Consider the following 45,198-nt stretch of genomic DNA (forward strand, 5'->3'; position numbering starts at 1 on the left):
GCCACGTGTCGCTGCCGTCTTCGTCAATCGGCTTCGCAAGTCGATGCGCCTGCAATCCGACCCGACCATCATCTACGGGCTGGTAGGCGGTAAGGGTGTGCTGGGCCGTCCGATCCGCCGCAGCGAGATCGATCGGCAGACCCCTTACAACACCTATCAGATCGACGGGCTGCCCCCGACGCCTATCGCCAATCCGGGTCGCGCCTCGCTCGAGGCCGTTCTGAACCCTCCGGAAACGGATGAGTATTACTTTGTGGCTGACGGTACCGGCGGCCATGCCTTTTCCCGGACATTGGCCGAGCATCAGCGCCGCGTACAGGAATGGCGGCGGATCGAACGGGAAAGAGTTCAGGGAAACATCAAAAAAGAAGCGATCCGATGAGTTGCCTGTCGCCGATTTGCCTGCGCCGCCTGCTATAGTTGAGCCTATCGGAAACTCATGATTCCTGCCAAGGAGGCCCAATGCCGCTCACAAGCATGACAGGCTTTGCCCGCGTCGAGGGCGAAGCGGGCCTTGCGCGCTGGCACTGGGAATTGCGAAGCGTCAACGGCAAGGGGCTCGATGCGCGATTCCGGCTGCCGGCTGGGCTCGATGCGGTGGAGCCGCGGTTGCGGGCCGAACTTGCAAAGCATCTCAAGCGCGGCAACTGCCAGGCCAGTCTCACTGTCGACCGAAGTGCGGCCCCCGTGCCGCTTCGTGTCAACAAGGAGGCGTTGCGCGTGGTGCTCGAGGCAATTGTCGAACTGCGGCGCGATATCGAAATGAAGCCGCCGCAGCCTGAGGGTATTCTGGCCTTGAGAGGGGTGCTGGAAAGCGCCGACGTCGCTGACGAGAGCGAGGAGGTGCGTCACGCTTTTGAGGAAGCTATTGTTTCATCGTTCGGCGAAGCGGCGGCGATGCTTGCGATCGCCCGTGCTGAGGAAGGGAGCAGGCTCGAAGCCATGCTCCGCGCTCATGTGGATGAAATAGAACGCTTGACGAAAGCCGCGGCAGCTTCGCCCGCTGCCACAGCCGAAGCGATGCGCGCCCGCCTCGCCACACAGATCGGCGAACTCCTCGGCGCGTCATCGTCTCTCTCCGAAGAACGCCTGGCACAGGAAGCCGCCTTGCTCGCCACCAAGGCCGATGTGCGCGAGGAAATCGACCGCCTCAATGCCCATATCGCGCAGGCACGCGAAATATTCGCAGGCGCTGAGCCGGCCGGTCGGCGTCTCGATTTCCTGACCCAGGAATTCAATCGCGAAGCCAACACGCTCTGTTCCAAGGCTGCCGACATCGGTCTCACCCGTATCGGTCTCGAATTGAAAACCGCCATCGACCAGCTTCGCGAACAGGTCCAGAACGTGGAATGATGGGCCCGAGATGACCGAAATGGACATTCACCGCCGTGGCTTGATGCTGGTTCTCTCCTCGCCCTCCGGCGCGGGCAAGACAACGCTCTCGCGCCGCCTCCTCGACAGTGATCCGGAGATCGACATGTCCGTATCGGCAACCACCCGCAAGCCGCGGCCGGGCGAGGTGGACGGAAAGGACTATTTCTTCCTCAGCACCGAAGACTTCGGGATCATGCGCAACAAGGGCGAGTTCCTCGAAAGCGCCAAGGTCTTCGGAAATTACTACGGCACGCCGCGAAAGCCGGTGGAGGAGGCTCTGGCCAGAGGCCGCGACGTCCTTTTCGACATCGACTGGCAGGGAACGCAGCAGCTCGACGAAAGCGCGCCGGAAGATCTGGTCAAGGTATTCATCCTGCCCCCGTCGGCACAGGAACTCGAAAAACGCCTTGAGCGGCGCGCACAGGACCCGGCCGACGTTGTGGCTTCGCGCATGGAAAAAGCGTCGGACGAAATAAGCCACTATCAGGAATATGAATATATTGTCGTCAACGACGACGTGGACAGGGCTTTTGCCGCCTTGCAGGCGATCCTGCGCGCCGAGCGCTTGAAGCGCCGCCGCTTGACCGGCCTGTCCAATTTTGTAAAGCAGCTTCGCGAGGCGCTTTGAGCCGCGCCGGGGGGAATGGATGACCAAGGTTGTGATACTGGCGGGTGGTCTCGGCACGCGCATTTCGGAAGAGAGCCAGTTGCGCCCGAAGCCGATGATCGAAATCGGCGGTCGGCCGATCCTCTGGCACATCATGAAAATCTATACCCAATACGGGTTCACTGATTTCGTGATCTGCCTCGGCTATCGCGGTTACATGATCAAGGAATACTTTGCCAATTACGTCTTGCATTCGTCCGACGTGACGATAGATGCGACGACAGGCGCCATCGAATTTCACCAGAAGACACGCGAACCCTGGCGCGTGACGCTGGTCGATACCGGTGCCGACACGATGACGGGCGGCCGGGTGAAGCGCGTGCGCGACTATCTCGATCCCGGCGAAACTTTTTTCATGACCTATGGTGACGGTGTCGCCGATGTCGACGTTGCGAAGTTGCTCGCTTTTCATAAATCTCACGGCAAAGCAGCGACGCTGACCAGCGTTGTACCGCCGGGCCGCTACGGCGCGCTGGAACTGGAGGGCGATGTGGTACGGCGTTTCATCGAGAAGCCGCCGGGTGACAATGCCTGGATCAATGGTGGTTTTTTTGCGCTGGAACCTTCCGTTCTTGATCGCATCGCGGCCGACGAAACACCTTTCGAGGGAGAACCTTTGATGGGACTGGCTCGCGACGGCGAATTGATGACCTTCCGGCACAGTGGCTTCTGGCAGCCTATGGACACATTGCGAGAGAAAAACCATCTGGAGGAGCTCTGGGCAACCGGCCGGGCGCCCTGGAAGGTCTGGAGGGACTAGGTTTGCCGATCGACGGCCTCGATGCGAAATTCTGGTGCGGCAAGCGCGTGCTGTTGACCGGACATACCGGCTTCAAGGGCGCGTGGGCAGCGCTCTGGCTGTCGCGCCTTGGCGCCGAGGTAACGGGCCTTGCGCTTGCGCCGGACACCGACCCCAATCTGTTCAACTTGGCGAAGGTCGAAAGTCATCTGGATTCCCGTATTGTCGATTTGCGCGACCGCGACGTCTTGCGCGCCGCGGTTCGCAGTGCCGATCCGCAGATCGTCATTCACATGGCGGCACAACCGCTTGTGCGACGATCCTATGTCGAGCCGGTGGAAACCTTCGCGGCCAATGTTATGGGGACTGTGCATCTACTCGACGCGCTGCGTGAGGTAGAGGCGCTCCGGACGGTACTGGTCGTGACAACCGACAAGGTCTACGAAAACGCCGAACAGGGTATCTCCTTTGTCGAGGATGCGCCTCTGGGTGGGTACGACCCCTATTCGGCATCGAAGGCGGCCACCGAAATCGTTGTGTCGAGCTATGCCCGCTCGTTCCTGGCCGAAAAGGGCGTGCGGGTAGCAACCGCACGCGGCGGCAATGTGATCGGTGGTGGCGATTTCTCCGAGGACCGGCTGGTGCCGGACATATGGCGCGCCCTGCAGACGGGCAAGCCGCTGATCCTGCGCAATCCGGCAGCGGCGCGCCCGTGGCAGCACGTGCTCGATTGTCTGAGCGGCTACTTTGCCTTCGCGCGCGGATTGTCGGACGACGTGCCGCTGCCATCGGCGCTGAATTTCGGACCGGCACCCGACGCTGTGTCCGTTACGGTGGCCGCATTGGCCGAAGCCGTTCAGGCCGCGCTCGGGGTCGATGCCGACTGGAAGCCCGCCAACATGGAGGGGCCGCACGAGATGACGACGCTTGAGATCGACTCAAGCCGCGCCCGCGCCGTGCTCGGATGGCGCGACAGGCTTCCGGGCACGTCCAGCGTCGAATGGTTGGCGGATTGGTACCGGGCGCTCAACAGGGACGACGACATGCAGGCGTTCACGCTTGCCCAGATTGCCGCCTATGAAAAGCGAGACAATAGCGGTATCGCGTCATGACGGATCGTTTCGCCGTTTCGACGACACCGCTCGACGGCGTCAAAAGCATCCGCCGCAAACGTATCGGAGACGAACGCGGCTGGCTCGAACGCCTCTTTTGCGGAGACGATCTGGCCGCCGCCGGTTGGATATGGAACGTCGCCCAGATCAATCGGACGCTGACCCATCGAAGGGGAACCGTGCGCGGCATGCATTTCCAGCGTGCGCCTCACGAGGAAGCGAAACTCGTTACCTGCCTCAAGGGTAACGTGTTCGATGTCGCCGTCGATCTGCGACCGGACTCGCCGACGTATCGTCGCTGGCATGGCGAAATCCTGTCTGACGGCAACGACACCAGCCTGCTGATTCCACCTGGTTTTGCTCACGGTTTTCAGACCCTGTCGGACGAGGTCGAGATGTTGTACTTCCATTCGGCGCCTTACGCGGCGGCGGCGGAAGGAGGCGTCAGGCCCGACGATCCTGCCCTGTCGATCGCCTGGCCGATGGAGATTGTCGAAATGTCCGACCGGGACCGGAACCATCCGCTTCTGAATGATGGAGGGAACGCACCGTGAAGTGTCGTCATTGCGGGGCGCCGCTCACCTTGCCGTTTATCGATCTCGGCGCTGCACCGCCCTCCAACGCCTATCTGACTGCCGACGCGCTCAACGGGCCGGAAACCTGGTATCCATTGCGTGTTCTTGTTTGCACCACTTGCTGGCTGGTCCAGACCGAGGACCATGCGGGGCGCGAGGAACTTTTTTCGGCCGACTACGCCTATTTCAGCTCGACTTCGACAAGTTGGCTGGCACACGCGAAAGGCTATGCCGAAGCGATGACCGCGCGCTTCGGGTTGACCTCCGGCAGCATGGTCGTCGAAATCGCGGCCAATGACGGTTACCTGCTGCAATATGTGAAGGCGCTGGGCATTCCCTGTTATGGCATCGAGCCCACCGCGAGTACGGCCGCTGCGGCGCGCGGCAAGGGGATCGAAATCGACGAACGCTTCTTCGGCGTCGCCCTGGCGCGTGAGCTTGCCGCCGCCGGCCGCGGGGCCGATCTGATGGCGGCCAACAATGTGCTGGCCCATGTCCCCGACATCAATGATTTCGCGGCGGGCTTCGCGGCCTTGCTCAAGCCTGCGGGCGTCGCGACATTCGAGTTTCCGCATTTGCTCCGTCTGGTGCAGGAAAACCAGTTCGACACCATCTATCACGAGCATTATTCGTATCTCTCTCTGACATCCGTCGCGCGCATATTCGAGGCAAACGGCCTTCGCTGCTTCGATGTCGAGGAGCTGCCGACGCATGGCGGCAGCCTGCGCGTCTATGCACAACGCGCCGACGCGGGACCGCATGAGATGTCGCCGCGTCTCGCCGCGCTTCTTGCACGCGAGGCCGACGCGGGCATGACGGCCGCCGCCTTCTACAGCGGTTTCCAGCCTCGCGCCGAAAAGGTGAAGGACGATCTGGTCGCCTTCCTGATCGATGCGAAGCGGCAAGGCCTCAAGGTCGGCGCCTATGGCGCGGCGGCGAAGGGCAACACGCTGATGAACTTCGCCGGCATCCGCCCCGACCTCGTGCCCTATGTCGTCGACCGGGCGGCAGCCAAACAGGGCAAGTTCATGCCCGGCAGCCGCATTCCGATTGTCGACGAAGAACAACTCAAGGCCGACCGGCCGGACATCGTCCTGATCCTGCCGTGGAACATTCGTGACGAGGTCATGCCGCAACTCGCATATATACGCGATTGGAAGGCACGCTTTGTGACGGCGGTCCCCGAATTGGCGATTGTCTGAGGGCGGAGCGATGGCCGCGGTCTCCATAGGCGTGCCCGTATACAATGGAGCCGCGACGTTGCGGGCGGCGCTGGAATGCCTGAGGGTTCAGACCTTCACGGACATTGAGGTCATCGTGTCCGACAATGGCTCCACCGACGGCAGCCGGGAGATCGCTGCGGAATTTGCAGATCGGGATTCGCGCTTCCGGCTCGTCCGTCAGCCGGAGAACATCGGCGCCCGAAACAATTTCCGGGCCTTGATCGACCTCGCATCCAGCGATCTCTTCATGTGGAGAGCCGATGACGACCTCTCCAGCGAAAACTATGTTGAGGTGCTGAAGCGCTTGCTGGACGGCCATCCAGACGCCTACCTCGCTGCGCCGAAGTCGCTGCTGGTCGCGCCGGACGGCACGGTGCACAAGGTGCTGCCGGTCGAGGAACCGCGCGCCCGATGGCGCCCGGTGCATATGGGGAAGACGCTGCTCGGCGCGAGCCCCAACTGGATTTACGGCCTCTGGAGAAGGGAAGCGCTTCGTGTCGCGATGGACGACACGGGCGCGATATATTCCTATCTCTGGGCATGGGATCCGCTGACGGTCCTGCCGGCCGTTCTCGATGAGGCGGTGGTTGGCGGCAATGACGCTGTCCTCTTCAAACTGGCGTCGCCGACGCCGCGCTACAGCTCGCGCGTGCCGGCCCGGGAAATGATCGCCATGCGGCGGGTGTTTCGCCGCGCCTGTCTCGCCGAATTCGGAAAACGGAAATGGGGATGGTCGGAACGCCCCATTCTCTTCGTGTATGTGCTCCGGTTTGCAAATCTGAGGGTCTACAGATTCTTCAAAATGCTTCGGCGCTATATCCGTGAGAAGCTGGGCATCATTCAGGCGTAGCCGGCGGCGTGGCGTATCGAGCCCGCCTGGCATCGCTGTCGGAAATTGCCTTCCTGCCATGCAACGGTGGAGACGAGAATGCGCATACTGGTAACCGGGGCCTCGGGATTCGTCGGCCGCGCCGTGCTGGCGCCGCTGCTGGCCGCCGGCGCCGAGGTCCATGCCGTCTCCCGCGCGGGCGGCGGCACGGCCGACGGCTGCATCTGGCACCGGGCCGATCTCATGGAGACCGGCCGTGTGCATGCGCTCGTCGGTGATGTGCGTCCGCAGATTGTCCTGCATCTCGCATGGTGCGTCGAGCACGGGCGTTTCTGGACGGACCCGGCGAATCTCGATTGGGTCGCGGCGAGCCTGCATTTGGCGCGCGCGGCCGCCGAAGCTGGTGCATCCCGGTTCGTCGCAACAGGCACCTGTTATGAATACGACTGGCCCGGCCAGGGCAAATGCCGGGAGCGCGAAACGCCGACCGCGCCGCATACATTGTACGATACAAGCAAGGATGCCTGCCGGCGGATATTGGAAGCGTTCTTCGCGCAACAGGGAATGGATTTTGCCTGGGGCCGCCTCTTTTTCCTCTATGGCCCTGGCGAGACTCCATCCCGCCTCGTTGCCTCGATTGCCAGGGCGCTGGTCCAGGGGCACAAGGCCCCGGTCTCGCTCGGTCTTGCGGTGCGCGACTTCATCGATGTGCGCGATGCGGGCGCGGCGCTGGCCGCCCTGGCGCTTTCGGCGGCGATCGGCCCCGTCAACATAGCGACCGGCGAAGGGATATCGGTTGCGAATTTGGCCATGAAACTCGGCGAGATCGCGGGACGGCCGGATCTTGTGCAACTGGGCGCCCTTGAAGACCGCGCGGGTGAGCCGCCGGTCATTGTCGCGGATACGGAGCGCTTGATCTCGGAAGTCGGGTTTCGGCCGCTCCGAACCATCGACGGGGGGCTAGGCGATGCGCTCGACTACTGGGCATCGCGCCTCGGACAGATTGACCGGACGCCGGGATAGGCGCTTGTTATCCCGACACGGTCTGGAATAAGCTCGGGTCGCCGAAAATCCCGGATCATTGGAGGGGTACTTGAACACCGCCGCGACTGCGACCAAAGAAAGCTTGTGCGAGGCCATTCGCAATTGTGGCTCCGACGATGAGGCCTTTTTCGGATATCCGGTCAGGGAAGATGGGCTCTTCCTTCAACAGGATCCGGATGAGTTCGCATCCTTCGTCGAATATCTGGCATCGAATTTTCCACCGTCGAAACTGTCGATCGATATCGGCATCGCCGCCGGCGGAAACACCAAATTCGTGCGCGACTATTACCCGGTGGAAAAGACCATCATTCTCGATATCGGGCAGCATCCGCGGCATGGTCATTGGCCGCGGATCAAGAAGCAGGTTCGCAGCGACATCATCCTCGAGATCATCGATGATTCTCACGCGCCGCATGTGCGCGAAAAGCTTCTGCCTTATGCCGGCAAGATCGACTATGCCTTCGTCGACGGCGATCACAGTTACCGCGGCTTGAAACAGGATATCTTTCTCATGAAGGAACTCCTGATGCCGGGCGCCGTGATGACGCTTCACGACACGCATGCGGTCGAAGACTGCAACCGCGTCTTTGAAGAGCTGAAGCATTCGGAGGATTTCGAATTACTGAAGAATTTTGTCAGCCGGTTCGGCATTTCGGTGTGGCGCTACACCGGAAAGGGAAAATCGACAGTCGGCTATCTGAACCGTCGTTTCGGGTGGGGCCGACTCTAGAACCGTCCGGTCAGCAGGCGGCGCAAGGCCACGGCGGCTCTCTCGACGATACCGAGTGGCGCCGGCCGAGACCTTTCGCCCCAGCTCAACCCTGCCACCTTCTGCCGGTGACGCGTCGACCCCTCCGCGAAGTCCCGCGTCCGGTTGTCCGCGACCAGAAGATTTTCCTGCCGGCCGGATCTGAATGTGCCTGACTCGGGCCAGCCTTCTTTCGCGAAAACAGATCCGTCCCTGCCGACGACGTAAGGTTGCAGGCCCCGTTCGAGCATCTGATGCGTCATGCTTCGCGGCCCGGCCTCGAATTCGTTGCAGGCGCGCTTTGTATCAAGCGGCCCGAAATCGAGCGCCAGAAAATCCAGGCGCCGAACGGCGAAGGCGTTTGACCGGAGATGGACGTTCGGAAAGGGTATGCCCGCATCCAGCGTCTCCCAGTTGCCCGCGGCGCCGGCAATTCCGGCATCCGGGTGCGAGGAAAACGCCGAGATCAATCGCGCAAGCCACCGATCGCACAGAATCTCGGAGTGCGAATTCAGAAACACGACGAACATATGCTCGAGGCGCTCCGCCGCGTATTTGTAGGCGCCGATATCGAACCCCTGATCGTCGATCCGGATGAAGGATGGATGGCCGACGCGTTTGCTGATTCTTCGCTGCAGACGCGTCGCTTCCGCTTCATCGAACCCCTTCAGCAGGAAAACCGGATCGTGAGGCAGGCCCGCCGGATGGGTCGCATAGCTTGAGAGAAATCGGCGGAGAAAGCGATCGGGATTGCCTCGGCGAATGAGGTGAACGACGGCAACGGAATGCGATCCGGCAGGGTCTTCGCTTCTTGTCGTTTCGATTGTCACGGCGTGTCTCGCCCCGAACCGCTATGCGCGGGACCTCACGGCTTCAGCACAACCCGCCCCATCACGCGGCCCTTGCGCAAATCGTCGAGCGCCTGTGAGCCCTGGCCGAGCGGGCGTTCGCTGACCGGGATCGGATCGATCTTGCCGGCCTTTACCAGTTCCATCATCTCATGCGTCTCGCCCAGCGAGCCGACATAGGAGCCGCCGATCGTGAGCGCCCGCATCGGAAACAGCGGAATCGGCATCGAGAAGCCGCCGCCGAAAAGGCCGACCACCACCACCTGGCCCCCCTTGCGCACGATGCTGGTCGCGAATTTGAGCGATGCTTCCGAACCGACGAAATCGACCGCCGCCGGCACGCCGCCATTCGTGTCGGCCAGCACTTTCTTGATCGCGTCGGGATCCTTCGGATTGTAGACCTCGTGCGCGCCGGCGCCCTTGGCGGCCTGCAGCTTGCTGTCGTCGACATCGGCGCCGAGCGGCGCGGCGGGAAACATCGCTTTGGCGAACTGCAGCCCCATCATGCCGACCCCGCCGAGCCCCACCACCATCACGCGTTCTTCAGCCGAGATATCGCCGAGTTTCTTCATCGCGCCATAGGCCGTCAGACCCGAACACATGTAAGTGGCCGCCAGCCCGTCCGCGATGCCGGTATAGTCGATCAGGTAGCGCGGATGCGGCACCAGCACATGGGTGGCATAGCCGCCTGCGACCTGAATGCCGAGATTGCGCGGCTTGTTGCACAGATGTTCATCGCCGCGCTTGCAGGTTGGGCATTCGCCGCAGCCGATCCACGGAAAGGCGACGCGCCGCGTGCCGATCTCGACGCCTTCGGCGTCGGGCCCGGCGGCAATCACTTCGCCTTCGATCTCGTGGCCGAGCGTGAAGGGCAGTTGCCGTCCGGCGCGCACATCGAGCTTGTTGCCGCCGCCCATGTCGAAATAGCCGTCGTGTATATGCACGTCTGAGTGGCAGACGCCGCAATGCGTCACTTTCAGCAGAACCTCCGTGCCTTGCGGTTTCGGCGTCTCGCTCTCGACGATCTGCAGCGCCTGGCCGTACTCGACAATGGCTTCGGATTTCATAGGGGAGTCTCCTCGGAATTTTCATTTGGGTGGGCGGGTGGCCGCCGATTTGGCGGCCAATGTGGCATGAGGCGGCGGGCCTCACAACCTCGGTGGCGCCTTTCAAAGGCCCTCGGCATAGGCCCGCGCCAGCGCGCAGAACTGCTCGACGCTCAACTCCTCGGCGCGTTGCGTCGGCAGCACGCCCGCCGCATCGATCATTGCCGTCGGGTCCCGCCCGAGCGACTTCAGGCTGGCGCGCAGCATCTTGCGCCGCTGGCCGAACGCGGCGGCAACCACTGTTTCGAGCGCCCGCGGCTCGGCGGGAGCGAGCGGTGCGTCGCGCGGCACAAGCTCGACAACCGATGAGGTGACGGCGGGCGGCGGTGTAAAGGCGCGGCGGTCGACATCGAACAAGATGCGAGGGCTCGTCCGCCATTGCGCCAGCACACCGAGCCGGCCATAGGCCTTGCCGCCCGGCGCGGCAACAATCCGCTCGGCCACCTCCCGCTGGAACATCAGGGTGAGGCTCGAAAACCACGGCGGCCACGGTTCGGTTTGCAGCCAGCCGACAAGCAATGGCGTGGCGATATTGTAGGGCAGGTTGGCGACGACGCGGGCAGGGCGGGCCGCCAGCGCCGCCATGTCGGTTTCCAGCGCGTCGCCCTCGACGATGGTCAGCCGTCCCGGATAGGCCGCGGCGATTTCCTCGAGCGCCGCGATGCAACGCCTGTCGCGTTCGATGGCGATGACGCGTCGCGCGCCATTGTCGAGCAGCGCGCGCGTCAGCCCGCCCGGTCCCGGCCCCACCTCGATGACATCATGTCCCTCCAGCGGACCCGCCGCCCGCGCGATGCGGCCCGTCAGGTTGAGGTCGAGCAAAAAATTCTGTCCCAGCGCCTTGCGGGCGCCAAGCCCGTGCCGGGCAATCACGTCCCGCAGTGGCGGCAGTGTTTCGCCGCTCATGCACGCGCCTGGCTGCGCGCCATTTCGCCGGCCGCCTGAAGCGCTGCGATGAGGCTGCCGGGATGCGCGATCCCTCGTCCGGCAATGTCCAGCGCCGTTCCGTGATCGGGTGATGTGCGGATGATCGGCAGCCCCAGCGTCGTGTTGACGCCATGTTCGAAATCGATGGTCTTGAGCGGGATCAGCGCCTGATCGTGATACATGCAGAGCACGGCGTCGTAACGCTCTCGTGCGGCGGCGTGAAACAGCGTGTCGGCAGGCGCCGGGCCCCATATCTCGACGCCGGGCTCCGCCGCCCGAATGGCCGCGATGGCCGGCGCGATGATCTCGATTTCTTCGCGTCCCAGATGCCCGCCTTCGCCTGCATGGGGATTGAGCGCGGCCACCGCAATGCGCGGCCGTGCGATGCCGAAATCGTCGCGCAGCGCGCGCACAAGGATCATTCCCTGCGCTGCGACGAGGGACGTGTTCAGCGCAGCCGCCGCGTCCTTGAGCGACAGATGCACCGTCGCCGGCACGACGCGCAGGCCGGGGCAGGAGAGCATCATCGCGACCGGCGCGCCGCCCGTCCGCGCCGCCAGATATTCCGTATGGCCCGGCAGCTCCAGCCCGGCTTCGTAAAGCGCGCCCTTGTGAATGGGATTGGTGACCATGCCGGCCGCTTCGCCACGCATTGCGAGGTCGCAGGCAAGGTCGATCGCGGCAAGCACGGCGCGGGCGTTGGCAGGCGCGAGCCGCCCCGGCTCGGCCGTCTCGGCAAGTCTCACCGGCAACACCGGCAGCGCGCGCAGAAAAATATCGGCTGCTTCGCCCGTGCCCTCGATCTCCTGCACGGGCGCACCGAGTGCGCGATAAAGCGCGGGATCGCCGGCCACGAAAAAGCAGGGCAGCGTTGCGGCTTCCCGGGCGAGCCAGGCCTTGAGCGTGATCTCGGGGCCGATGCCGGCTGGCTCGCCCATGGTCAGTGCCAGGGGTAACCCGCCGCCGGAGGCTGCAACGCGCGTCATGGCTGGCGGCACCCCTTCGGGCTTGGGCCCGTCCTCAGCGGTAAACGACGACGGCGTCGCGTCGCAGATCGCGCAAGTGGCGGCGTCCCATCATCGAGAGTTGTTGTTCGTATAGTGAGTTGTCGATTTGCTCGCGTGTGGGTATCTCGCCTTGCGCCGGCTTGTGTCCGCAGACGACAAGCATCTCGACGCCCGCCTCGCTTCGAATCGGCTCTGTCGCTTTGCCGACCGCGACATTGGCCAGGGCTTGCCGGGTCCGAGGATCGAGGTTTCCGGCGAGCACCTGCCGCGGCGCCTCGGAGGTGCCGCTCAGATACTTGCGGATCAGCGCAGGTGCGCTTTCGCAGGATGCGACCTGCGATCTGAATTCCTGTGCTTCGCGCGCGCGACGGCTGACAGCCGCGGGATCGGCATCCGGCGTCAACGGCAGCCGTACAAGCATCAACGAATACTGGTCGCGCATCGGATCGGCGCCGGTGCCCGTCTGCATGGAGCGCACTTGAATGATGTAAAATCCATTCACGGTGCGGATCGGATCCGAAATCATGCCGGGTTGCATGTTTGTCACGACGTCGCCGACGCCGTCGGGAAGCTGGCTGGCGTGCACCCACCCGATATCGCCGCCATTGGCGGCCGAGGCGGACTGGCTGAACTGTCGCGCGACGGCCTCGAACGGTGCTCCTTCGCGCATCTGCTCGACAAGGCGCTGCGTCCCGGCCGAAATTTCCTCGGCATGCACGGGCCCGTCGAAAGTAATGAGAATCTCGGAGACGAGATAGCGCGGCTGGTCGGCCTCTTCCTCCAGCCGGCGCAGCACTTCATCGACCTCCCCCTGTCCGACAGTTACCAGGGGTCCGAATTGCTGTTGGACGACGCGCTGCCAAGCCATTTCGGATGAGATTTGTGTTTCCAGTGCCGTTCTGGAAACACCGCCCTCTTTGAGAAATTCGTCGATTTGCTCGACCGTCATGTTCGATCGCTGTGCAATCCGTTCAAGCGCGCTGTCAAGCTCGGTTCGTTCGATATTGACGTTAAGCCTCCGCGCTTCCTGCCGTTGCAGATACTCGTCGACAAGCGAGCGCAGCACCTGCCCGCGAATGCGCGACACGTTTTCGGCCGTATTCGGAATACCGGAGCTCACCATGACCAGCTTTACGCGCTGCTCGAGATCGTAGGACGAAATGATCTGGTCGTTGACGACGGCAGCGATACCCTGCGAGTCGCTCGTGGCATCGGGCTCCTGCGCAATCACGGCGTCGGCGGGCAGGGCGGCAAGGGCAATAAAACAGGCAAGCGTAAATCCGAATATCGGCCTGCGGAGCCGGCCTCCGGCGAGCGTTTTGGCGCTCGCGAACATGTCTTGCTTCATGGCGTCTTTCTTGAGGGCCGCAGGCCCCTCCTGGTTGGCGTGTGATGCCGAGGTCTTCCCCGTGCCGCTGGGCGACAGAATACTTGAATCAGGTCTCTAATCAACCTGTCCACGTCCAATGTGAGGCGCAAAAAGTCCTCATTTTCATGGACTTGCGGCAATGCGAATTGAGGGGCGAGGGTTAATCGTTCGGTGTCGTTCCGGCGATCCGCGCTTCGCCCAGCGTCTTCAGCGTAATCTGCAGAATAACGGATTTCTCCGGCTCGATGTCGCGATCGCTCGTGAACGATTGGTTGAAGCTGAGCGAGAAATCGAAACATTCGTCCTCATAGCCAAAGCCGATCCGGTTCTCGACGGCCCGATCATTGGCGATGTCTTGCCGTGTTCGCCCGAATGCGCGCCAGTAATCGTCGAGCTTCACCGCTGCCCCGAGGAACACTTCCTCGCGCGACGTGAAGGTCACCGATTGGTCGGCGGCAAAATAGGCATAGCCGAATTGTCCGCTCCATCGGTCGACATGGCCGAGGAAATTCACCTCGTTGCGCCGGATCTTGTATCGCTCATCGTCGATCCTGAAGCGGTAGGACAGCAGGAAATCGTTCGAGGGGGCGATGGTAACGCTGCCGACATAGTCCGAAGTCTGGTCGCGGAGCCCCGTATCGGACGTGAGGCTCGAATTCTCCTCGATGCGGTAGCTCTGACCGATCATGGCCGACGCCTCTCCGCCATCCGGTGTGAAAACAGTATATCTGACGCCGACATTGGCGCGGGCGCCGGTTTCCCAGCGATCCAGTCCGGAAAAGCGATCCTCGGAAAAGAGATTGGTGTCGTCGAATTCGAAGCTCAGCGAGTCTTCGTTCGGAATTTCAACCGTGTTGCCGATATTGGGGGAGTAGATCAACTGCACAATGGGTTCGATGACCTGCCGGAAGTTGTCGTCGGAGCGGACCAGCGGATAGCTCCACTCCGTTCCGATTGTCGGCAACGCCCGCGCGATCGTTGAGTTCTCGAATGTCACGGCCGGTAGAGACGGATCCTGCACGCCGCTCACCGAATAAACGTCGCCGCGAAGGCTTGCAAAAAGCCGATAGACGAAGCCCGCGGCGCTGGTTTTGCGCCGGTCCCAGTTGATCGTGGTCGAAACACGCCGCGAACTGGCGCCCTGCCGCCGGTCCAGAACCATCGCATTGGCCGAGAAGCCGACGCGGCCGCCCGCCATCTGTTCGGGATAAGAATAATTGTATTGCAGAAGGGGCGCGACCCAGGGTGTCGTCGCATTCTGGTCGGTTGCAAGCAGGCCCCGAAAATAATAGGCGTCGGCCGTGAAACTGTTGCGCCCGTTAGCGTAGCGCGCATTGATGTTACTGACCAGGTCGGTCGCCGACGACAGGTCGTATTTGCGCAAATACGTGTCGTCGCTTGCAAGCTCGGAGCGGAAACCCCACCGCCAGTTTTCGTCGATGATGAATCCGCCGTCGCCGAACAGGCTGCCGCGGAAATGGGCGTCGCCCGGCGTGCCTTGCGTCTGTGTGCGCGGCCACGTGCCGGTGCCGAAAAACTTGAACGCTCCGCTCTCGACGCGCTGCCTGTATTCGCCCTTGTAGACAATCCCTTCCTTGGTCGTGAAACGCGGCATCAGCGTCACGTCCTTGTCGGGCGCAACGGCCCAGTAGTAGGGGATTTCGACTTCCTGACCGAGATCGGTCGAGCTTGCGAGCTTGGGCGGCAGAAAGCCCGATTGCCGCTTCACGGTCGGATCGGGTTGCGAGAAATAGGGGACATAGGCGACGGGTACGCCGAAAAACTCCAGATAGGCATCCTCGTAAATGATGCGTTGTTCTTCCTTGCTGTGGATGACGCGGAATGCCTTGATCTGCCAGAGCGGCGTCGTATGACCTTTCTCTTCGCAGATGTCGCAGGGGCTGTAGACGCCGCGATGCAGTGTCGTCATGTTGCCGCCGGTGCGCACGACATCGTGCCCGGCGAGTTTGGAATTGTCGCTCAGCAATATCCGGAGCGTCTGGATCACACCGTCCTTCATCTCGTTCCGGAGAACAAGACGGTCGGCAAAGGCCACGTCGCCTTGCGGATCGAGCAGGGACACATTGCCGTCGGCCGTCACCACGCCGGTGGTTTCGTCATAGGTGACGCGATCGGCGAGCAGCACACGGTCTCCGAAGGCAATCTCGACATGTCCGGTTGCGGTGACGACCCGCGCCTCGCGGTCATAGGCGAGCTCGTCGGCCTGCATCAGTACTTCGCCGGATTGCTGAAATGACTGCTCAGGCCCGCCTGCCAGTTCGGACGTATTGTCCTGGGCTGCGGCCACGCCGGCGGCCGGCAGGCAAAGCGCCAGGGCCAGCGCCGTGCCGACAACGAGCTTGTTCTTGCTTGAGCGGCAGCCGCCAAACCCCATCCATCGCCCCCGTATCACGTCTGCTTCTCGCCCCCCGACCACCCGGATTCGTACCCGGTCCCGCTCAATATCTAACCGTCTTCGAGGTGAAAGAGAACCGCAAGCCCCAAAAGCATGACCACGGCGGACGGCGCCCATGCCGCGAGCAGTGTGGGCAGTATCCCCGACAGGCCGAGAGCGATCGACAGATCGCCGAGAAAATAGACCAGAAAACCGGAAAATATGCCGCCGAGGACGATTTGAATGACGCCGCCGAAGCGCGCTGTCCGCATCGAGAAGGCCGCCGCAACCAGCACCATGGTGCAAAGCAGCGCCGGCGTCGCCAGAATCTGGTGGAAATGCAACTGGTAACGGCGCGCCGAAAAACCGGCGGCTTCGGCCGTCTGGATGAAATGCGGCAGGTCCCAGAACGAAATCGTATCGGGCCGCGCGAAGCTCTCCTGTACCTGCTCGGCCGTCAGGGACGTTTCCTGGCGGTAGGTGTCGTATTGTCGCGGCTGGTCGTTGACCAGCAGAACCCACACATCCTGAAGCGCCCAATGGCCGTCCTCCAGCATGGCCTCGCGCGCATCGATTCGTCCCAGAAAACTGTTGGCGTTGCCGTAGAGGAAGATGGTGACGTCGTAGAGTTCGATGCCTTGCTCGCCCATTCGCAGGGCGTGGACGACCGATTGGCCGGTCGAGTCGGCCTGCCGCAGCCACAGCCCGTTTGACGAAAGAGCAAGGAAACTCGAGCGTTGATCGAGATACTTCGACTCCAGCTTCTGGTATTGCGTGGCCAGTGTCGCAGAGACCGGATTGTAGATCGTCACGACGAACGATCCGATGATAAGGGCGACGACAAGCGCGGGCGCGATGATTTGCCAGACCGACACGCCCGCGGCCCGCGCCACGACCAGTTCGTTGTTTCTGCTCAGCCGCAGGAATGCCGCCATGCCGCCAAAGAGAAACGCGAACGGCAGGGTCTTGCTGCCGACCCGCGGCAACTCCATCAGCGCCATCGATACCAGCAGCCCGAAGGTAACGCCCGGCTTGTCCGCTCCGCGCCGAAGCAGTTCCACAAGTTCGATCATGAAGATGAGCGTGAGAAAGACCGAAAAGGTTATCAGGACGACGAAAAGAAATTGCCGGGCCAGATAGCGCGAAAGTGTCCACGACATGTTCATGCGCGGGTTTCCCCGCCGGGAAGGCGCAGACGCGGTGGCCACTGCAGCATCGGACCGAAGCGAACGCCACTGAGAATGGCAATCGAGAGGGCGCATATGGCAAGTGGCACAAGATACATTAGAAAAACGATGTTCAGATCGTTCTTTGCCGCGTCGGCCATGGCGAACCCGGCTACGCGCAGTCCCAGGGCCGTGCCCGCCGCCGCCGCCATGCGCATTGCATAGCCCCGCCGGTTGAATGGCGCCGGCAGCAGCGCCGCAAGCGCGATGAGCGCCAGCGCCATCGGGAACAGGCCCTCTGCAAGCCGTTCGTGTGCGTCGGCTAGAAGCTTGTCGTGTTGCAACAATCCATATTGATCGTCCGGACCCGGATTGATGAGCTCGCTGAGATAGCGTTCGCGCCCTTCATATACGAGCGTGGGCTGGTCCTTCATGTACGGAGACAGGTCGAACGTATATTTGTCGAAATAGAGCAGCGTGACCGCGCCTCGTTCCTGGTCGCCGTCGCGCGATACCCGTTGGATATTGCCGTTGAACATCACCAGCAACGGGCCTCTCGGTCCGCGCACGAGGCTACCCGTTTCGGCCATGTAGGTAATGGGCTCGACGGGATTGCGGCTGTCATGCACCAGGATGCCGTAAGTTGTGCCATCGGGTGCACGATCTCGCACATAGACGGTCAAACCCGTTGTCGGATTGGTAAAGGTGCCTTCGCGGATCATCGACGACGCGACATCGGTGCGAATATCGTAGAGACGGTTCTTGAGCTCGCGCAATCCGGCTGGCGCGATATAGACGCTGAAGGAAAGGACGACGACCGAAACCGCGAGTGCGATGGCGAGGATGGGCAGGGCGACGGACCAGAGGCTGACGCCGGCTGAGAACATCACGACGATTTCGCTGTCCGTAATAAGTTTGTGCAGCGTATAGAGAAGCGCGCAAAAGAGTGAGATCGGAAGCACGATGATAAGCGTGCTCGGCAATGCGAGCGCGGTGAGCTGAAAGAACGTCACAAGCGTCTGGCCCTGCGCGATCATGATGTCGAGCATTCGCAGCGCTTGCGTCAGCCAGATGATGCCGGTGAGCACCACGGTCGCCACGACGAATGGCCCCAGTGCTTGAAAAAATATGTATCGTGAAAGACCTTTCAGCATGAATCCGGCTCCCGCCCGGAAATCTGGTATTTGCTTTTGCGGCGGCGCCCCGACGAGCCTTCCGCATCCGGTTGGCGGTGTCTTTCCCTTGCCGCCGATTCAGCTAGGATGTGCGGCGGTTTGTCGGATTCTATTGAGAGAAATGGTTATCCCATTTCGGCAGGCGGGAAAAGGCGACAAGGGCTCTTTCCGGTCCGATGATCGGCCGAATCGGCGAATCGCGGGCCCGGGACGGCGCGCAAAGTTAACCAGGAGAGGCCATCGATGAATATTTCCTTCGCCGACATTTCGCTCGCAAAATCGGGCGCGCTTGCCGTACTGGTCACCGAAGGCGCGTCCCTTCGAGGCGCCGCCGCCGATCTGGATGACAAAACGGGCGGCACGCTGAAGCGGGCGATGAAGGCCGCCGGTTTTTCCGGCAAGGCCGGTTCCGTGCTGGAGATTGCCGGGCCGCGCGGCGTCGCTGCCAGCCGTATTCTTCTTGTCGGCCTCGGCAAATCGGCGGGCCTTGCGGCGGCGGGCATGGAAAAGGCCGGCGGCGAGTTGATCGGCCGTCTCGAAAAGACGAAGGAAACATCGCTGTCGATCGTTATGGATGGCATTTCCGGTACGAAGCTGACGGCTGGCGAGGCGGCGGCGCGCGTGGCCTTCGGCGTGAAGCTGCGCTCCTACCGCTTTGACAAATACAAGACGAAGAAGAAGGACGATGATGCGAAAGGCAGCTTGAAATCCCTGACCATGATGACGCGCGCCGCATCCGCCGCGCGCAAGGACTATGCGACGCTCGCCAAGGTTGCCGACGGTATGTTCCTGACGCGCGATCTCGTCAACGAGCCGCCGAATATTCTCTTTCCCGGTGAATTCGCCAGGCGTGCCAGCGCCCTGTCGAAGCTCGGTCTCAAGGTCGAGGTGCTGGGCGAGGCACAGATGATGAAGCTTGGCATGGGCTCCTTGCTCGGCGTCGGTTATGGCAGCCAGCACGAGAGCAAGCTTGTCGTCATGCGCTGGATGGGCGGCAAGGCGGGCGAGAAGCTTGTCGCCTTTGTCGGCAAGGGTGTGTGCTTCGACACCGGCGGCATCTCGCTCAAACCGCCCGCCGGTATGGAAGACATGAAGGGCGACATGGGCGGGGCGGCCTGCGTCACCGGCTTGATGCGCACGCTCGCGGCGCGCAAGGCGAAGGTCAACGCGGTCGGCGTCATCGGCCTCGTCGAGAACATGCCCGACGGCAAGGCGCAACGGCCGGGCGACATCGTCACCTCCATGTCGGGTCAGACCATCGAGGTCATCAACACCGACGCGGAAGGCCGCCTCGTGCTCGCCGATGCGCTCTGGTACACGCAGAACCGCTTCAAACCGAAATTCATGGTCGATCTCGCCACCCTCACAGGTGCCATCATGGTGGCGCTCGGCAAGGAATATGCGGGCCTCTTTTCCAACGACGACAAACTCTCGAAGCAGTTGTCCGAAGCCGGCGAAACCGAAGGCGAGCGCGTCTGGCGGCTGCCGATGGGGGCGGCCTACGACAAGATGATCGAGTCGAAATTCGCCGACATGAAAAATGTCGGCGGTCGCGACGGCGGGTCGATTACGGCGGCGCAGTTCCTCCAGCGTTTCGTCAACAAGGTGCCGTGGGCCCATCTCGACATAGCGGGCACAGCCATGGCCTCGCCTCAGACCGCCACCAACCGGTCATGGGGCTCGGGGTGGGGCGTGCGCCTGCTCGACCGTCTGGTCGCCGATCACTACGAGAAGTGACAGATTTGTGACAGTTTGATGACAAAACGATGACAGAGGTGCTGTTTTACCATCTGCAAAACGCGCCGCTGGAGCGCGTTCTCCCGCAATTGCTGGAGCGATCGCTGGAGCGCGGCTGGCGCGCCGTGGTCCGGGCCGGCGGCCCCGAGCGTCTCGAAGCGCTCAACAATGCGCTCTGGACCTATAGCGACGAGAGCTTCCTGCCGCATGGCAGCCGTGACGACGGGCCGCCGGAAGCGGCTCCCATATTTCTGACGACGGAAGACGAAAATCCTAATGGTGCCAAGGTTTTGTTCCTCGTCGACGGCGCCGGTCCGGGACCGCTCGATGGCTACGAGCGCTGCGTTCTGATGTTTGACGGCCGTGACGAGACCGCGCTCGCCGCCGCCCGCGAACACTGGAAAACCCTGAAAGCCGAAGGCCACGACGCAACCTATTGGCAGCAGAACGACGCTGGCAGGTGGGAAAAGAAAGCTTGAGCGGGCCAAAGGAACACGACGCGTTTACCGGCAATTGATCGCCCGCCGCGGCGGGCTCATAGTTCGCGCCGGATTTTGGATGGAAGGGGAGGGGAAATCATGCCGGTCTGGTTACGCCGTACGCTGATCGCGTTTGGCGCGCTCGTTATCGTCGCGGGCGCTGCCTATTACTGGCTCATTGTCGAGAGCCGGATGCCGTCGGATGCGGCTTTCGCTCTCGACATCGATCAGGTCCGCCGCATGGTAGCGGCGACGCCCGGCGACAAACCGGATTCGGTCGAAGTCGAGCTTGTCGGCGCGTTCCAGTTTCCGGCGACCGCGATCGTCGCGGGGGACGGTTGGGCGTCGCGTGAGATGTCGGTCTACTCTTTCCGGCTTGTCTATCCCGACACGAGCATCATCGTCGACACGGCGCTGAATGACGAGCTTGGTGGTGACAATCTCGTCTCCTTCGACGCGGAAGCCTATGCGCGCATGGAAGAAGCAATGACGACGGCCTCGCTGATCGTCGTCACGCATGAACACATGGATCATATCGGCGGCCTCACTGTTCATCCGGAACTTGCGGCCATACTCCCGTCGGTGGCGCTGACCCGTGAGCAGCTCGATCATCCCGAACGCAGCGTGCCCGCACGGTTTCCCGATGGGACGCTCGATGGCTATCAGCCGCTCGAATATGACCAGTATCGGGTGATCGCTCCCGGCGTTGCGTTGATCAAGTCACCCGGCCACACGCCCGGCAGCCAGATGGTCTATGTGCAGAAGGCGAACGGCGAGGAGCTGCTCTTTCTCGGCGACGTCGCCTGGCACTACCGCAACATCGAAGTGCTGCGCGAACGGGCGCGGCTCGTAACGCAATTCTTCCTCAAGGAAGATCGCTCTGCGGTGTTCGGTCAATTGGCGGCTTTGCACCGGCTGCATGAGGCCGAACCCGACATCGCCCTCGTGCCGGGTCACGATGGGGGCATTGTCGACGGACTGCTCGAGAGCGGCACGCTTACGAAAGGTTTCTCATCGGCGGAGGCGCCGGAATAGGGGCAGCAATGCACAAGTTCCTGATTTTGCTGACAGGGCTGGCACTGCTGGCCGCGCCAGCCCACGCCGCCGACAATGAACGTACCGTAATTGTGGTGATGTTCGACGGTGTCGCACCGGCGATGATCGAGGCGGCCAACACGCCCAATTTCGACAGGATCAGGGAGGAGGGCGTCTGGTCGAACCATCTCGTTCCCGCCTTCCCGACGGTGTCGCTGTCCAACCACACCACTTTCGCCACGGGCTGCTGGCCCGAGCGCCACGGCATCGTTTCCAATGTTTTCATCGATCCCGAGCGCGGGCGTTATGATCATGCGCGTGATGCCGACTGGCTGACGGCTTGCGAACCGATGTGGCAGGCTGCGGAGCGGCAGGGCGTGCGATCTGCCGTGCTGGGCTTCACCGCCCGCATGTCGGAAAGCCGGGGCCCGCTCGCCTCGCATGTGGACAAGGAAGTCCGCTGGGAAAAATGGGGCAGCGACATGGAGCGCGCCGAGGAAGTCGTGCGATTTCTCGGCAAGCCCGGTGCCAAACGTCCCAAACTCATCGCGATCTATCTGAAGGGTCCGGATAACGCCGCGCATTTCAAGGGGACGCTGGCACCGGAAACGCTGGCGGCTGTCGAGGAAAGCGACGCCGTGGTCGGCCGGCTGATGGAGGCGATCGAGGCGCTGCCGGCCGGACGCGAGGTGGCACTCGTCATCGGCACGGACCACGGCATGATGGATGTCGGTCCGCTCATCAATATCGGCCGCATCATGGGCAAGCACGACATCAAGGGCCGGATCGCGGCCTCGGGCGCCAGCGCCTATCTCTATCTGGACGAGGGCGAGAGCGCCGCGCGTGTGGCCGAAGCGCTCGCGGGCTACGCCGATGCCTTCGCTACCTATCGCAAGGGTGACTACCCCGCCTTCGCGCATGTCGGCGACAGCGCACGCACGGGGGACTTTCTGCTCGTCGCCAAACCGCCTTACTGGCTCGAGGGCCCTGAGGTTTTCCCTGACTACGCCCATTGGCTCGGCATCACGAAAATCTGGGCAACGAGCTTCACGCCGATGTTCGGCGGCATCAAGGCGGCGCATGGCTACGATCCCGCCATTCCCGAAATGCACGGTATTTTCTATGCATGGGGGGCGGGTATCGCGCACGGCCGCGAGATCGACCGCCTCGACATGATCGACGTCCACCCGACGGTGATGGCGCTGATGGGGCTTGAACCCGGCGCGCCGGTCGACGGCGAGGCGGTAGCCGCGGTGTTGGCGGACTAATCCGCCGCCATCGCCTCTTCGTAGGTCGCGCTCGCGTCGAGCCACGCCTCTTCCGCCCGTGCGCGCGCCTTCAGCGCCTCGGCCCGCTCCCGTGCCGTTGCCGACATGGCGGCCGGGTCGCCCGCCACTTTCGGATCGGCAAGTTTTGCGTCCAGCGCATCGACGATCTTCTGGAGGCGCTGGATCTCCTGCTCGGCCGCCTGTGCTTTCTTTTTCAGCGGCGCCATCTGCTCGCGCTTCTGCGCGGCGAGGCGGCGGGCTTCCTTCTTGTCGTTCGACGCACGGGGAGGCGGAGGTGGCGCGTCCGTACCGGCATCGTCCTCGGCGACCAGCGGCTTGATGCGGCGAGCGGGGTCGAGGAGCCATTTCCGGTAGTCGTTGAGATCGCCGTCATAGGGCGCGACGCTGCCGTCCGCGACCAGCCACAAACGGTCGGCGCAGGTCTCGACCAGATGCCGGTCATGGGAAATGAGGATGATCGCGCCGTCATAATCGTTGATCGCCATGACCAGCGCCTCGCGGCTGTCGACATCGAGATGGTTCGTCGGCTCGTCGAGGATGATGATGTGCGGCTTGTGGAATGTCGCGACGGCAAAGAGCAGCCGCGCTTTTTCGCCGCCCGACAGTTTCTCGACCTTCGTATCCGCCTTGTCGGCACCGAAACCGTAGGAACCGGCGATGGCACGCGTCTGCGCCTGCGTGGCGTCGGGCTTCAACTCGCGGAAATGTTCATAGGGCGTATCGCCCATGTTGAGCTCGTCGAGTTGGTGCTGCGCGAAATAGGCGATGCGGAGTTTCTTGGAATCGTATTTGTGACCACCGGTCACCTGCAGCCGGTCGCAGAGAAGCTTCGCGAAGGTCGACTTGCCATTGCCGTTCGCACCCAGAAGCGCAATCCGGTCGTCATGGTCGATGCGCAGATCGAGATCCTTCAGCACCGGCTTGCCGGGCTCGTAGCCGACCGACGCATGTTCGAGTCGGATGATCGGCGAGGCGAGCTGCCTGTCGGGCGCGGGAAAGCGGAAGGGCAGCACGCGCTCGTTCAGGATGTCGGCGATCGGCTCCATCTTGGCGAGCGCCTTCATGCGGCTCTGCGCCTGGCGTGCCTTCGACGCTTTTGCCTTGAAGCGCTCGACGAAGCTCTCCATGTGGCGGCGCTGGTCTTCCTGCTTCTTCTTCATCGACATCTGAAGCATCAGTTTTTCGCGCCGCGTGCGGTCGAAGCGATCGTAATTGCCGCTGTAGAAGGTGAGCTTCTTGTGCTCGAGATGAAGGATGTTCTGCGCGACATTGTTCAGCAGGTCGCGGTCATGGCTGACGATCAGCACCGTGTAGGGATAGGTGCGCAGATAGTCCTCGAGCCAGATCGTCCCTTCGAGATCGAGATAGTTGGTCGGCTCGTCGAGCAGCAGCAGGTCGGGTTCGGAGAAGAGCACGGCGGCGAGCGCCACGCGCATCCGCCAGCCGCCCGAGAAATCCGAGCAGGGTCGCGCCTGTGCGGCCTCGTCGAAGCCGAGGCCGGAAAGGATGGTTGCCGCCCGGGCCGGGGCCGCATGGGCGCCCATATCGGCAAGGCGGGTGTGGATTTCGGCGATCCGGTGCGGGTCGGTGGCTGTCTCCGCCTCGGCGAGGAGGGAGGAGCGCTCCACATCGGCGGCAAGCACCGTGTCGATGAGCGAGGTCGGCCCCGCCAGCACTTCCTGCCGGACCATGCCGATGCGCCAGCTTTTCGGAAAGGAGATGCTTCCCGTCTCGGGCCCATATTCGCCCGTAATGAGCTTGAGCAGCGTCGATTTGCCCGTGCCGTTGCGGCCGACAAAGCCCGTTCGCTGCCCCGGCGGTATGGCCGCGGTAACATGGTCGAGGAGGAGGCGCCCCTCCATCCGGAAGGTAAGATCGTTGATATGGAGCATGATGAGCGGGCTTTTAGCACCGCCAGTTGCCCGCGTCACCAACCCCGGTTATAAACCGCGCCAAATCCCTGAACCTCCAGATTTGACAGGACGCTGACGCATGGCCCTCGAACGGACCTTCTCGATCATCAAGCCGGACGCGACCCGGCGGAACCTCACCGGCAAGATCATCGACCGCTTCGAAAGCGCGGGCCTGCGTGTGATCGCCTCGAAGCGCATCCACATGACGAAGGCCCAGGCCGAAGGTTTCTACGCCGTCCACAAGGAACGTCCCTTCTTCAACGATCTGGTCTCCTTCATGATTTCGGGCCCGGTCGTCGTCCAGGTGCTGGAAGGCGAGAATGCAGTCGCGAAGAACCGCGAGATCATGGGTGCGACCAACCCGGCCAATGCCGATGCGGGTACGATCCGCAAGGATTTCGCAGAATCGATCGAGGCGAACTCGGTCCATGGTTCCGACGCCCCGGAGACGGCTGCCGAAGAGATCAAGTACTTCTTCAAGGACGAAGAAATCGTCGGCTGATTTGTCCGGCCGTTGAATTCGGAAAGCCCCGCCGGTGACGGCGGGGCTTTTCTTTCAGGGCGCCGCCGCCGCGCTACCGCCGGATGGCAGCCACGAACAGCGCAAGGCCGGAGCGCAGTATGGCGGCCAGTTCGGGGTCGGCCGCAATCCCGCCTTCGGACAGCGCTCTTCCCGGAAGAGGCAGGGTCACCGAAGCTTCGTGAATGACGGTCGCCGACATTACCGTCAGCGTTTCGGTGAGATTGGCGACGGCGTAAGCCGAACGTGGAGAAGCGTTGAAGAGGACCACGGGTTTTTCCACGAGTTCGCTGGTGCCGACGACCCAGTCGAGCGCGTTTTTCAGGACACCTGGAAGACCATGCGCATACTCCGGCGTCGAGAAGATGACACCGTCGGCGGCGGCAAGCGCAGCGCGGTAGCGCAGGACGGCGGGCGGCGCGTCGTCGTCCGGAATATCCGGATTGAAATGCGGCAGGTCGGCGATGCCGTCATGGAGGGTGACGGTGATCCCCGGCGCGGCAAGTTTTGCCGCGGCTTCGAGAAGCGCGGTGTTGGAAGAGGCGGTGCGGAGGCTGCCCGAGATGGCGAGGAGAGAGATCATCGTCAGGCCCGTTATTGCACAGCCGGCACGAAGAGTGGTGCCGGCGTTTCGGCGCCGACGGCGTCAATCAGCACCACCCGCTCGTCAGTCACGCGCGCGCGCCCGTCGATCACAAGCTTCAGAGCCAGCGGATAGAGCTTGTGCTCGGCTTCGAGTACGCGGGCGGCCAGCGTCTCGGCGGTGTCGCCGGGCAGCACGGGCACGGCTGCCTGCGCGACGATCGGGCCTTCGTCCATCTCCGGCCGAACGAAATGCACCGTGCAGCCCGTGATCCGGACGCCCGCATCGAGCGCCCGCTTATGCACATGCAACCCTTTGAAGGCCGGCAGAAGCGACGGATGGATATTGAGCTGATGATTGCGCCATTTCTCGACAAATCCGTCGGAAAGAATGCGCATGAAACCAGCATTGCAAACCAGTTCGACGCCTGCCGCGCGTAGCGCCCGGTCGAGTTCGGCGTCGAACGTTTCGCGGCTGGCGAAGTTCTTGTGGTCGATCGTGAGGGTCGGAATGCCCGCTCTCTCGGCGATCGCAAGTCCTTCCGCGTTGGGGCGGTTTGAAATCACCAGCGCGATCCGGCCGCGAAAGCCGGGTTCGGCACAGGCTCTGATCAGCGCTGCGAGGTTCGAACCACGCCCCGAAATGAGAACGCCGATCCTCACGGCTTCGAACCCAGGCCGCCATGGACGACGACGCGGGCACCGTCCGCGCCTTGCGCACGCAAATGCCCGATACGCATGACGGTTTCGCCGGCTTCGGCAAGCGCGTCGGCGACTTCAAGCGACTGGTCCTCGCGCACCACGACGATCATGCCGATGCCGCAATTGAAGGTGCGGCCCATCTCGGCCTCGTCGATCCCGCCGAGTTCCATCAGCCAGCGAAAGACTGGTGGCATCGCCCATGACGCGCCGTCGATTTCGGCGGCAAGCCCGTCGGGCAATACACGGGGAATATTCTCGACAAAGCCGCCGCCGGTGATATGCGCCAACGCTTTGATGGCGCGGGTTTCGCGGATCGCCTTCAGCACGCTCTTCACATAAATGCGAGTCGGCGTCAGCAGAACCTCGCCGATGCGGGCGCCTTCGCCGCCAGGGAAGGGTGCCGACCAGGAAATGCGGTTGTCCTCGACAATGCGCCGCACCAGCGAAAAACCGTTGGAATGAAAGCCGGACGAGGCCAGTCCCAGCAATACATCGCCCTCTGCGACATCGCTGCGGGGCAGGACGCCGTCGCGCTCGACGGCGCCGACCGCAAACCCGGCGAGGTCGTAATCGTCCTTGGTATACATCCCGGGCATTTCGGCCGTCTCGCCGCCGATCAGCGCACAGCCCGCCTGCCGGCAGCCTTCGGCGATGCCGGCGATCACCTCGCGCGCCACATCGACATGCAGCTTGCCGGTCGCATAGTAGTCGAGGAAGAACAGCGGCTCGGCGCCCTGCACCACGAGATCGTTGACCGACATCGCGACAAGGTCGATGCCGACCGTATCGTGAATGCCGGCGTCGATGGCGACCCTGAGTTTGGTGCCCACGCCGTCATTGGCGGCAACCAGCACCGGATCCTTGAAGCCGCAGGCCGCGAGGTCGAAGAGCCCGCCAAAGCCGCCCAGTGCCGCGTCGGAGCCTGTGCGCCGGGTCGAGGCCGCCAGCGGCCCGATGGCGCGCACCAGTTCATTGCCGGCATCGATGTCCACGCCCACCTCCGCATAGGTGTAGCGGTTCGGGCGGTCCTTCGGGGGGGTGGGGGCCATCGCTGCTGCTTCCGGGACTCGAAACGGGAAAAGAGGGCACAAATCACCCGAAATCGGCTCCCGGCGCAAGAGAAAGGCTAAATTTCCCGAAGCCCTGCCTTCGCCAGCCAACAGCGATGATATAGTGTCCGCCGGGGCGCGCACCGACGCTGCCGAATATCGTGACGGATCAAGGGCCTATCGATGATTTCTACGATCGGAGTTTTGCGCGCATCGGGCCTCGCCCTCGCGATTCTGTTGGGCATGATCGCTCCGGCGCTTGCCAGCGACATTTTCACCGTGAGGGGCGTAGCGGTCGATCGGACGGCCGATACGGCCACCGCGGCCCGCACCGCCGCGCAGGCCGAAGGGCAGCGCCTTGCCCTGACCGAGGTGATGAAGAAGTTGACGTTGCCGGAGGACTGGCCGGCGTTGCCCGAAGTCAGCGAGGCAACGGCGCAGGGCGCGGTGCGCAGCTTCCAGGTCGCCAACGAGCGGACCAGTGCGACGCGCTACATCGCCGAGTTGATCGTCAGCTTCCAGCCCGAGGCCGTGCGCCGGCTGCTGCGCGGCGCGAATGTGCCCTTCGGGGAAACCCAGGCCCGGCCCGCCGTGCTGTTGCCGGTGCTGCGCCGTGACGGTCGCCAGATTCTCTGGGACGACGACAATCAATGGCGCGACGCCTGGACCTCGCTCGATCTTGCCAACGCGATGACCCCGTTGGTCCTGCCTTTGGGCGACATCGCCGAAATCAATTCGGTTCCGGCTGAACTGGCTTCGTCAGGCGACGAGACGGCGCAAGCCGCACTGGCTGAACTGGCGGCGAATTACGGCGCGGCCGAGGTTGTGGTGGCCGAGGCGACGCTGGCCAACGGCCGGCTGGAAGTGACGCTCGCCCATCGCGGCGGCCCGGCACCGGCCGAGCCGATCCGTCAGGGTTTCAGCGAGGGCGCGGATGAGGCGGCGCTGATGAAGAACGCGGCCCGGGCGATGCTGGATGCGATGGCACTGCAATGGAAACGGCAGATCATTGTCCGTGATGCCACATCGCAGATCATTACCGCCTCGGCGAGCTTTGCCAGTCTTGAGGAATGGGAACGCATCCGCAGCAGCCTGGCGACGGCGCCGTTGGTGCAGGGTCTCGAAGTGCTTGGTATTTCGTCGGATGGTGCGGAGTTGCGTATTTCCTACAAGGGCGGTGCCGACATGCTGGCGCTCTCGCTGGCGCAGCGCAATGTGCGTCTCGCGAGCGCCGACTCCGCCGATCCTTCGGCCGGTGAGCCTGATGTCTATTCGCCCGCGGCGGCAACCAGACCCGCATGGCATCTCAGCGTCGGTCAGTGATGCCTGCACCGGAGACTTCGGGAAGATCACGATGACCATACAACGCCAGTTTGCGATCTGGGCCCTTTTCATTGGCCTGTTCGTGCTTGGTCTCTGGCTTCTGAAAGGCATCCTTCTGCCCTTCGTCGCCGGCATGGCGATTGCCTATCTGCTTGACCCGCTGGCCGATCGGCTCGAAGGCTACGGTCTCTCGCGGCTGCTCGCTACGACCCTCATAACGGTGTCGTTTCTTGTGTTGGCCGTGGTGGCGATGATCCTGCTACTGCCGGTACTCTACAACCAGTTGATGGCGTTGCTGGAAATCATGCCGGACCTGATCCAGCGCGGGCAGGTGTTCCTGCTGGAAATGGGCGATGGCCGGTTGGGACAACTCCTTGGCGCCAGCGCGCCGGACGTCGAAAAGGCGATTTCAGACAGCGTCGGCAGTTCGGTTAAGTGGCTGGTTGACTTGTTGCCTTCACTTGGATCCCAGGGCTTGCAATTTGTTGGCCTGATTTCGCTGATCGTGGTGACGCCGGTCGTCGCTTTCTATCTGCTGCTCGACTGGGATCGCATGATCGAGCGCATCGACGCACTGCTGCCGCGCGATCATGCCGAGACGATCCGTCAGCTCGCCCGTGACGTCAACGCGGTCCTGGCGGGCTTCGTGCGGGGCCAGGTGATTGTCTGCCTGGTGCTCGGCACAATCTATGCCGTCGGCTTGTCGCTGGTTGGGCTGCGCTTCGGTTTTGTCGTCGGAATTATTGCCGGCATCATCAGCTTCATCCCCTATCTCGGCACGATTGTCGGGTTCGTTGTCGGTGTTGCGCTGGCACTGTTCCAGTTCTGGCCCGACTACGTTTCGATCGGCATGGTGGTTGCCGTCTTCGCGGTTGGTCAGTTCGTCGAAGGAAATTTTCTCTCGCCCAAACTGGTCGGCGACAGGGTCGGTCTGCATCCGGTCTGGGTGATGTTCGCGATCTTTGCGTTCGCGGCGCTGTTCGGGTTTGTCGGCGCCTTGCTGGCGTTGCCCATCGCCGCCGCGCTCGGTGTGCTGACGCGCTTCGGTATCTCGCGATACAGGGCAAGTCAGCTTTATCTCGGATCGGGTGGACCGCAGAGCGGTTCGGAAAGCTGAATGGCGCGGCAACTCGTTTTTGAACTCGGTCACCGGCCGGCTTCCGGCCGCGAGGATTTTCTGGTCGCACCGTCGAACGAAGCTGCGGTCGCGCTGATCGATTCATGGCCGGCATGGAGCGGACCGGCGGCGCTGTTGTCGGGGCCTTCGGGCAGCGGCAAGACGCATCTGACGGAGGTGTGGCGTGAAAAGGCGCAGGCCCGGCGGATCGAGGCTGCGGCGCTCGACAATGCCGATGTCCCGGCACTGGTCGCGGCCCGCGCGCTGATCGTCGAAGATCTGGGTGTGCTTTCCGACACCGCCGAGCGCACGCTTTTTCATCTGCTCAATCTAACGGCGCAGGAGAGTGCCTTCCTGCTGCTGACGGCGCGCGACGCGCCGGGGCGCCTTGCCATTCGCCTGCCGGACCTTGCATCGCGATTGAAGGCTCTGCCGCACGCGGCGCTGGGCCCGCCTGACGACGCGCTGCTCGCCGGTGTTCTGGTCAAGCTCTTCGACGACCGCCAGCTCCGCGTGCCCGAAGCGCTGATCCCTTATCTCGCCGCGCGCATCGAACGTTCGGTCGCCGCCGCCCGCGATGTCGTCGCCGCGCTCGACCGCGCCTCGCTCTCGGGCAAGCGCCCGATCACGGTGCCGCTTGCGGCCGAAGTGCTGGCCGGGCAGGGCGAGATGAAGCTCTGATCATCCCGCCGTCGCGCCGCCGTCGATGACGAGTTCGGCGCCGGTCATGTAGCGGGATTCGTCCGACGCGAGATAGAGGACGCCCATGGCAATGTCTTCGGGAACGCCGGCCTTGCCGACCGGCGCCATCGCGGACGCGAGCACCGCCGGATCGACGGCGTTGCCCTGCGCCGCGCCGCCGAAGACAGCCCGCGTCTCGGGTGTAACCTTGGTCCAGATCGGCGTGTCGATGACGCCGGGATGCACCGAGTTGACGCGGATAGCATCGCCGAGTTGCGCCATTTCGAGCGCCACGGCCTTTGCGAAAAGACGCACGGCGCCTTTGGTCGCGCAATAACCCGACATGCCCGGCGCGCCGGTCAGCCCTGCGCCCGACGACATGATGACGATGGAACCGCCGCCGGAAGCGCGCATCGCCGGGATCGCATGCTTGGTGCCGAGGAACACACCGTCGAGATTGATCGCGGATTGCCGCCGCCAGTCTTCGAGCGGAAAATTCTCGCAGAGCCCGCCGATACCGATCCCGGCATTGTTGACGAGAATGTGGAGCCCGCCGAAAGCCGCAACCGTTGCGGCAACGATTTCGGCCCATCGGTCCTCCGACGTGACGTCATGATCGAGGAAGCGGGCTTTGCCGCCCGCATCCCCGATTTCCTTCGCGACGCGCGCGCCGCCTTGCCGGTCGACGTCGCTGACGACGACCGCGGCACCTTCGCGTGCCAGCACTTTCGCGCAGGCCTCACCGATGCCGGATGCGCCACCCGTGACGATGGCGACCTTGCCTTCAACCCGTCCCATGATGCGTTTCTCCCGGCCTTACTCGGCCGCTGCCTTGACGCGCTGCTGGACCGGCGGAAGCTTCTGCAGTTCCGGCATCACCTCGCTCGCAAAGAGCTTCATGTTGCGTTCGGCGTCGTCCCACGGCATCCCCGAATAGGAGAATACGCCCGTGAAGTGATCGGAACGGATGCGCGCCGATGTTTCGGTGATCTTCTGGTAGCACTGCTCGGGCGTGCCCCAGATTTGCAGGTCGAGGAAGAATTTGACCGCCGCGTCTTCGCCGACTTCGCGAATGCCCTGCTGCATTTTGGCGTAGTACTCATAGCCTTTGAGATTCTTCATGTGGTCGGCGCGCAACTCGTAGTGCTTCAACACCGAGTCGTAATAGGCGCCGATATATTTGACCGCGCCTTCATAGGCGGCCTGTTCGTCCTCGTGGCAATAGGTCCAGCCGAACTGCAGTGTCGGCGGCGCTTCAGTGCCGGTATATTGCAGATACTTGGCGCGGTAGCTGTCGAGTTCGGGGATCAGCTCCTCCCACGGCTTTTGCGGAATCACCAGAATGCCGACGCCGAGCTTCGCCATGATCTCGACCGACTCGGGGCTGACGGCAGCGGCGTAAGAGCGCCCGCGGAACGACTTGAACGGACGCGGGCGGATGTCGCGACGCGGTTGCTTGATATGCTCGCCGTCGAGTTCGCAATAGCCTTGCTCCAGCCCTTCAAGCAGCATCTGCGCATATTCGACAAAGGCGCCCCGGCTCTTGTTCATGTCGAGGCGATAGCCCTCGAACTCGATCCTCCCGAGACCGCGCCCGATGCCGAGGATCATGCGTCCGTTCGACATGTGATCGAGCATCGCCACTTCCTCGGCGACGCGCATCGGATCGTGCCAGGGCAACACGATAACCGCCGAGCCGAGCTCGATATCCTTCGTCGAGCCGGCGAAATAGGACAGGAACTGCGTGACATTGGGGCACATCGTGTAGTCGGTGAAATGATGTTCCACGCTCCATAAGGACTGGAACCCCAGCGGCTCGGCCATCGCGCCAAGCGCCAGCTCCTTCGTATAGACCTCGCGATCCTCGCGTCCGCTTCCTTCCGGGTTCTGGAAGATCAGTGCCATGCCGGTTTTCATTTTTTGTCTCCTCCCTTTGCTTGTTTTCCTGTGTTTTGTTCGTATAAGGATTATCCGGCAAGCCCTCCCGTGCCGCCGAAATACGCCTGCACATAAGCCGAGCGAAACAGAAACCAGCCTATGCCGATATAGGCCGCATATTCGAGTCCCATGGCGAGCCAGCGCGTGTCGTGAACGAGGTAGGTTGTCGTCTCGATAAGGCAGACCGTTGCCATCGCCGCATAGCCGCAAGCGACTGCCGTTGGCGTCGCCGGCCAGCGCAGCGCGAAACCACCGAGAAAAAGCGAGGCTGTGACAAGGACCGCCGTCCAGTGTGCCAGCAGCACGCCTGTGGGGAAAAGCGGGTTGGCGATGCGTGGCCAGGGCACTTCGGCCAGAAACCACTCCGCAAATCCGACAGCAGCCCAGATGAGGAGCCCTGCATGAAGTATGATCAGCCCCGCCACGAACAGCTTCGGCAATGTCGCGCCCATCGGCGTTTTCCCCGCTCATTTGCCAATAATGATCATTACTGTAATAATGATCATTATTGTTCGCCGCAGACATGTCAACCCCGTTTGCCGGATCCATGCTGAAAAAAGCTTCGCAAAAATCGCCGCGTTCCGATCCCGAGGAACGTATTCTCGCCGCTGCCATCGAGCTCTTCGCGGCCGAGGGGTACGCCAGTGTCACCGTGCCCGAAGTGGCGGCTCAAGCGGGTGTCGGGCTGGGCACGCTTTATCAGCGCTTTCCGAGCAAGGAGGCGCTGGGCAATGCGGTTTTCCGCCACTGCAAACGCGCATGGGCGGCCGCGACCCTCGACATCTGGCCTGACGACAAGCCGCCCGAAATCCAGTTCCGCCTCTATTGGGAACGGCTCTGTGTCTTCGCTGAGGTCCATCGCGACATGGCGCTGTATAACGAGCGCAATCCGATCGGCCATGCCTATGACGCTGAAAGCCTGACCCTGCGTGAGGAGCTTGATCGCCGCTCGGAGGCCGCTCTCCAGGGCTGGGTGAAGGCCGGCGTTGTCGCGGACCTTCCCTTTGAGGTGATGGCAGGCCTGATCCACGGCTCGTTTCAGCGCATTCTGGAGCTTCCGGTTGCCGCCCGCCGCCGCAAAGTCCTGATGGAGGAGACTGGACGGGCGGTTTGGCGCGCACTCGCCGGCGGCGGCTGACGGGGCCCCTGAAATGACTCAGTCATATGTTTGTCGTAATCTTGAGCGATAGCAGACACTTAGGCATGCCGTTTCCGAAAGCCGTCCAATGACCACGTCCCCGATTGCCGAGGCCGCACAAGAGTTGCCCGCGCCCGCCGCCCTGCTGGCGATCGGCATGGACGATCCGGCACGCTTCATCAATCGCGAGCTTTCATGGCTCGCCTTCAACATGCGCGTGCTCGAAGAAGCGCAAAATACCATCCACCCGCTTCTCGAACGATTGCGCTTTCTTTCGATCTCGGCCTCGAACCTTGATGAGTTTTTCATGGTCCGCGTCGCGGGTCTCCGCGGCCAGGTCAGTGCCGGCGTCGAGACGCTGAGCCAGGACGGCTGCACACCGGCCCAGCAGCTCGACAGCGTCAACGCGATGGCCAACGAGCTGATGGGCGAGCAGCAGAAGCAGTGGGACGGGCTGCGGCGTGAACTGCGCGATGCCGGCATCTCCGTCATCGAACCGGATGAGGTGACGCCGGACGAATTCGCCTGGCTCGAAACACGCTTTCTTGAGCAAGTGTTTCCGGTTCTGACGCCGCTCGCCATCGACCCGGCCCATCCGTTTCCTTTCATTCCCAATCTCGGCTTCGCGGTCGCGATGCAGCTGCGCCGTACCGCCGACGGCAAGCTGATGGATGCGATGTTGCCGGTGCCGACCCAGGTTGAACGCTTCATCCGCCTGCCGGCGCGTGAAGGCGACGCGTCGATCCGCTTCATCAGCCTCGAAAACATGATTGGCCTTTTCCTCGACCGCCTGTTTCCCGGTTACACGGTAATCGGGCAGGGTGCCTTCCGCCTGCTCCGCGACAGCGACATCGAGATCGAGGAGGAGGCCGAGGATCTGGTGCGTTTCTTCGAAAGTGCGTTGAAGCGCCGCCGCCGCGGCAGCGTGATCCGTCTGAAGATCGAAGCGCGCACGCCGGCGTCGTTGCGCAACCTCGTGGTCAGCGAACTCGGCGTCACCGAGCGCGAACTGGTGACGGTGGACGGCCTGCTCGGCCTCGCCCAGACGAGCCAGTTGATCGTCGACGACCGCCCCGATCTCAAATTCACGCCCTACAATGCACGGTTCCCGGAGCGCATCCGCGACCACGGCGGCGATTGCTTTGCGGCTATCCGCTCAAAGGACATCATCGTCCACCATCCTTATGAGTCCTTCGATGTCGTCGTGCAGTTCATCCGTCAGGCCGCCGCCGACCCGGACGTCGTCGCCATCAAGCAGACGCTTTATCGTACCTCGAAGGACAGCCCGATCGTGCAGGCGCTGATCGAGGCGGCCGAGGCCGGCAAGTCGGTGACGGCGCTGGTTGAGTTGAAGGCCCGTTTCGATGAGGCGGCCAACATTGTCTGGGCGCGCAATCTGGAGCGTGCCGGCGTGCAGGTTGTGTTCGGCTTCATCGAACTGAAAACCCACGCCAAGATTTCGCTGGTCGCCCGCCGCGAGGGTGGAGCGCTGCGCTCCTACGTGCATTTCGGTACCGGCAACTATCACCCGGTCACCGCCAAGATCTATACCGACTGCTCGATGTTCACCTGCGACCCGCGCCTCGCGCATGACGCCGCGCAGGTCTTCAACTACATCACCGGCTACGCCGAGCCGAAGGAGCTTCAGCTTCTGGCGATCTCGCCGATCAACCTGCGCTCGCGCCTGCTGGCCGACATCGAAGCCGAGATGGAACACGCCCGCGCTGGTCGGCCGGCGGCCATCTGGGCCAAGCTCAACTCGCTGGTCGATCCGCAGATCATCGACACGCTCTACAAGGCAAGCAAGGCCGGCGTCAAAATCGAGCTGGTGGTGCGCGGCATTTGCTGCCTGCGCCCCGGCGTACCCGGCCTCTCGGAAAACATCCGCGTCAAGAGCATCATCGGCCGGTTCCTGGAGCATTCGCGGATCGTCTGTTTCGGCAATGGCTACGGCCTGCCCAACGACAAGGCCAAGGTCTATATCGCGTCCGCCGACTGGATGCCGCGCAATCTCGATCGCCGCGTCGAGGTGCTGGTGCCGATCCTCAACCCCACCGTTCACGACCAGGTGATGGACCAGATCATGGTCGCGAACCTCAAGGACAATCAGCAAAGCTACGCATTGGGCCCGGACGGCCGCTATGAGCGAATCGCCATGCGGCCGGGCGAAGAGCCCTTCAACGCCCACACCTATTTCATGAACAATGCGAGCCTTTCCGGGCGCGGCACCTCCCTCAAAAAGAGCGTCCCCCCGAAATTCGACATCAAGACCGCCGAGCGCTAACTTCCGGCGTCCAACGGCGGAGGTCATGCATTGAGCCGCGGAAAATCCGGCGGCCGGTTCGGCATTGTCGACATCGGTTCCAATTCGGTGCGCCTCGTCGTCTATGCGGGCGCCGAGCGCAATCCGGTGCTCGTCTTCAATGAAAAGGTGATGGCCGGTCTCGGCCGGTCGCTCGGCTCGACCGGGCGGCTCGACCCGAAGGGCATCGATCGCGCGCTCGATGCGCTCCGGCGTTTTGTGGCCTTGCGCGAACAGATCGGCGTGCCGACGCTGGTGGCGGCCGCGACCGCGGCGGTGCGCGACGCCGAGGACGGCCCGGAATTTCTGACCCGTGCCGAAGAAATATGCGGCTTTCCGATCGACCTGCTGTCGGGCCCGGATGAGGCGCGCCTCTCGGCGCAAGGGGTCCTGTCGGGCATTCCCGACGCCGAGGGCCTGGTCGGCGATCTCGGCGGCGGCAGCCTCGAGTTGGTGCCGGTCGCGGGTGGCAAGACCGGCCCGGGCGCAACCCTGCCCATCGGCCCTTTGCGCCTGATGGACCTCGCCCATGGCAGCCTCGCCGAGGCCGAAGCCGTGGTCGACCGGGCGCTTGGCGAGCACGGCTGGCTGAAGGATGTGCAGGGCAAGCGCTTCTATGCCGTCGGCGGCGTCTGGCGAAACCTCGGCCGCATCCACATGGCCCACCGCGACTACCCGATCCACGTCCTCCATCAATATGTGATCCCGGCGCGCGACGCCGCCGACATCGCCCGCCTGATCGAGAGGCTGGGCCCGAAGTCGCTGGCCCAGATCCCCGACGTCTCGGAGCGCCGCGTCGAGGCGCTGCCCTTCGGCGCATTGATCCTCGACAAGGTCATCGCCGCCATGAAGGCGAAGGAAGTGGTGATCTCGGCCTATGGCCTGCGCGAGGGCATCCTGTTCGACCGGCTCGACAAAAAGGAGCAGGCGAAGGACCCGCTGATCGCGGGCTGCCGCGACCTTGCCGGGCGCCTCGCGCGCTTCCCGCAGCACGGCAACGAATTCTTCAAATGGACGGCGCCGCTTTTCGACGACGGCATTCTGGGCGAAACGCCGGCGGAGGCCCGCCTGCGCCGCGCCGCCTGCATCCTCGCCGATATCGGCTGGTATGTGCATCCCGACTACCGCGCCCATCACGCGATGATGCAAATCCTTCTGGCGCCCTTTTCAGGTATCGACCATGGCGGCCGGCTCTTCCTCGCCCGCGTCGGCTATCACCGCCACGAAGGCAAGGGCGAACCGCAAATGCTCGGTAATGTCACCGGCCTCATCGGCGAGCGCGACCACGAGCGGGCGCTGGTGCTGGGTCTGGCGCTGCGCCTTGCCTTCACGCTGTCGGGCGCCACCATGGGCATGTTGCCCAAAACGAAACTCGAAGCCGGAAAGAACACGCTGACGCTCGCCGTGCCCAGGCGCCACGAGCCGCTGATCGGCGAGATCGTCGTCAAGCGCCTCGGTGCGCTTGCTCGCGCCATCGGTCGCAAGGGCGACATCCGCATCGGCAAGTGACGGCCGGCGGCCTTCCGCTTCCGCTGGGCAGCGCGCGGCATTTGCGGTAGGGTTTTCTCAAGACGTATCGCCCATTGCCGGACGCTGAAGGCGCGGCAACGACGTCCGCGACCTTAACCCTTGAGCGCCCTGCCGTCCGGCCAGCCGGAGGAGACAAGGTCCCATGGGAATGTCAGTCAAGCTCTTCAGCTATCTGCGCGACCGCGGCGTCGATTATGAGGAAGTGCGCCACGCGCGCGAAGTATCTGCCAGCCGCATCGCCGAAAAGGTCCACATAACGGGCGACCGCCTGGCCAAGGCGGTGCTGGTGAAGGGCGACAGCGGCTTCCGCATCGCCGTTGTCCCCAGCACCTGCAAGGTCGACCTGGCGAGCCTCTCGCACATGCTCGACGAGCGCATCGGCCTCGCGACCGAGGAGGAAATCGAAAGCCGCTTCTGGGATTGCGATTCAGGCGCGCTGCCGCCGCTCGGCGAACCTTATGGCGTCAAGGTCTGTGTCGACGACACGCTGGCCACGCAACCCGAAATCTGGTTCGAGGCCGGCGATCACAGGACGCTGGTTCATATGAGCGGCGAGGATTTCGCCAACCTGATGGGTGAAGCCGAACACGGCCACATCGCGCGTCACATGTGAGCCGCGCGCGAGACGGGCGTTGCCTTACTGCTTTCCCGTCTCGATCAGCAGGATTTTCCGGCCATTGGCGCCGATGGCGAGTTCGCCGCGCTTGAGGCGCAACGCATCTTCGCCGAAGAGTTCGCGCCGCCAGCCCTTCAGCGCCGGCACGTCGGGCTCGGCATGCGCCGCGATCAGCTCGAGATCGGCGACGTTGGCGACGAGCTTCTGCGCCACTTCATGCTCCTCGCATTTGATCTTGAGCAGCACCTTGAGAAGCTCGACCAGCGGGCCGATGCCGGGCGGCAGCGGTTCCGGTCCCTCGACCACCGGAATATCCTCTTCCTTCATGGCAAGGCCACGCTCGATCGCCTCCATCAGGCTCGCCGCCGAGCGGCTGTTGGAAAAGCCCTTGGGCACCGCGCGAAGCCCGTCGAGATCGGACAGCGAACGCGGAATCTGCGTAGCGATCTCGGCCAGCGCATCGTCCTTCATGATGCGCGAGCGCGGCATATCGCGCTCCTGCGCCTGCCGCTCGCGCCATGCCGCCACCTCGACCAGCACCGCAAGCCCGCGTGTGCCGCGGAACCGGCCCTTGACCCGCTTCCAGGCGTTTTCGGGCCGCATCGCATAGGTCTCCGGGTTCTGCAGCACCGACATCTCCTCGGTCACCCAGCGCGTGCGCCGGGTCTGTGTCAGCCGCTTCGCCAGCACCTCGTAGATCGTCCGGAGATAGGTGACGTCCTTGATCGCATAATTGAGCTGCTTCTCGCTCAAGGGCCGGCGCGACCAGTCGGTGAAGCGGGAGGATTTGTCGACCTCGCCGCCGGCGAGCCGCTTGACCAGCGTTTCGTAGCCGACCGAGTCGCCGAAGCCGCAGACCATGGCCGCGACCTGTGTGTCGAACAGCGGATCGGGGATCGCGTCCCCCTCATGGGCGAAGATTTCGATGTCCTGCCGCGCCGCGTGAAAGACCTTCACGACATGCCTGTTGCGCATCAGGGTGTAGAAGGGTGCGAGATCGATGTCGGGCGCCAGCGGATCGACGATGATCTCGTCTTCCGGGCCCGCAAGCTGGATCAGGCAGAGGATGGGCCAGAAGGTCGAATCCCGCATGAATTCGGTATCGACCGTCACATAGCCGGCCTTGGAAAGGCGCTCGCAAGCCGCCCTCAGGGCCTCATTCGTCGTGATGATTTCCATGCGCCGCTCTATAGCCGATCCGGCGGCCCCTGTCGCGGGGCCTGTGATGCCGGCCCGACCCTTGACAAGCCCCGCCGATCCATGCGCTTTTCGCCTCCGACCGGATAACAATTTGTATACATCCCGCCGATTCGTACAGGAATCTCAAGGCTTTACACCATGACCCGTTTTCGCAGCCACCGCTGTGGCGAGCTCCGCAAATCGCATGTCGGCGAGACCGTCCGTCTCTCGGGCTGGGTCCACAGGAAGCGCGACCATGGCGGGTTGCTGTTCATCGACCTGCGCGACAATGACGGGCTGACCCAGCTCGTCTTCGATCCGGACCGGGCCGAGGCCTTCGGGTTGGCCGAAAAGCTGCGGTCGGAATTCGTGATCACGGTCGAAGGCGCGGTCGTGGCGCGCACCGCCGAAACGGTCAATCCGAACCTGCCGACCGGCGAGATCGAAATCGCGGTCGCCTCGATGGAAGTGCTGTCGGAAGCGCAGGACCTACCGCTGCCGGTCTTCGGCGAGCCGGACTACCCGGAAGACATCCGCCTGACCTACCGTTTTCTCGATCTGAGGCGCGAGACGCTGCACAACAACATCCTGTTGCGCTCGAAAATCATCGCCGATATCCGCCGCCGCATGACGGAAGCGGGCTTCAACGAATTCCAGACGCCGATCCTGACGGCGTCGAGCCCCGAAGGTGCGCGCGACTTTCTGGTCCCCTCGCGCATGCATCCGGGAAAGTTCTACGCGCTGCCGCAGGCGCCGCAGCAGTTCAAGCAATTGATCATGGTGGCGGGCTTCGACCGCTACTTCCAGATCGCGCCCTGCTTCCGCGACGAGGACGCGCGCGCAGACCGTTCGCCGGGCGAGTTCTACCAGCTCGATGTCGAGATGAGCTTCGTCGATCAGGACGATGTCTTCTCCGCCATCGAGCCGGTGTTGCATGGCCTCTTTGAGAAATTTGCGAACGGCCGCAAGGTGTCGCCTTATCCGTTCGTGCGCATTCCTTACGCGGACGCCATGCGCAAATACGGTTCCGACAAACCGGATCTGCGCAATCCGATCGAGATGCAGTCGGTAACGGATCATTTTCGCGGCTCGGGCTTCAAGGTCTTTGCCGGCTTGATCGAAAAGGACCCCAAGGTCGAAGTCTGGGCGATCCCGGCGCCGACCGGCGGCAACCGCGCTTTCTGCGACCGCATGAACGCCTGGGCGCAGGGCGAGGGACAGCCGGGCCTCGGTTACATCTTCTTCCGCGAGGAAGCGGGCATACTCGAAGGGGCAGGACCGGTCGCCAAGAATATCGGTCCGGAGCGCACCGAGGAGATCCGCACGCAGCTTGGTTTGAAGGCAGGCGATGCCGTCTTTTTTGTCGCGGGCGTGCCGGCTATTTTCACTTGCTTCGCGGGCGCGGCGCGCACGCGGGTCGGCGCCGAGCTTGGTCTGACCGAAGAAGGCGTCTTCAAATTCTGCTGGATCGTCGATTTCCCGATGTTCGAGTGGAACGAGGACGAGAAGAAGATCGATTTCTCGCACAATCCGTTTTCGATGCCGAACTACCCCCTCGACAGGTTTCTGACGCTGGGCGAGAGCGACACCGACGAAATTCTCGGTATTACGGCTTTCCAGTACGACATCGTCTGCAACGGCGTCGAACTGTCCTCGGGCGCCATCCGCAATCACAAACCGGACGTCATGTACAAGGCCTTCGGCATCGCGGGTTACGAGAAGTCGGTGGTCGAAACGAAATTCGGCGGAATGCTGAATGCGTTCAAATATGGCGCGCCGCCGCATGGCGGTCTCGCGCCCGGCATCGACCGCATGGTGATGTTGCTGGCCGGCGTCGAAAACTTGCGCGAAGTGACCATGTTCCCGATGAACCAGCAGGCGCAGGACTTGCTGATGCAGGCGCCTTCGGAAGTCGAACCGAAGCAGCTCAAGGAGCTCCACATCCGGGTGGTGCCGCCGTTGGAGAAGAAGAAGGAAGGCTGAGCGTTGCCGCGCGCCTCCGCCGCAGTGACGTTGCTGCGGCATTGCTGCTAGGATCGGCTTCCACCTGCGAAGGAGGAAGGCCATGCGTCCCGCACGGATCTGGATTCTCGTCGCCGACGGGCAGAAAGCCCGCTTTCTCGCCAGCGAAAAACGCAACGAAGACCTTGTTTCGGCACTGCCCGACTTGGTGGTTCCCAATCCGCCGACCCGCGAACAGGGAACGGAGCGCCCCGGCCGTGTCCATGAAAGTGTCGGCGCGCGCCGCTCGGCCTATGAGCCGCCGACGGATATGCACCGTCAGGCAAAGCGTGATTTTGCCAAGGCCGTCGCCGAAACCCTGCTTGTGAAAACGCGCGAGGATGCTTTCGACAAGCTGATCGTCGTCGCCCCGCCCGAAATGCTGGGCGATCTGCGCACGGCCCTGGCGCCCGAAACCAGGGCGCGCCTTATCGGCGAGCGGGCTAGGGACTATACCGAGCTGACGCCGCGCGAGATCAAGGAACAATTGTCCAACGATTTCAACGTCTGACGCGCGGCGCTTACTCGGGTTGGGCCGGCGTCGTTTCCTCGAAAACCGGGATCGGCAATGCGTCGACGGGGATGATGTTGCCGTTCGATGCGGTAATCGCCGCGCCCGCGACATTGGCGCCGAATTCGCCGCCATAGCGGATCGGATCGCGCGTGCCGTCGATGCTGACCTTGCCGCGCTGCAGGGTTGTCGCTTCCGTCATCTTGCCGCTGAGCGTTTCGGGCGTATGGCGCCCGCTGACGATCTGGTAGAGCAGCAGCGCGCGGGCGTTTTCCTTGCCGCTCGGATTGTCGCCCGTCAGCATGTCGTCGACGCCGCCCGGCTGCGCGGCAAGCGCCGCATCGGTCGGCGCGAAAACGGTGATCGTGCCTTGCGTGTAGCGAAACTTGAGATCGTTGGCTTCGATTATCCGTGTGAGCGTCGAAAATTGCGGATCGCCTTTCAGCGTCTCATAGACGTCGGCGGCCTCGGCTTCCGCGGCCGCAGCGGCCGAAAACGCCAGCAGCGACAGCGCTGACAAGAAAGTTCCGATCTTTTTCATCGTCCGGTTCCTCTCCGTGGCCCGAATGGTTCGGGTATCGAAATTCATGAGCCCCGCTGGTCAGACTGTCTAGTGCCTGATCTTGTCCGGATTGCGACAGGAGAACCGCCGCCGCAGGGTTTGGAAATTCTATGGAGAGACGGACGTTTTATCCAGTGGCCGGCAAATTGAGGCCCGATTCGACACCGAAATCGGGTTGCGCCTTCCAATCGCAAGATCAGGTTAACGCTATGGCGTTAATAGTGGCTGAGGAAACAAAGCCATCCGACCGGTTTCGGACAACTATCGGAATGCCAATGCGCCCGCCCAAACCGGACCTCACCGCCGGACACCAGCCCGATGGCGACGCGCCGGACGGGCCGATGGGTATTGTCGTCGAGGCATTCGGCCTCGGCCGCTGGTCCTACGATCTCGTCACGCAGCATCTCGAACTTCATTCGCCGACCTTCGACGCGCGCAATATCGCGCGCCGTTTCAGCCTGGCGAACGACGTGCAGTCGCCGCGCCGGACGAAGCTGCGCGGCTGGCTGGAAGAATGCGGCGTGGGCAGCACCGTGACGGAGGACTTCGCGCTGCCCGGCAACCCGGTCCGCGTGCGCATCCTCTGCACGGAACGCGACGGAACGACGCTGCGCGGGCTGATGCAGGATTGCTCGAGCGAAGTGTCGAATGCCGAGGGCGATCTGCGCTTTCGCATGGCGCTCAAGGGCGCCGCGCACGGGATCGCGCTTGTCGGTCTCGACGGCGGCTGGCTCCAGGTCAACGATGCCATCTGCGACATGCTGCAATACAGCGAGGAAGAACTCCTCAAGCTCACCTTCCAGGACATCACGCATCCGGACGATCTGGAGACCGACCTCGATTTCCTTCACGAATGCATCGAAGGCCGGCGCAATACCTACCAGATGGAAAAGCGCTACCTCCGCCGCGACGGCGAGGTCATCTGGGGCCACCTTGCGGTCGCCATCCTGCGCACGGACACCGGCGAGCCGCTCTATTTCGTCTCGCAGATCCAGGATATTACCGCGCAGAAGCGGACTGCTGCCGAACTTGTCGCCGCCCGCGACGCAGCGAAACACGCCAGTGCGGCAAAGGACTCCTTCCTCGCGTCCATGAGCCACGAAATCCGCACGCCGATGACCGGTGTGATGGGCATGCTCGACATGCTGGAACAAAGCGGCGTCAGCGGTGACCAGCTCTCGCTCATCAGCACCGCGCGCACCTCCGCCGAAATGCTGCTCTCCATCATCAACGATGTTCTCGACATGGCCAAGCTCGAGGCGGGCAGGGTCGAGATCGCGAAAAAGGACTTTTATGCCGAGACGCTTCTGCGCAATGTCTGCGACATGATGGCGGCGCGCACGCAGGTGAAGGGCCTCGCCTTCAATGCCGTGCTGCCGCTGTCGACGCGTGTCTGGCTCAAAGGCGACCCTGACCGCATCTCGCAGATTCTGTTCAACCTCATCGGCAACGCGGTGAAGTTCACCGATACGGGCGAGGTTTCGCTTGCGGCGGAAACGCGCTCGACCGATAGCGGGCTCGATCTCATCCTGCATGTGCGCGACACCGGGCGCGGTATTCCGGCGGACAAGATCGGCCTCATCTTCAAGGAGTTCGAGCAGGCGAATGATGAGGACGCGCAGCGGATGGATGGCACCGGGCTCGGCCTCGCCATCGTTTCGCGTCTCGTGGATGCGATGGGCGGCCAGATCGACGTCGGGAGCGAGCCGGGGCGGGGCTCTGTCTTCAGCGTCCGATTGCCGCTCGTTCAGGGCCATGCGCCCGCGGAGGCGCCGCCGCCCATGCGTGAGGAGCCGGAAGCATCCGTCGCGGGAGAGGCAGGCCCGCTCACGGTGCTTGTCGTCGAGGACAATGCGGTCAATCGCAAGGTAATCGGCTCGGTCCTGTCGATTGCCGGCATCGAGCCCGCTTATGCTTTCGATGGCGCCCAGGCGCTTGACGCCGTGAAGGATCGGACATTCGACATCGTCTTCATGGATGTAATGATGCCGGTGATGGACGGATTGACCGCGACGCGCGAGATGCGGCGGCTTGGTTACAAGGGACCGATCCTCGGCCTCACCGCGAACGCGATGGCTCATCACCGCGAAGCCTGTTTCGAGGCCGGCATGGATGCTCACATCGCCAAGCCCTTTCGTCCCGTCGATATTTTCGCCGCGTTGGAGAAGCATGGCGGGAAACGGGCCCCCGTCTGAATCCTTCCGCGCACACCGAAAGCCCCGCAAAGCGACGCTTCCGGGGGTTCGGCACGCGAAACACGAGCGACCTTCAAGGGTGAAGGATGCGCGGGGCGTATGACGAACTCGGCCGCACATGTGCATGTGACATGTGGGGGCGGCTTCGTTCCGCCCCGCGCGCCGCGGATTTATGGTCCGATCAACCAGCCAAGACCTCCAGCCGCTTTTATCGGCGGTGGCGTCCCCGGGTCGTAATGCCCGGCTCACTCATCGGACCTCCCGGGGTATGTGGTCTGGCACCACAAACCGCTGGACCGCAACCCCCTCTCCACGCATTCGGCCAGTCCGGACGCGCCCTTCGGTGGAGCGAGTGAACCTAATATGGGGGCTGTTTGGTGGGGGGAGATAAGTTTATTTTCGGGGGTGAGGCGCGGTTTGCGTCAGCAAACGAAAAGGTCCGGTGGACCTTTTCGAGCGCCGAACGCCCGGAGCGCAAGCGGAGGGCCGCCCCGG

General features: G+C 63.0%; 42 protein-coding genes. 25 read left to right on the top strand and 17 right to left on the bottom strand.

The genetic code is table 11. The annotated features are described in order from the left end of the window. The 10 genes from mltG to WEB61_RS01750 all read left to right on the top strand — a co-directional run. A partial coding sequence (gene mltG, locus WEB61_RS01705) for an endolytic transglycosylase MltG (RefSeq protein WP_368062599.1) occupies positions 1 to 382 on the top strand: 382 nt, incomplete at its 5' end. Positions 383 to 462: 80 nt separating this feature from the next. Then, entirely contained in the window at positions 463 to 1,353 is an 891-nt protein-coding gene (locus WEB61_RS01710; protein WP_368062600.1) for a YicC/YloC family endoribonuclease, read from the top strand. A 10-nt stretch (positions 1,354 to 1,363) separates the two neighbouring features. Then, entirely contained in the window at positions 1,364 to 2,002 is a 639-nt protein-coding gene (gene gmk / locus WEB61_RS01715) for a guanylate kinase (RefSeq protein WP_368062601.1), read from the top strand. Positions 2,003 to 2,021: 19 nt separating this feature from the next. After that, positions 2,022 to 2,801, top strand: a complete 780-nt coding sequence (gene rfbF / locus WEB61_RS01720) for a glucose-1-phosphate cytidylyltransferase (RefSeq protein ID WP_368062602.1) — start codon at positions 2,022 to 2,024, stop codon at positions 2,799 to 2,801. A gap of 2 nt (positions 2,802 to 2,803) precedes the next feature. Then, entirely contained in the window at positions 2,804 to 3,892 is a 1,089-nt protein-coding gene (rfbG, locus tag WEB61_RS01725) for a CDP-glucose 4,6-dehydratase (protein ID WP_368062603.1), read from the top strand. Continuing rightward, a complete protein-coding gene (locus WEB61_RS01730; RefSeq protein ID WP_368062604.1) occupies positions 3,889 to 4,446 on the top strand; it encodes a dTDP-4-dehydrorhamnose 3,5-epimerase family protein in 558 nt (185 codons plus the stop codon). The genes rfbG and WEB61_RS01730 overlap by 4 nt, the downstream gene beginning before the upstream one ends. Then, a complete protein-coding gene (locus WEB61_RS01735; protein ID WP_368062605.1) occupies positions 4,443 to 5,669 on the top strand; it encodes a methyltransferase domain-containing protein in 1,227 nt (408 codons plus the stop codon). Before WEB61_RS01730 ends, WEB61_RS01735 begins: the two co-directional genes overlap by 4 nt. Positions 5,670 to 5,679: 10 nt before the next feature. Next, complete coding sequence (locus WEB61_RS01740; RefSeq protein ID WP_368062606.1) at positions 5,680 to 6,540, top strand: glycosyltransferase family 2 protein; 861 nt, start codon at positions 5,680 to 5,682, stop codon at positions 6,538 to 6,540. A 78-nt stretch (positions 6,541 to 6,618) separates the two neighbouring features. Then, positions 6,619 to 7,542: an NAD-dependent epimerase/dehydratase family protein gene (locus WEB61_RS01745; RefSeq protein WP_368062607.1), complete on the top strand. Its 924-nt coding sequence runs from the start codon at positions 6,619 to 6,621 to the stop codon at positions 7,540 to 7,542. Positions 7,543 to 7,612: 70 nt separating this feature from the next. Further along, complete coding sequence (locus tag WEB61_RS01750) at positions 7,613 to 8,293, top strand: class I SAM-dependent methyltransferase (RefSeq protein WP_368062608.1); 681 nt, start codon at positions 7,613 to 7,615, stop codon at positions 8,291 to 8,293. Here WEB61_RS01750 and WEB61_RS01755 read toward each other — a convergent pair. From WEB61_RS01755 to lptF, 8 genes are all read right to left on the bottom strand, one after another. Beyond that, positions 8,290 to 9,141 (bottom strand): hypothetical protein, encoded by an 852-nt coding sequence (locus WEB61_RS01755; protein WP_368062609.1) that lies wholly within the window; start codon positions 9,139 to 9,141, stop codon positions 8,290 to 8,292. The two genes, WEB61_RS01750 and WEB61_RS01755, sit on opposite strands and share 4 nt — an antisense overlap. A 35-nt stretch (positions 9,142 to 9,176) precedes the next feature. Beyond that, positions 9,177 to 10,226, bottom strand: a complete 1,050-nt coding sequence (locus tag WEB61_RS01760) for an alcohol dehydrogenase (protein WP_368062610.1) — start codon at positions 10,224 to 10,226, stop codon at positions 9,177 to 9,179. 102 nt (positions 10,227 to 10,328) lie between these two features. After that, on the bottom strand, positions 10,329 to 11,171 hold the full coding sequence (gene rsmA, locus WEB61_RS01765; RefSeq protein WP_368062611.1) for a 16S rRNA (adenine(1518)-N(6)/adenine(1519)-N(6))-dimethyltransferase RsmA: 843 nt from the start codon (positions 11,169 to 11,171) through the stop codon (positions 10,329 to 10,331). After that, the gene (gene pdxA, locus WEB61_RS01770) at positions 11,168 to 12,178 is read right to left on the bottom strand and encodes a 4-hydroxythreonine-4-phosphate dehydrogenase PdxA (RefSeq protein ID WP_368062612.1); all 1,011 of its coding nucleotides are present in this window, start codon (positions 12,176 to 12,178) and stop codon (positions 11,168 to 11,170) included. Before pdxA ends, rsmA begins: the two co-directional genes overlap by 4 nt. Positions 12,179 to 12,212: 34 nt before the next feature. Then, positions 12,213 to 13,547 carry a peptidylprolyl isomerase gene (locus WEB61_RS01775; RefSeq protein ID WP_368062613.1) on the bottom strand — a complete coding sequence of 445 codons (1,335 nt, stop codon included), beginning with the start codon at positions 13,545 to 13,547 and terminating at the stop codon, positions 12,213 to 12,215. Positions 13,548 to 13,728: 181 nt separating this feature from the next. Next, positions 13,729 to 15,963 (bottom strand): LPS-assembly protein LptD, encoded by a 2,235-nt coding sequence (locus WEB61_RS01780; protein ID WP_368062614.1) that lies wholly within the window; start codon positions 15,961 to 15,963, stop codon positions 13,729 to 13,731. Between the two features lie 71 nt (positions 15,964 to 16,034). Continuing rightward, positions 16,035 to 17,129, bottom strand: a complete 1,095-nt coding sequence (gene lptG / locus WEB61_RS01785) for an LPS export ABC transporter permease LptG (protein WP_368062615.1) — start codon at positions 17,127 to 17,129, stop codon at positions 16,035 to 16,037. Then, on the bottom strand, positions 17,126 to 18,283 hold the full coding sequence (lptF, locus tag WEB61_RS01790) for an LPS export ABC transporter permease LptF (RefSeq protein ID WP_368062616.1): 1,158 nt from the start codon (positions 18,281 to 18,283) through the stop codon (positions 17,126 to 17,128). The genes lptG and lptF overlap by 4 nt, the downstream gene beginning before the upstream one ends. A 264-nt stretch (positions 18,284 to 18,547) precedes the next feature. Between lptF and WEB61_RS01795 the strand changes: the two genes are divergently transcribed. The 4 genes from WEB61_RS01795 (at position 18,548) to WEB61_RS01810 (ending at position 22,823) form a co-directional block, all read left to right on the top strand. After that, positions 18,548 to 20,041, top strand: a complete 1,494-nt coding sequence (locus WEB61_RS01795; RefSeq protein ID WP_368062617.1) for a leucyl aminopeptidase — start codon at positions 18,548 to 18,550, stop codon at positions 20,039 to 20,041. Between the two features lie 29 nt (positions 20,042 to 20,070). Then, positions 20,071 to 20,520, top strand: coding sequence for a DNA polymerase III subunit chi (locus tag WEB61_RS01800; protein WP_368062618.1), 450 nt, complete (start codon positions 20,071 to 20,073; stop codon positions 20,518 to 20,520). A gap of 99 nt (positions 20,521 to 20,619) precedes the next feature. Beyond that, the gene (locus WEB61_RS01805) at positions 20,620 to 21,555 is read left to right on the top strand and encodes an MBL fold metallo-hydrolase (protein WP_368062619.1); all 936 of its coding nucleotides are present in this window, start codon (positions 20,620 to 20,622) and stop codon (positions 21,553 to 21,555) included. 8 nt (positions 21,556 to 21,563) lie between these two features. Then, entirely contained in the window at positions 21,564 to 22,823 is a 1,260-nt protein-coding gene (locus WEB61_RS01810; RefSeq protein WP_368062620.1) for an alkaline phosphatase family protein, read from the top strand. Here WEB61_RS01810 and WEB61_RS01815 read toward each other — a convergent pair. After that, entirely contained in the window at positions 22,820 to 24,736 is a 1,917-nt protein-coding gene (locus WEB61_RS01815; protein ID WP_368062621.1) for an ATP-binding cassette domain-containing protein, read from the bottom strand. The two genes, WEB61_RS01810 and WEB61_RS01815, sit on opposite strands and share 4 nt — an antisense overlap. A 100-nt stretch (positions 24,737 to 24,836) precedes the next feature. On the opposite strand from WEB61_RS01815, the gene ndk reads away from it, so the two are divergent. Next, positions 24,837 to 25,259, top strand: a complete 423-nt coding sequence (gene ndk / locus WEB61_RS01820) for a nucleoside-diphosphate kinase (protein WP_368062622.1) — start codon at positions 24,837 to 24,839, stop codon at positions 25,257 to 25,259. A 73-nt stretch (positions 25,260 to 25,332) separates the two neighbouring features. On the opposite strand, the gene WEB61_RS01825 is transcribed toward ndk, so the two are convergent. From WEB61_RS01825 to purM, 3 genes are read right to left on the bottom strand one after another with little or no spacing between them, the layout of a single operon-like run. Then, positions 25,333 to 25,860 carry an NADPH-dependent FMN reductase gene (locus WEB61_RS01825; RefSeq protein ID WP_368062623.1) on the bottom strand — a complete coding sequence of 176 codons (528 nt, stop codon included), beginning with the start codon at positions 25,858 to 25,860 and terminating at the stop codon, positions 25,333 to 25,335. 11 nt (positions 25,861 to 25,871) lie between these two features. Further along, positions 25,872 to 26,522 carry a phosphoribosylglycinamide formyltransferase gene (gene purN, locus WEB61_RS01830; RefSeq protein ID WP_368062624.1) on the bottom strand — a complete coding sequence of 217 codons (651 nt, stop codon included), beginning with the start codon at positions 26,520 to 26,522 and terminating at the stop codon, positions 25,872 to 25,874. Beyond that, a complete protein-coding gene (gene purM / locus WEB61_RS01835) occupies positions 26,519 to 27,610 on the bottom strand; it encodes a phosphoribosylformylglycinamidine cyclo-ligase (RefSeq protein WP_368062625.1) in 1,092 nt (363 codons plus the stop codon). Before purM ends, purN begins: the two co-directional genes overlap by 4 nt. A gap of 183 nt (positions 27,611 to 27,793) precedes the next feature. Between purM and WEB61_RS01840 the strand changes: the two genes are divergently transcribed. The 3 genes from WEB61_RS01840 to WEB61_RS01850 are packed head-to-tail and all read left to right on the top strand — an operon-like array spanning position 27,794 to position 30,731. Further along, entirely contained in the window at positions 27,794 to 28,933 is a 1,140-nt protein-coding gene (locus WEB61_RS01840) for a DUF2066 domain-containing protein (protein ID WP_368062626.1), read from the top strand. A 31-nt stretch (positions 28,934 to 28,964) separates the two neighbouring features. After that, the gene (locus WEB61_RS01845; protein ID WP_368062627.1) at positions 28,965 to 30,050 is read left to right on the top strand and encodes an AI-2E family transporter; all 1,086 of its coding nucleotides are present in this window, start codon (positions 28,965 to 28,967) and stop codon (positions 30,048 to 30,050) included. After that, on the top strand, positions 30,051 to 30,731 hold the full coding sequence (locus WEB61_RS01850; protein ID WP_368062628.1) for a DnaA/Hda family protein: 681 nt from the start codon (positions 30,051 to 30,053) through the stop codon (positions 30,729 to 30,731). It begins immediately after the preceding gene. Here the strand turns inward: WEB61_RS01850 and WEB61_RS01855 are convergent, their stop codons facing one another. Genes WEB61_RS01855 through WEB61_RS01865 form a run of 3 tightly spaced genes read right to left on the bottom strand, consistent with a single transcriptional unit; the run spans position 30,732 to position 33,121 of the window. Continuing rightward, entirely contained in the window at positions 30,732 to 31,532 is an 801-nt protein-coding gene (locus tag WEB61_RS01855; RefSeq protein WP_368062639.1) for a glucose 1-dehydrogenase, read from the bottom strand. A 15-nt stretch (positions 31,533 to 31,547) separates the two neighbouring features. Beyond that, positions 31,548 to 32,648, bottom strand: coding sequence for an LLM class flavin-dependent oxidoreductase (locus WEB61_RS01860; protein ID WP_368062629.1), 1,101 nt, complete (start codon positions 32,646 to 32,648; stop codon positions 31,548 to 31,550). A gap of 50 nt (positions 32,649 to 32,698) precedes the next feature. Then, the gene (locus tag WEB61_RS01865; protein ID WP_368062630.1) at positions 32,699 to 33,121 is read right to left on the bottom strand and encodes a hypothetical protein; all 423 of its coding nucleotides are present in this window, start codon (positions 33,119 to 33,121) and stop codon (positions 32,699 to 32,701) included. A 95-nt stretch (positions 33,122 to 33,216) separates the two neighbouring features. Between WEB61_RS01865 and WEB61_RS01870 the strand changes: the two genes are divergently transcribed. From WEB61_RS01870 to WEB61_RS01885, 4 genes are all read left to right on the top strand, one after another. Further along, positions 33,217 to 33,807, top strand: coding sequence for a TetR/AcrR family transcriptional regulator (locus tag WEB61_RS01870; RefSeq protein WP_368062631.1), 591 nt, complete (start codon positions 33,217 to 33,219; stop codon positions 33,805 to 33,807). A gap of 157 nt (positions 33,808 to 33,964) precedes the next feature. Continuing rightward, on the top strand, positions 33,965 to 36,091 hold the full coding sequence (locus WEB61_RS01875; protein ID WP_368062640.1) for an RNA degradosome polyphosphate kinase: 2,127 nt from the start codon (positions 33,965 to 33,967) through the stop codon (positions 36,089 to 36,091). Positions 36,092 to 36,121: 30 nt separating this feature from the next. Then, a complete protein-coding gene (locus WEB61_RS01880; protein ID WP_368062632.1) occupies positions 36,122 to 37,618 on the top strand; it encodes a Ppx/GppA family phosphatase in 1,497 nt (498 codons plus the stop codon). 163 nt (positions 37,619 to 37,781) lie between these two features. Further along, positions 37,782 to 38,252 carry an aminoacyl-tRNA deacylase gene (locus WEB61_RS01885; protein WP_368062633.1) on the top strand — a complete coding sequence of 157 codons (471 nt, stop codon included), beginning with the start codon at positions 37,782 to 37,784 and terminating at the stop codon, positions 38,250 to 38,252. Between the two features lie 24 nt (positions 38,253 to 38,276). Here WEB61_RS01885 and rnd read toward each other — a convergent pair whose 3' ends face one another. After that, a complete protein-coding gene (gene rnd, locus WEB61_RS01890; protein ID WP_368062634.1) occupies positions 38,277 to 39,434 on the bottom strand; it encodes a ribonuclease D in 1,158 nt (385 codons plus the stop codon). 159 nt (positions 39,435 to 39,593) lie between these two features. On the opposite strand from rnd, the gene aspS reads away from it, so the two are divergent. Beyond that, the gene (gene aspS / locus WEB61_RS01895; protein ID WP_368062635.1) at positions 39,594 to 41,417 is read left to right on the top strand and encodes an aspartate--tRNA ligase; all 1,824 of its coding nucleotides are present in this window, start codon (positions 39,594 to 39,596) and stop codon (positions 41,415 to 41,417) included. A gap of 82 nt (positions 41,418 to 41,499) precedes the next feature. Then, entirely contained in the window at positions 41,500 to 41,946 is a 447-nt protein-coding gene (locus tag WEB61_RS01900) for a host attachment protein (RefSeq protein WP_368062636.1), read from the top strand. Positions 41,947 to 41,956: 10 nt separating this feature from the next. Here the strand turns inward: WEB61_RS01900 and WEB61_RS01905 are convergent, their stop codons facing one another. After that, a complete protein-coding gene (locus tag WEB61_RS01905; protein WP_368062637.1) occupies positions 41,957 to 42,487 on the bottom strand; it encodes a fasciclin domain-containing protein in 531 nt (176 codons plus the stop codon). A gap of 296 nt (positions 42,488 to 42,783) precedes the next feature. Between WEB61_RS01905 and WEB61_RS01910 the strand changes: the two genes are divergently transcribed. Continuing rightward, positions 42,784 to 44,703 (top strand): ATP-binding protein, encoded by a 1,920-nt coding sequence (locus WEB61_RS01910; RefSeq protein ID WP_368062638.1) that lies wholly within the window; start codon positions 42,784 to 42,786, stop codon positions 44,701 to 44,703. Positions 44,704 to 45,198: the final 495 nt, after the last annotated feature.

The organism is Parvibaculum sp., from assembly GCF_040882025.1.
In the GTDB taxonomy this organism is placed as follows: domain Bacteria; phylum Pseudomonadota; class Alphaproteobacteria; order Parvibaculales; family Parvibaculaceae; genus Parvibaculum.

Coding starts and splice junctions, on each gene's coding strand:
- WEB61_RS01805 (WP_368062619.1), top strand. CDS start 20,620: ATGCCGGTCTGGTTACGCCGTACGCTGATCGCGTTTGGCGCGCTCGTT.
- rsmA (WP_368062611.1), bottom strand. CDS start 11,171: ATGAGCGGCGAAACACTGCCGCCACTGCGGGACGTGATTGCCCGGCAC.
- WEB61_RS01795 (WP_368062617.1), top strand. CDS start 18,548: ATGAATATTTCCTTCGCCGACATTTCGCTCGCAAAATCGGGCGCGCTT.
- aspS (WP_368062635.1), top strand. CDS start 39,594: ATGACCCGTTTTCGCAGCCACCGCTGTGGCGAGCTCCGCAAATCGCAT.
- WEB61_RS01850 (WP_368062628.1), top strand. CDS start 30,051: ATGGCGCGGCAACTCGTTTTTGAACTCGGTCACCGGCCGGCTTCCGGC.
- lptG (WP_368062615.1), bottom strand. CDS start 17,129: ATGAACATGTCGTGGACACTTTCGCGCTATCTGGCCCGGCAATTTCTT.
- WEB61_RS01810 (WP_368062620.1), top strand. CDS start 21,564: ATGCACAAGTTCCTGATTTTGCTGACAGGGCTGGCACTGCTGGCCGCG.
- WEB61_RS01825 (WP_368062623.1), bottom strand. CDS start 25,860: ATGATCTCTCTCCTCGCCATCTCGGGCAGCCTCCGCACCGCCTCTTCC.
- purM (WP_368062625.1), bottom strand. CDS start 27,610: ATGGCCCCCACCCCCCCGAAGGACCGCCCGAACCGCTACACCTATGCG.
- WEB61_RS01910 (WP_368062638.1), top strand. CDS start 42,784: ATGCGCCCGCCCAAACCGGACCTCACCGCCGGACACCAGCCCGATGGC.
- WEB61_RS01840 (WP_368062626.1), top strand. CDS start 27,794: ATGATTTCTACGATCGGAGTTTTGCGCGCATCGGGCCTCGCCCTCGCG.
- WEB61_RS01780 (WP_368062614.1), bottom strand. CDS start 15,963: ATGGGGTTTGGCGGCTGCCGCTCAAGCAAGAACAAGCTCGTTGTCGGC.
- WEB61_RS01760 (WP_368062610.1), bottom strand. CDS start 10,226: ATGAAATCCGAAGCCATTGTCGAGTACGGCCAGGCGCTGCAGATCGTC.
- WEB61_RS01745 (WP_368062607.1), top strand. CDS start 6,619: ATGCGCATACTGGTAACCGGGGCCTCGGGATTCGTCGGCCGCGCCGTG.
- WEB61_RS01900 (WP_368062636.1), top strand. CDS start 41,500: ATGCGTCCCGCACGGATCTGGATTCTCGTCGCCGACGGGCAGAAAGCC.
- WEB61_RS01875 (WP_368062640.1), top strand. CDS start 33,965: ATGGACGATCCGGCACGCTTCATCAATCGCGAGCTTTCATGGCTCGCC.
- WEB61_RS01845 (WP_368062627.1), top strand. CDS start 28,965: ATGACCATACAACGCCAGTTTGCGATCTGGGCCCTTTTCATTGGCCTG.
- WEB61_RS01740 (WP_368062606.1), top strand. CDS start 5,680: ATGGCCGCGGTCTCCATAGGCGTGCCCGTATACAATGGAGCCGCGACG.
- WEB61_RS01885 (WP_368062633.1), top strand. CDS start 37,782: ATGGGAATGTCAGTCAAGCTCTTCAGCTATCTGCGCGACCGCGGCGTC.
- ndk (WP_368062622.1), top strand. CDS start 24,837: ATGGCCCTCGAACGGACCTTCTCGATCATCAAGCCGGACGCGACCCGG.
- WEB61_RS01860 (WP_368062629.1), bottom strand. CDS start 32,648: ATGAAAACCGGCATGGCACTGATCTTCCAGAACCCGGAAGGAAGCGGA.
- lptF (WP_368062616.1), bottom strand. CDS start 18,283: ATGCTGAAAGGTCTTTCACGATACATATTTTTTCAAGCACTGGGGCCA.
- WEB61_RS01800 (WP_368062618.1), top strand. CDS start 20,071: ATGACAGAGGTGCTGTTTTACCATCTGCAAAACGCGCCGCTGGAGCGC.
- WEB61_RS01730 (WP_368062604.1), top strand. CDS start 3,889: ATGACGGATCGTTTCGCCGTTTCGACGACACCGCTCGACGGCGTCAAA.
- WEB61_RS01815 (WP_368062621.1), bottom strand. CDS start 24,736: ATGCTCCATATCAACGATCTTACCTTCCGGATGGAGGGGCGCCTCCTC.
- gmk (WP_368062601.1), top strand. CDS start 1,364: ATGACCGAAATGGACATTCACCGCCGTGGCTTGATGCTGGTTCTCTCC.
- pdxA (WP_368062612.1), bottom strand. CDS start 12,178: ATGACGCGCGTTGCAGCCTCCGGCGGCGGGTTACCCCTGGCACTGACC.
- WEB61_RS01865 (WP_368062630.1), bottom strand. CDS start 33,121: ATGGGCGCGACATTGCCGAAGCTGTTCGTGGCGGGGCTGATCATACTT.
- rnd (WP_368062634.1), bottom strand. CDS start 39,434: ATGGAAATCATCACGACGAATGAGGCCCTGAGGGCGGCTTGCGAGCGC.
- WEB61_RS01905 (WP_368062637.1), bottom strand. CDS start 42,487: ATGAAAAAGATCGGAACTTTCTTGTCAGCGCTGTCGCTGCTGGCGTTT.
- rfbF (WP_368062602.1), top strand. CDS start 2,022: ATGACCAAGGTTGTGATACTGGCGGGTGGTCTCGGCACGCGCATTTCG.
- WEB61_RS01870 (WP_368062631.1), top strand. CDS start 33,217: ATGCTGAAAAAAGCTTCGCAAAAATCGCCGCGTTCCGATCCCGAGGAA.
- WEB61_RS01710 (WP_368062600.1), top strand. CDS start 463: ATGCCGCTCACAAGCATGACAGGCTTTGCCCGCGTCGAGGGCGAAGCG.
- WEB61_RS01775 (WP_368062613.1), bottom strand. CDS start 13,547: ATGAAGCAAGACATGTTCGCGAGCGCCAAAACGCTCGCCGGAGGCCGG.